Source organism: Calidifontibacillus erzurumensis (genome assembly GCF_013303125.1).
Lineage (GTDB): Bacteria > Bacillota > Bacilli > Bacillales > Bacillaceae_J > Calidifontibacillus > Calidifontibacillus erzurumensis.
Map to the genome: position 1 here is coordinate 1 of NZ_JABTTE010000026.1, position 49797 is coordinate 49797.

Consider the following 49797-nt stretch of genomic DNA (forward strand, 5'->3'; position numbering starts at 1 on the left):
AAAAGCAGCATTTTATGCTGCTTTTTTATTTATATTTAAAACCTAGTATTTTTTATGAATTTATGCTGATTGATTAGAATTGCGCCATTTAGAAGGGATGTTGGACATTTTCTATCTTTCAGTGAACCCCAAGCAAAAAGTTTAGAAAATACTCATTTGTTGTCTTGTGTTCTAAGAATCCCTTCTATATATTACTGTTTAGACTACAATAAATGTTTATTCCTCAATTTTCTTAATTTCAATTTTATGGCGGCGGTGGTCATCGGGGATCAGCCGATGAAGATGAATTATTAATAGACCGTTTTGGTAAGTTGCATCAATACGATCTTCTTTGACAGGATAAGGCAAGTTAATTTTTCTTTCAAAATGGCCGTTAAATAATTCATCTTGAATTAATTTAAACCCTTTATATTTTAGATTCACATTGCCTCTTAACTCCAACGACTGGTAGTCAATAAAGACATCAACATTATTAATATCATTCAACCCAGGGATATTTGCTAGCACGATTAGTTCATTATCGGTTTTGTAGACATTCACTTGGGGAAAATAATTATAGAGGAGGATATTTTCGAAGCTGCTTAAAAAGTTTTCTCCGAAAAAAGCATCAAGATTTTTGCGCCAGTCTTGCCAGTTTTTAAAAGGATCCATACCCGTCACTCCTTCTATCCATTACGTTTCTTACACGATCTACTCAATAAAATTAGCTTCCTTTTCAAGTATCTTGGCATTCGGTCAACAGAAAACCAAACATAATTTTATCCATAATATATACGTCTTATTTTACATAATTGATCTATTAGGTAATTTGACTAAATGGGCTATCTCCTTAATTAACATATGTAACATAAGCAAAAGAGTGTTTGTTTTTGAGTAATTTGTGATAGATCTCGTCGTTCATTCGGTTAACTGGCCATTTAGGAGAGGGAGGTCTTTTCATTCCATGACAGTTCAGGTAGAATAAGGGTTTAACAAGTTCAGAAGGGGGATTTTCGTTTGTTAGAAAATGCAATTTTTATGATTGTCATTATTTTAGCCATTAATATTATTTATGTATCGTTTTTTACCATCCGTATGATCCTAACCTTAAAAGGCCAACGTTATTTGGCAGCAACGATTAGCGCAATCGAAGTTATCATTTATGTAGTTGGGCTAGGACTAGTTCTTGAAAATCTAGATAGGATTGAGAACTTAATTGCATATGCGATTGGTTATGCACTGGGCGTCCTTGCTGGAATGAAGATTGAAGAAAAATTGGCATTAGGTTACATTATGGTCCAAGTAATAACAAAAGAAATTAATAAAGACTTTACAAATACACTTAGGCAAAATGGTTATGGTGTTACGAGCTGGATGGCTTATGGAATGGAAGGAGACCGGCTTGTCATGGAAATTTTAACACCGAGAAAACATGAACGGTCTCTTTATAAAACGATCAAAGAAATCGATCCTAAAGCATTTATCATTTCTTTTGAACCAAAAACAATCTATGGAGGTTTTTGGGTAAAATCCTTAAAAAATGGAAAACTGACACAATAAGAACCACACTGGAAAACTGACAATATGGAATTTAATCGAACTGATGCGCAAAATCCGAACATTAAAATCTTTAAAAAATAAAATTGTTCGATATTTTATTGACAGTTGAAAGAAATGCTTGTTAAAATGAGTAAGGAAAATGAATATCAACAAAACCTCATATAATCTTGGGAATATGGCCCAAAAGTCTCTACCCGATTACCGTAAATAATCGGACTATGAGGAAGGTGTATTTCATCAGTGACGTAGCATAGGGAAGGACTGTCTTCCTTTATGTTTTCATGTCCAGGTGTGGATTCCTTTCTCTTTTTTGAAAGATCTACCCTGGCATTTTTTGTTTTGGACACAAAGAAGTAGAGCTTGTACACTAGAGTTTACTATATAATTTTAGGAGGATAATTCCATGGAACAACCATTAGTTGGGGTTATTATGGGAAGTACATCGGATTGGCCGACAATGGAGCATGCCTGTAAAGTGTTGGAAGAATGTCAAATCCCTTATGAAAAGAAAGTTGTTTCTGCTCATCGGACACCAGATTTAATGTTTGAATATGCAGAGAAAGCAAAGGAAAGAGGCATTAAAGTGATCATTGCAGGTGCCGGAGGGGCTGCTCATTTGCCAGGAATGGTGGCGTCAAAAACAACATTGCCTGTCATCGGTGTACCAGTTCAATCAAAAGCATTGAATGGACTTGATTCACTCCTTTCAATTGTTCAAATGCCGGGCGGCGTGCCTGTTGCGACAGTTGCCATTGGCAAAGCTGGAGCAATCAATGCTGGTCTTTTAGCTGCTCAAATACTTGGAACACAATTCCCGGAAATTGATGAACGGTTGGTTAAAAGGCGGGAAGAAATGCGTAATGCCGTATTAGAAAGCAGTGATTTGCTTGTCTAACAAAATAATTTATCCAGGGCAAACCATTGGAATTATTGGCGGTGGCCAATTGGGAAGGATGATGGCAATAGCAGCCCGTGAGATGGGATATCGCATTGCTGTCATGGAACCAACGAAAGATTCTCCATGTGCCCAAGTAGCTGATATTGAAATTGTAGCTCCATATAATGACCTAGAAGCTGCAAAGAAATTGGCAGAAGTTAGCGATGTAATAACATATGAATTTGAAAATGTTGATCATGAAGTGTTAAGTTGGTTAGAAAAAAATGCATATTTGCCGCAGGGTAGCGAACTTATTAAAATTACGCAAGATCGTGCCAATGAAAAGAAAGCAATAGTAGAAAGCGGGGCAAAAGTAGCTCCATATCACTTAGTTAATAATAAAGAAGATTTAGAAGAGGGATTAAAAAAGCTTGGCATTCCAGCCGTGTTAAAAACATGCCGGGGCGGCTATGATGGAAAAGGACAAGCTGTCATTCGAGAGATGAAAGATGTGGAAGAAGCATTAAAACTTCTTTCTCACGGTCAATGCGTCTTAGAACAATGGCTCTCTTTTGAAAAAGAAATTTCTGTGATCGTAACTAGAAGTGTTTCCGGAGAAGTCCGAACATTTCCAGTTGCAGAAAACATTCATGTTGATAATATTCTTTCGCAAACGATTGTACCAGCAAGAATTAATGATGCAGTTGCTGATTTGGCTGCAGAAAAAGCGATTAATCTTGCTAATTCAATCAATATGATCGGAACGCTAGCAGTGGAAATGTTTTTAACGAAAGATGGAGAGATCTATATAAATGAGTTGGCGCCACGTCCGCATAACTCAGGCCATTATACAATAAATGCTTGTGAAACTTCGCAATTTGAACAGCATATTCGAGCAATTTGTGACTGGCCGCTTGGAAAGACCGATTTATTGAAGCCGGTTGTGATGGCTAACATTTTAGGTGAGCACCTGCAGCCTGTACTAGAAAAAATTGGTCAATTCTCGGACTGCAAGCTTCATTTGTACGGGAAGGCTGAAGCGAAAGAAAAGCGAAAAATGGGGCATCTCAACATTTTAGCTTATTCGGTTGAGGAAGCTTTGCAAAGGTATGAAGAGTTGGGGATTTGGACGAAAGCTGTCAATTCTGATGCGGAAGAAGAGAAAATTTTTAACTAGTATAAAATTAATAGCAATAGATAGCAAATTGATATCAAGTTGATATTTTTAATGAAGCAATCGAATGAGAAGAAATGGAGGAACATTTATGATAGAACGTTATACCCGTCCTGAAATGGGAGCGATTTGGACTGAAGAAAATAAATTTAAAGCTTGGCTAGAGGTTGAAATATTAGCTTGTGAAGCATGGGCAGAGCTTGGAGAAATTCCAAAAGAAGATGTTATTAAGCTTCGTCAAAATGCTTCTTTTAATATTGAACGCATTTATGAAATTGAACAAGAAACACGCCATGATGTAGTTGCATTTACACGGGCCGTTTCAGAAACACTTGGAGACGAAAAGAAATGGGTGCATTATGGTTTAACATCAACTGACGTAGTTGATACAGCATTATCTTATTTAGTAAAACAAGCAAATGAAATTTTAGAAAAAGACATTGAAAACTTTATCGCTGTATTGAAAGAAAAAGCACAAGAGCACAAATATACAGTAATGATGGGACGTACACACGGTGTACATGCTGAACCAACAACTTTTGGCTTGAAGCTTGCCCTTTGGTATGAAGAAATGAAACGGAATTTAGAACGTTTCAGACGTGCAGCAGAAGGCATCCGTGTTGGGAAAATCTCCGGTGCTGTTGGAACATATGCAAATATTAACCCATTTGTTGAACAATATGTGTGCGAAAAATTAGGATTAAAACCTGCACCAATCTCAACACAAACTTTACAGCGTGACCGTCACGCCGACTATATTTCTACTCTTGCTTTAATTGCGACATCTATTGAAAAGTTTGCAGTAGAAATTCGCGGATTACAAAAGAGCGAAACTCGGGAAGTTGAGGAATTTTTTGCGAAAGGTCAAAAAGGTTCTTCGGCGATGCCGCATAAACGCAATCCGATCGGCTCAGAAAATATGACAGGTATTGCTCGACTCATGCGCGGTTATATGTTGACTTCCTATGAAAATATACCTTTATGGCATGAGCGCGATATTTCGCATTCATCAGCAGAACGTGTTATTTTTCCTGATGCAACGATTGCATTGAATTATATGTTGAATCGTTTCACGAACATTGTTAAAAACTTAACGGTGTTCCCTGAAAATATGAAACGCAATATGGAACGCACCTTTGGCTTAATTTACTCACAACGTGTATTATTAGCGCTTATTGATAAAGGTTTATCTAGGGAAGAAGCTTACGATACTGTACAGCCAAAAGCCATGGAAGCATGGGAAAAGCAAGTACCATTCCGTTCTCTTATTGAAGCTGATGAAAAAATTACAAGTTACTTAAGTAAAGAAGAAATTGATGATTGCTTCGATTATAACTATCACTTGAAACATGTAGATATGATCTTTGAACGTTTAGGGCTATAAGTAAAAAAAGAAGCGGAAGCTCCTCAAGAGAAACGGTAAAGATGGGGCAGGGGCTTTCGCTCAATGAATATTTTTCAAAAATTTCTGAAGGCGAGGAAACCGAAAATGGAAAAAGGCCAGTTATTGTACGAAGGGAAAGCGAAAAAAATTTATTCCACAAATGACGAGAACATTGTTTGGGTGGAGTATAAAGATGATGCAACTGCTTTTAATGGTGAAAAGAAAGCGCAAATTACTGGCAAAGGCCGTCTAAATAATTTAATTACATCGTTGCTATTTCAGAAATTAACGGAAGCAGGGATTGCAAATCATTTTGTGCAAAAACTATCAGATACAGAACAACTTGTCAGAAAAGTGGAAATCGTTCCACTTGAAGTAGTTGTCCGAAATATTGTTGCCGGCAGTTTATCCAAGCGTCTTGGATTGCCGGAAGGAGCCCCTTTAACAAAAACGATTGTTGAATTTTATTATAAAAGTGACCTTTTGGGAGATCCGTTTATAAACAATGATCACATTGAAGTTTTGGGAATTGCGACAGAAGAAGAGTTGCAAAAGATTAAACAAGCTGCATTAAAAGTGAATGAAATTTTAGTTCCGTATTTTGCAGAAAGAAATGTTAAATTAGTCGATTTCAAACTTGAATTTGGAAAGACAGCAGACGGTGAAATTATTTTAGCTGATGAAATTTCACCTGATACATGCCGTCTTTGGGATAAAGATACGAACCAAAAACTTGATAAAGATATTTTCCGCCGTGATTTAGGAAGTTTAACGGATGCATATGAAGAAATTTTGAAACGTTTAGGAGGCGCTGAAGAATGTACAAAGTAAAAGTTTATGTAACGCTAAAAGAAAGTGTTTTAGATCCTCAAGGAGTTGCTGTGAAAAATTCACTTCATAGCTTGTCATATACAGATGTAACGAATGTTCGTATTGGTAAATATATGGAATTAACAATTGATAGCAATGAAAATGTTGAACAAAAGGTAAAGGAAATGTGCGACCGCTTGCTTGCCAATCCGGTTATTGAAGATTATCGCTATGAAATTGAGGAGGTTGTCGCCCAGTGAGATTTGCAGTCATCGTTTTCCCAGGCTCCAATTGTGATATCGATATGTATCATGCCATAAAAGATGAGCTTGGTGAAGAAGTAGAGTATGTGTGGCATACGGAAAAAGATTTAAGCAGATTTGATGCGATTTTACTTCCTGGCGGCTTCTCTTATGGCGACTATCTTCGTTGTGGTGCCATTGCTCGTTTTTCAAATATTATGGAAGCAGTCATTAAAGCAGCAGAAGAAGGCAAGCCGATTTTAGGAGTTTGCAACGGTTTTCAAGTTTTATTGGAGTCAGGGCTTTTACCAGGGGCGATGAAACGCAATAATAATTTGAAATTCATTTGCCGTCCTGTGGAACTTGAAGTTGTAAACAATAACACGATGTTTACAAGCGGTTATGAAAAATCAGAAATTATTACAATTCCAATCGCGCATGGTGAAGGAAACTATGAGTGCGATGATGAGACATTAAAAGAATTAGAAGAAAATAATCGAATTGTTTTCAAATACCATGGTACAAATCCAAACGGTTCCAAAGCTGATATTGCCGGTATTATAAATGAAAAAGGAAATGTGTTGGGCATGATGCCGCACCCTGAACGTGCCGTTGATGAATTATTAGGCAGTGCAGACGGACTTAAATTATTCAAATCGATCTTAAAAAACTGGAGGGAATCACATGTCATTACTTCTTGAACCAACACCAGTGCAAATTAAAGAAGAAGCCATTTATCGTGAAATGGGTCTAAGTGATGAAGAATTTGCGATGATCGAGAAAATTCTCGGCCGTCTTCCAAACTATACAGAGCTTGGCTTATTTTCTGTCATGTGGTCAGAGCACTGCAGCTATAAAAATTCCAAGCCAGTTTTAAGAAAATTCCCTACAAAAGGTGAACGCGTATTACAAGGACCTGGTGAAGGTGCAGGGATTGTAGATATTGGCGATAATCAAGCAGTTGTTTTTAAAATCGAAAGCCACAACCACCCTTCTGCCATTGAACCATATCAAGGTGCAGCGACTGGCGTTGGAGGAATTATCCGCGATGTCTTTTCAATGGGTGCACGTCCAATAGCAATTTTGGATTCCCTCCGTTTTGGTGAGTTGACAACTCCACGGATGAAATATCTTTTTGAAGAAGTTGTACACGGTATTGCAGGTTATGGGAATTGCATTGGCATCCCAACTGTCGGTGGGGAGGTTCAATTCGATCCATCTTATGAAGGGAATCCGCTTGTCAATGCGATGTGTGTTGGTTTAATCAATCACGAAGATATTAAAAAAGGACAAGCAAAAGGCGTCGGCAATACAGTTCTTTATGTAGGTGCTTCAACAGGACGCGATGGTATCCATGGTGCTACATTTGCATCTGAAGAATTGAGTGAGGAATCAGAAGCAAAACGCCCTGCTGTACAAGTAGGCGACCCATTTATGGAAAAACTTCTTCTCGAAGCTTGTCTTGAAATTGTAAAATCTGATGCGCTTGTGGGTATTCAAGATATGGGTGCAGCCGGACTTACATCTTCATCAAGTGAAATGGCAAGTAAAGCAGGCTATGGCATCGAAATGAACTTAGATTTAGTGCCGCAGCGTGAAACAGGCATGACTGCTTATGAAATGATGCTGTCAGAATCGCAAGAACGCATGCTTTTAGTTGTAAAACAAGGACGCGAACAAGAAATTATTGATATTTGCAAAAAATATGGATTAGCAGCAACGGCTATTGGTAAAGTAACGGATGACAAGAGACTGCGCCTCTATCATAAAGGAGAACTTGTAGCAGACGTTCCAGTTGATGCACTTGCGAAAGATGCTCCAGTTTATCATAAACCGTCGAAAGAGCCAGCTTATTATCGCGAATTTCAAGAAATGGCTCCATATGTGCCAACTGTAGCTGATTATAATGAAACGCTTCTAAAGCTATTAAGTCAGCCAACCATTGCAAGCAAAGAGTATGTTTATGACCAATATGATTATATGGTGCGTACAAATACGGTTGTACCTCCTGGATCAGATGCAGCTGTTCTTAGAATTCGCGGCACAAGAAAAGCATTGGCGATGACAACAGACTGTAATTCTCGCTATTTGTATTTAGATCCAGAAACAGGCGGAAAAATTGCTGTAAGTGAAGCTGCTCGGAATATCGTATGCTCCGGTGGGGAACCGTTAGCAATTACCGATTGTTTGAACTTCGGAAATCCGGAAAAACCGGAAATTTTCTGGCAGCTTGAAAAAGCAACAGACGGCATGAGTGCTGCATGTGAAGCTTTAAAAACACCAGTTATCGGCGGTAACGTTTCTCTATACAATGAGACAAATGGCGTTGCTATTTATCCAACACCAGTCGTTGGTATGGTTGGTTTAATTGAAGATCTTGAACATATTACAACGCAATATTTTAAAGAAGCTGGCGACCTCATTTTTGTAATTGGTGAAACAAAACCTGAATTTGGCGGCAGCGAATTGCAAAAAATGTTAGAAGGACGTATTTTCGGAAAAGCGCCTGAGATCGACCTTGAAATTGAAGTGAAACGTCAACAAGAACTTTTAACAGCAATTAAATCAGGCTTTGTTCAATCAGCCCATGATATTGCAGAAGGCGGTTTTGCAGTAGCTTTAGCTGAATGTTTAATGAATAATACGAACTTGGGTGCCACAGTAAAAATAGAAGGGGAAGTTGTTTCTGCATTATTTAGCGAAACACAATCACGTTTTATTGTATCTGTTAAAAAAGAACATCAGAAGCAATTTGAAGCGATTGTAAAAGATGCCCGTCTTGTAGGTGAAGTAACACAATCCGGCCAATTAACAATTGTTGATGAACAAGAAGCTGTGTTGATTTCTGCTGAAACAGCGAAACTGAAGGATGTTTGGAAAGGAGCTATACCATGCTTGCTGAAATCAAAGGCTTAAATGAAGAATGTGGTGTTTTTGGAGTATGGGGACACCCTGATGCAGCACATTTGACTTATTATGGTTTGCATAGTCTTCAACATCGTGGTCAAGAAGGTGCTGGAATTGTTGTAACAGATGGTGAAACCTTAAAAATCTCCAAAGGTTTAGGCTTGGTTACAGAAGTTTTCGGCATGGGTGAATTAAAAAATTTAACTGGTAAAGGTGCCATTGGTCATGTCCGCTATTCTACAGCGGGAGGAGGCGGCTTTGAAAATGTACAGCCGCTTCTCTTTAACTCGCAGACGGGAAGCTTAGCATTGGCTCATAACGGCAACCTTACAAATGCTATTGCTTTAAGACGCCAATTAGAATGTCAAGGCTCTATTTTTCAAACAACTTCTGATACAGAAGTACTTGCCCATTTGATCCGCCGCAGCGGCTTCTATACGATCGAGGAACAAGTGAAAAATGCCTTATCAATGGTTAAAGGTGCTTACGCCTATTTAATTATGACAGAAAATAAATTGATGGCAGCCCTCGATCCAAATGGGTTCCGTCCACTCTCAATCGGACGGCTCGATGGTGCCTATGTACTTGCTTCAGAAACATGTGCCTTTGATGTGATCGGAGCTGATTATGTACGTGATGTTCTTCCTGGTGAGCTAATTATTATTGATGATACAGGACTTCGCTCCGAGAGGTTTACAATGAATGTAAACCGGACGATTTGCAGCATGGAATATATTTATTTCGCACGGCCGGATAGCAATGTTGATAATATCAATGTCCATAGTGCAAGAAAAAGATTAGGTAAACAAATGGCGCTTGAAGCACCAGTGGAAGCGGATGTCGTTACAGGTGTGCCTGATTCAAGTATTTCAGCAGCCATTGGTTTTGCAGAAGCTTCTGGCATTCCATATGAGCTCGGCCTTATCAAAAACCGCTACGTTGGTCGTACGTTTATCCAACCTTCTCAAGAACTTCGCGAACGCGGCGTAAAAATGAAACTTTCGCCTGTTCGAGGTGTGGTGGAAGGAAAACGTGTAGTGATGGTTGATGATTCAATCGTCCGTGGTACAACGAGCCGAAGAATCGTTAAGATGCTTAGAGAGGCAGGAGCAAAAGAAGTTCATGTACGCATCAGCTCTCCGCCGATCATCAGTCCATGTTTTTATGGTATTGATACATCTTCAACGGAAGAGTTAATTGCAGCTTCCATGTCTATTGAAGAAATTCGAAAAGAAATTGGAGCTGATTCGCTCGCATTCCTTTCGCAAGAAGGATTATTAAAAGCGATTGGCCGCAGCACCGAAGAAGAAAATTGCGGTCAATGTCTTGCATGTTTTACAGGGAAATACCCTACAGAAATTTACCCGAATGAAGTGAACCGTGCTAAAAATAAAGCACAACAAAAAGATTCTAAAACTCCTGCTATGTAACGCAGGCAAAAAAGACGTTTAAAAGGCAAAAAGTTGCTCTCGATAAATTCAACGGATGTGAAAGTATGAAGGAAGGAAGCACGTAAGCTTTTGACAAGCTTGCGGAGCTTCCTTCAAAAAAGAAGAGGAGATAAAGACATGTCAAATGCTTATAAAAACGCAGGTGTTGATATTGAAGCAGGCTATGAATCTGTGAAACGAATGAAAAAGCATGTTGAACGGACCATCCGTCCTGAAGTGATCGGCGGTTTGGGCGGTTTTGGCGGCATGTTCGACCTTTCAAAAGTCAATGTGAAAGAGCCGGTTTTAATATCCGGAACAGATGGCGTCGGTACAAAGCTCATGCTTGCTTTTCTAATGGATAAGCATGATACGATTGGCATCGACTGTGTAGCCATGTGCGTCAATGACATTGTTGTACAAGGTGCTGAACCGCTTTACTTTTTAGATTATATTGCTTGCGGCAAAGCTGTGCCTGAGCGAATTGAAATGATCGTCAAAGGTGTTGCCGAAGGCTGTGTTCAAGCAGGTTGTGCTTTAATAGGCGGCGAAACGGCTGAAATGCCTGGCATGTATGGTGAAGATGAGTACGACTTGGCTGGTTTTGCAGTCGGTGTTGCCGAAAAATCAAAGTTGATTACTGGAAGCCGTATTGAAGCGGGTGACGTTTTAATTGGGATCGCATCAAGCGGTATTCATAGCAATGGCTATTCATTAGTTCGTAAAGTGCTGCTTGAAGCCGGCGGCCTTGACTTGAACGGTCAATACGAAGGTTTAGAAGGTACGTTGGGTGAAGAACTTCTCAAACCAACGAAAATTTATGTAAAGCCTATTTTAGCACTTCTCAATCAATTTGATTTGAAAGGTTTAGCTCATATTACAGGCGGCGGCTTTATTGAAAACATTCCAAGGATGCTTCCGGAAGGATTGGCTGCGGAAATTGATCTTGGCTCTTGGCCGATCTTACCAATTTTCAAATTAATTGAAAAAACCGGAAACTTAGATCATATGGAAATGTTCAATGTCTTTAACATGGGCATTGGTATGGTGGCTGCCGTGAAGGAAAACGAGGCCAATGGTGTGATCGAAGCGCTGCAAGCTCTCGGCGAAAAAGCGTACATAATCGGCAGAGTTAAGCAGGGCGAAGGGGTTATCTTCAATGGAGGAAATTCACAATGAAAAAAATAGCTGTATTTGCATCGGGAAATGGTTCCAATTTTCAAGCAATCATCGATGCGGTGAAAGAGAAAAAACTTTCTTGTAACGTAGTACTTCTTGTCTGTGATAAGCCAGGTGCTTATTGTATTGAGCGGGCTGAGAAAGCGAACGTTCCGACTCTTGTTTTATCACCAAAGGATTTCCCATCGAAAGCAGAATATGAAACAGAAATTTTAAATCGCTTAAAGGAAGAAAAAGTAGAATTGATCGTTCTTGCTGGTTATATGCGTTTGATCGGTGAAACATTGTTATCAGCATATGAGGGAAAAATTATCAACATTCATCCGTCATTATTGCCGGCTTTTCCAGGTTTAGATGCGATTGGACAAGCATATAATGCGAAAGTGAAGATAACCGGTGTTACCGTTCATTATGTTGATGAAGGGATGGACACAGGCCCAATCATCGCTCAAGAAGCTGTAAGAGTTGAAGAGACAGACACGCGGGAAAGCTTACAGGAGAAAATTCAAAAAGTAGAGCATTCATTATATCCTAGCGTCATTCAAAAATTATGTTCGGGGGAGAATTTGTAATGGCAATTAAACGTGCACTAGTTAGTGTTTCAAATAAAGAAGGGATCGTGCCTTTTGTAAAAGCACTTGTTGAAAACGGAGTTGAAGTCATTTCAACAGGTGGTACGAGTAAAGTTTTAAAAGAAAATGGGATTCCTGTCATTGGAATTTCTGAAGTTACAGGTTTTCCTGAAATTATGGACGGACGGGTTAAAACATTACATCCAAATATTCATGGTGCATTGCTTGCCATCCGTAGCAATGAAGAACACCAAAAAGCATTAAAAGAGCATCAAATTACTCCAATTGATCTTGTAGTTGTTAATTTATATCCATTCCAAGCAACCATTGCTAAACCTGATGTTACATTTGCTGATGCAATTGAAAACATTGATATTGGCGGTCCAACAATGCTTCGTTCAGCTGCGAAAAACCATCAAGACGTTGCGGTTGTTGTAGATCCTGCAGACTATGATCAAGTATTATCCGAAATCAAAGAAACTGGCGATGTAAGTGCTGAAACAAAACGGAAGCTTGCTGCAAAAGTTTTCCGCCATACAGCTGCTTATGATGCTGTTATTGCTGAATATTTGACAAAACAAGCAGGAGAAGAAGATCCAGAATCTTTAACAATTACTTTTGAGAAGAAGCAAACGTTGCGTTATGGTGAAAACCCACACCAAAAAGCAACATTTTATAAAAAGCCATTAGGATCAGAATTTTCAATTGCAGCAGCTACTCAGCTTCATGGAAAAGAACTTTCTTATAATAACATCAATGACGCTGATGCAGCATTGGGCATTGTAAAAGAATTTGAAGAGCCTGCTGCCGTTGCCGTGAAACATATGAATCCATGCGGCGTTGGTGTTGGTGCAACAATCGAAGAAGCATTTGACAGAGCATATGCTGCTGACCCGGTATCTATTTTTGGCGGCATTATTGCAGTGAACCGTGAAGTTGATGCACGAACTGCGCTAAAAATGAAAGAAATTTTCTTGGAAATCATTATTGCACCTTCTTTTAGCCAAGAAGCATTGGAAATTTTAACAGAAAAGAAAAACTTGCGCTTATTAACAGTTCCATTTGTGAAAGATGAGAAAGTAGAGAAAAAATTAACGTCTATTCATGGCGGACTACTTGTTCAAGATGAAGATACGTTCGGATTAGATGATGCGACAATTACAATCCCGACGAAGCGTCAACCTACTGAAGAAGAGTGGAAAGATTTGAAACTTGCTTGGAAAGTTGTTAAGCACGTGAAATCCAATGCGATTGTACTTGCCAAAGATAATATGACAATTGGCGTTGGTGCGGGTCAAATGAATCGCGTTGGAGCAGCGAAAATTGCAATCGAACAAGCAGGTGAAAAAGCAAAAGGATGCGCGATGGGCTCAGATGCGTTCTTCCCGATGCCGGATACTGTTGAAGAAGCTGCCAAAGCTGGTGTTACGGCAATTATTCAGCCAGGCGGCTCCATTCGTGATGAAGATTCAATTAAAAAATGTGATGAATACGGCATTGCGATGGTATTTACAGGAGTGCGCCATTTTAAACATTAATTTTTGTAAAAGCGATGAAGAGTATTGGAAAAAAAGCGTCCTTCGTTTATAATGAAGGACGTTTCCTAAATTCAATCGAAGAGGAGAGGGAACGCAATGAAAGTACTTGTTGTTGGCCGCGGCGGGCGTGAACATGCTCTTGCTTGGAAATTTGCGCAAAGCCCGATCGTTGATAAAGTGTATGTTGCGCCAGGAAATGACGGGATGACGGATGTTGCCGAATTGGTTGATATAAATGAAAATGATCATGAAGCTCTCGCACGTTTTGCAAAAGAACAAGGGGTTTCATTAACGTTTATCGGTCCTGAAGCTCCTTTGGCGGCAGGCATCGTGAACAAGTTTGAAGAAGAAGGTTTGCGTGTGTTCGGTCCGCGCAAAGAAGCAGCAATTATTGAAGGCAGCAAATCTTTTGCGAAAAATTTAATGAAGAAATACAATATCCCAACTGCGAAATATGAAACGTTTACTTCCTATGAGGAAGCAAAAGCATATATTGAAAAAGAGGGAGCGCCAATCGTCATTAAAGCGGACGGACTTGCGGCAGGTAAAGGCGTTGTCGTTGCGATGACATTGGAAGAGGCGCTTAGTGCTATTGATGAAATGATGAACCATGCTAAATTCGGTGAAGCAAGCAGCAAAGTTGTGATCGAAGAATATCTTGAAGGTGAAGAATTTTCATTCATGGCATTTGTAAAAGGGGAAAAAGTTTACCCGATGGTCATTTCGCAAGACCATAAACGTGCCTATGATGGTGATCAAGGGCCAAATACTGGTGGTATGGGTGCATATTCTCCAGTTCCGCAAATTCCTGATGAAGCAGTTGAAGAAGCATTGCGGACGATTTTACAGCCGACAGCAAAAGCAATGGTTGCAGAAAACCGTTCATTTACGGGTGTTTTGTATGCCGGTCTCATTTTAACAGCTACAGGTCCAAAGGTAATCGAGTTTAATGCACGTTTTGGAGACCCTGAAACGCAAGTTGTCTTACCGCGCCTTGAAAATGACTTTGCATTGTTAATTCAAGATATTTTAGAAGACAATCCGGTTCATTTAAACTGGTCAAATGATGCTGTCATCGGCGTTGTTTTAGCTGCCAAAGGGTATCCAAACGAATATGAAAAAGGACATGTCATTCACGGTCTTTACAACATGTCTGATGACATTTTTGTGTTCCATGCCGGTACGAAGAAAACAGAAGATTGCTTCATGACAAACGGCGGCCGCGTCCTTTTGGCTGCAACAAGAGGCAAAGATCTTCAAGAGGCACAAAAGCATCTTTATAAACAATTGGAAAAAGTACATTGCGACGGTCTTTTCTATCGAAAAGATATAGGCTATAGAGCGATTGCTCATATCAATTCATAAATCTTTTGACTTGAAAAATGTAAATAAAAAAGGGTGCTTCATCGCACCCCTCGCTTTTTCACATAGACAAAAAAAATGGCTATAATTCCACCGATTAGCGTTGCATAAACAAAAGACATGTCAGTAAAGTATTCCCAAAACACGTTGAACATCTCCTTTTAATAGGCATATGTTATAATGAAAATGAAAGGAGCTGATCCTAAACAGGTCAGCTTCCTTTTGTGAAATGTGTTTCCAATGAATGGTGTTGAAAGGCAAGCGCAACTCCATTGTTTTATATAGATCAAAACTCGTTGAGTACCCATTTAATTGATTGAAGTTTTTTCTTTATCCATTGAAAGCTTGCCACTTTTTAAAATTACGTTGGATTAACAGCATTTTCTGTCAGTGAGGAGAATGTTTTTTCTAACAATTGATTTTTGTGCTCAGTTGGTTTTTGTTGTTGTTGATATTGTTCAAAAAGAGCTGTCATTGGACAAAACTTTGTAATCCCTTCTGCAATCTTCATCGCAGCGACCAATGCTACCCATAGATATGAATCGCGCCAAGGATTTTTCACCATTTTCGCACCTGCCCAAGTAAGCAAAGTAAAGCCAAACGTCAATCGAATAAGCGCATTAACAATCCCAATATTAGGTTTTACCATGTTACTATTCCTCCTCATATTTTAATTGTTAAAAATTAGTTACATTAAAGCGCTCTTTAATGCTTTAAAATAAGAAATATGTTAATATAATGAATATGAATGTACTGTAGAATGGAGGATCACTATGCCTGACCGATATAGATGGCGGACGAAGTTAATCCGTGAACAAATTGCTGTTATTAACGGGAAAAAGTCCCCATCAATAGTGTTAAAAAATGCTACTTACTTGAATCAAGCGCTGCGTAAGTGGATAAAAGCAAATATTTGGATTCATCTAGATCGTATTGTATATGTCGGAAATGATATGCCTGAGCGATTGGATGGAACTGAAGTTGTTGATTGTAAAAATATGCACATTGTTCCAGGTTATATTGAACCACATGTGCATCCGTTTCAGTTATATAATCCCCATTCATTTGCTCAATATGCATCCCAAACTGGGACGACAACATTGATCAATGACAATTTGATGTTTGTTTTGCTTTTATCCAATAAGAAAGCGTTTTCTTTGATAGATGAATTAAATAACCTCCCTAGCTCCATGTATTGGTGGTGCAGATATGATCCACAAACGGAGATCGCAGGGGAAGGGCAAATTTTTTGTCCGGATAATATAAAAGATTGGCTTGAGCATGATCTTGTTGTCCAAGGAGGAGAGTTGACGTCTTGGCCGAAAGCTCTAGATGGCGATGATTTTCTTCTTCACTGGATGCAAGAAACGAAGCGGTTAAGAAAGCCAATTGAAGGGCATTTTCCAGGAGCATCTGAAAAAACTTTGACAAAGATGCTTCTAATGGGCGTTGATTCTGACCATGAAGCAATCACTGGCGAAGATGTGTATAAAAGGCTTGTTCAAGGGTACACAGCTTCTTTAAGACACTCATCGATTCGCCCTGACTTGCCTAAATTATTGGATGAAATGTTTGAACTTGGAATCGATCATTTTGACCGTTTACTTTTTACAACGGACGGGTCTCCACCGGCTTTTTATAAAGACGGTGTAATTGATAAATTGATTAAAATTGCCCTTGAAAAAGGGGTTCCGGAAATTGATGCATATAATATGGCTTCTTACAATGTAGCTAGACATTATAATTTAGATTCGCTACATGGCATGATAGGTCCTGGAAGGATTGCTCATTTAAATATATTAGATGACCCAAGAAATCCAACACCAGTATCTGTCATTGCGAAAGGGAAATGGATCAGGAGAGATGGAGTTCCAATTGTAAATGTAGCAACATTTCCTTGGGAGCAATATGATTTGAAACCGCAAAAAATTGATTGGGAACTGACAATGGATGATCTACAATTTTCAATGCCATTCGGGATGGAAATGATCAATTCCGTTATCATGAAACCTTATTCTATTAATTTTGACGTATCCGTTGATGAATTGCCGATGGATCATGATGAAAGCTTTTTAATGCTTGTTGATAAAAATGGACAATGGAGAATTAATACAATCATAAAGGGCTTTGCCAATAAAGTTTGCGGATTTGCAAGTTCATTTTCAAATACTGCTGATTTTGTTCTCATTGGTAAAAGTAAAAAAGATATGTTGACGGCCTTCCGACGAATGAAAGAACTTGGCGGCGGCATCGTTTTAGTTGAAAATGGGGAAGTCATCCATGAAATTGAACTGAAACTTTCGGGGGTCATGTCAACGAAAAGTCTTGATGAGTTAATCCATGAAGAAACAGAGTTATTTAGACTTCTTCAAGAAAGAGGATATAAATTTATTGATCCTGTCTATACATTATTGTTTTTATCATCAACACATTTGCCATATATTCGCGTGACTCCTCAAGGAATTTTTGATGTAATGAAAAAAACAGTACTCTTTCCTTCGATTATGCGTTAAACTGTTAAAGTGACAGGTAAAGACATAGTATTTATCTTTTGAGATGAATATTATGTCTTTCCTAGTATACATAAAGGATTGTGGATATTATGAAAAATCCGATAAAAATGATAGCAGTTGGCACGCTTTCGGCTCTTTTACTTAGCGGATGTAATTTTGGAACGAAAAATGCGATTGAACAACCGGCTATAAATTATTTAGAACCGGACAAGCGTCTTGAGATTTTGAAAAAACAGGATATCCCTTTTACAAATTACTTTCCATTCACAGGACTAGGGGCGTACGGTGATGTCAACCAGCGCCCATTTGCTGTGATGGTTAACAATCATCCGAGTGCCCGTCCGCAATCAGGTCTTTATAAAGCGGATCTTGTTTATGAAATTTTAGCGGAAGGTTCCATTACTCGTTTCTTAGCCGTTTATCAAAGCGAACTTCCTGATGTAGTCGGTCCTATTCGCAGCGCAAGAGACTATTATATATATTTAAGCAAAGGTTTAGAAGCTATTTATGTTGCCTATGGTGGCAGTCCAGAAGCTTTTGATTTATTGCAGCACAAAGAAATTATCGATTACATTGGGGGAATTGTTCGCAAAGGATATGCTGATGATCAATTTTTTTACAGAAGCGATTCGCGTAAAGCGCCTCACAATGTTTATACGACAAAGGAAAATTTAATAAAAGGTGCCGAGAAACGAAATTTTTCTCTTACACAAGATGTTGAACCGCTATCATTTTTATCGGAAGAAGAAATGGTGAATATCGACGGTCAACAAGCGGAAGAAGTGCAAATTACGTATTCGAAGTCTTACGAAACTAGTTTCGTATATGATGAGGATGCAAAAAACTATGTCCGCTATGTCAATGGAACAAAAAGTATGGACCGCGAAACGAAAACACCAATATCAGTAGAAAATATTTTAATTATTGAAGCACCGCACCGTGTTGTCGATTCTACTGGGCGGCGAGATATAGACTTCGTTGGAGGAGGAAAAGGGTATCTCATTCATATGGGCATCTTGCAAGAAATTGAATGGAAAAATAAGGATGGGAGAATAATTCCTTTTGATTATAGTGGGCAAGAAGCTCGATTGGTACCAGGGAAAACATGGATCAACGTCATTCCAACAAAACCGGGATTAGAAAAAAGTGTTTCTTATAAGTAGCCGGTTAACCAGCGATGAAAAGGTGAAACGATTTTGCTCAAATGTGTAGACAGGGAGTGATACAGGATGCAAATAGACAAGTTAAGAGGAAGAGCGCTTGATCAACTTTTCGAAGCCATTCTTTCTTTGAAAGATATTGAAGAATGCTATCGTTTTTTTGATGATTTATGTACGGTCAATGAAATTCAGTCGCTTGCCCAGCGGCTGGAAGTTGCAAGAATGCTCCAGGAGGGTTATACGTACCATCGAATTGAAACAGAAACGGGAGCTAGTACAGCAACGATTTCCAGGGTAAAAAGATGCTTAAATTATGGAAATGATGCTTATGCTATGGCTTTAAACCGCATTAGAAAAAATAAGAAAGATCGTGAAGAGAACGTTGGAAATAGTGAAAATACACCATCTAACGAAAAAAAGATGAATGCCGAAAATGATATTTAATATGAACTGAAAAGTCGATTTTTCTAAACGAATCGGCTTTTTTGTTGTGGTTAAGGCAGATTTTTGGACAGCTGGTTAGGTATAATAGTTGGGTTAAGTTTTAGATTTCCTAAAAATCAATAACCTAACTGACTGTCCAATGAACCAAATAGGAGCTAGTAATCGTTTTGAAGTAAATATTTTCCATAACTAATTCTTGATTTATTATAAATATGGGAGTTTGAAAAAATTTGATATAATATTACTTTGGGGTATAGCAATAAGAATTCTTTTCTTATGTATTAGGAAATCATACAAAGGTTTAGACGGGAATTGCAAAAATTATGCAGTGTTTTTTTGTTTTTAAAGGAAACGGGCTCTGGCCCACCAATTGTACATAGCAATATGGATTTCCGTAAAGTAAAAATGGTTATATAGAAGAATTTTTTGTCGAAGTATCTTAAAAAAGAAAATCCCTCGAACAATTATGAAAAAATCAAACCGTAAACTTCGATGGTTATGCGTATGTATTTATATGGTAAATGGACCAATGGATTTCAAAAATAGATAGTAGCATTGGACAAGCCAACCGTATGAGGCCAAATGGAAGACAATTTGCACTAGTAAAGATAGAGTTCACTTGAAAAAGCAGGAGGAACTTATTCATGTATGATATAAAAGAGTGGAAGCACATTTTTAAACTAGACCCTAATAAAGAAATTTCTGATGACGCTTTAGAGTTAATTTGTGAATCAGGCACAGATGCTGTGATGATTGGTGGAACTGATGGGGTTACGCTTGATAATACAGTCAATATGCTTGCAAGAGTACGCAGATACACTGTTCCTTGCGTCCTTGAAGTCTCGAATTTAGAAGCGATCTCACCAGGTTTTGATTTCTATTTTATCCCAACTGTATTAAATAGTACGAATGCAAAGTGGATTACCGGTTTGCACCATCAAGCGGTAAAGGAATACGGAGCTATTATGAATTGGGACGAAATCGTTATGGAAGGGTATTGTATTTTAAATAAAGATTCAAAAGCAGCTAGAAAAACGGAAGCAAAAACCGATTTAGAGATCGATGATATTATTGCTTATGCAATGATGGCCGAACGGATGTACCATCTTCCAGTGTTTTATTTAGAATATAGCGGTATATATGGCGACCCTCAAGTTGTGAAAAAAGTAAAAGAAACTCTTCATTCAACCCAGCTCTTTTACGGGGGTGGGATTACGAATGAAAAAGAAGCTTATGAAATGGCTCAATATGCGGATACAATTATTGTTGGAAACAGCTTATACGATGATTTAACAAATGCTTTAAAAACAGTGAGAGTCGTTAAAAGTTGATGTTGATTTCCCGGATTGCAATATGGTAGATTTAAAATTATAAGAACAATTGTTCGTTGGAGGCGTACGTAATGCAAACAAGCGAAACATTATTAAGCGGTCTGAACCCCGAACAACAAGCGGCTGTTCGTTGCACAGAAGGACCGCTATTGATTATGGCCGGAGCAGGAAGCGGCAAGACAAGAGTATTGACTCACCGAATTGCTTATTTAATGAGCGAAAAAAGTGTTGCGCCTTGGAATATCCTCGCAATAACTTTTACAAATAAAGCTGCAAGAGAAATGAAAGAGCGCGTGTCTATGCTTGTCGGTCCAGCAGCTGAAGAAATTTGGATTTCCACTTTTCACTCGATGTGTGTCCGCATTTTGCGCCGCGATATCGATCGCATTGGTATGAACCGCAACTTTTCAATCCTCGATACAACCGACCAGTTATCGGTCATTAAGAAAATATTAAAAGAGAAAAATATTGATCCGAAAAAATTTGATCCAAAAGCAATATTAGGAACGATCAGCGCAGCGAAAAATGAGTTGATCACTTCAGAAGATTATGCGAAGAGTGCTGGCAACTATTATGAGAAAGTGGTCAGTGAAGTTTATGAAACTTATCAAGATCGCTTGAAAAAGAATCAGTCACTAGATTTTGATGACCTTATTATGATAACGATTCATTTATTCAATCGTGTTCCAGAAGTGCTCGAATTTTATCAACGAAAATTTCAATACATACATGTGGACGAGTACCAAGATACGAACAGAGCACAGTATATCCTTGTAAAAAAACTGGCAGAACGTTTTAAAAATTTATGCGTTGTCGGTGATTCCGATCAATCGATCTACCGTTGGCGCGGGGCAGATATAGCCAATATTTTATCATTTGAAAAAGATTATCCTGAAGCGAAAGTTATTTTACTGGAACAAAATTATCGCTCTACGAAACGGATTTTGGATGCCGCCAACAAAGTGATTGAAAATAATGCTAATCGTAAACCGAAAAAGCTTTGGACGGAAAATGAGGAAGGTAAAAAATTAATATATTTCCGTGGGGACACTGAACGGGATGAAGCTCATTTTGTAGCTGGAAAGATTAAGGAAATGGTTGACAGCGGGAAGCGCAGCTATTCAGATATTGCCATCTTATACCGGACAAATGCTCAGTCACGGGTGATTGAGGAAGTTTTAATTAAATCGAATATCCAATATAACATTGTCGGTGGCATTAAGTTCTACGATCGTAAAGAAATTAAGGACTTGTTAGCCTACTTGCGCCTAATTGCCAACCCTGATGATGATATAAGCTTGCTTAGAATTGTCAATGTTCCAAAAAGAGGAATTGGTGCTTCTACAATGGATAAGGTTGGAGATTATGCGCTCCAAACTGGAATTTCGATTTATCAGGCATTAAATGAGCTTGAGGAAATTGGTCTTTCCTCCCGAGCTTCGAATGCTTTACGTGAGTTCCGCGACCAAATTAATAATTGGAATCAAATGCAAGAATATTTATCCGTAACAGATTTAGTTGAAGAAATTTTAGAAAAAACGGGATACCGGGAAATGTTAAAAGCAGAAAAGACATTAGAAGCAGAAAGCAGACTTGAAAATATTGAAGAATTTTTATCTGTTACGAAAAACTTCGAAAAAACAAATGATGATAAGAGTTTAGTTGCCTTTTTAACAGATTTGGCGTTAATCTCTGATATTGACCAACTTGATAAAGATGTAGAAACAACCGGTCAAAATTCGGTTGTATTAATGACGCTTCATTCAGCAAAAGGTTTGGAATTTCCAGTTGTCTTTTTAATAGGTATGGAAGAAGGGATTTTCCCGCATAGCCGTTCCTTAATGGATGACCAAGAAATGGAAGAAGAGCGGAGATTGGCATATGTCGGTATTACGAGGGCAGAAGAGGAACTTTACCTAACAAACGCACGGATGCGCACATTATATGGCCGGACAGAAATGAATCAAGTCTCTCGCTTTATTGATGAAATTCCTGACGAGTTAATCGAAAATCTTGCAGAAGAAAATAGGAAACAAACGCAATCACCGCTTTTCGGAGCAAATACGAGTATACAACAATCCGTGATCCGCACCCAACAAGCCAAAACAGGTGGAGTTACTGGTGATATTCGTGTCGGCGATAAAGTTGATCATAAAAAATGGGGCGTGGGTACAGTTGTAAGCGTAAGAGGTGAAGGGAACGACCAAGAACTGGATATCGCATTCCCGCAGCCAATAGGAATAAAAAGATTGTTAGCACAATTTGCACCCATTACTAAGATTTAAGGAAGGTGCCCAATGGAGTTACAAGATGTAAAAATTAGAATGGAAGAATTGAGAAAGTTATTAAATCAATACAATTATGAGTACTATGTTCTGGACAGGCCAACTGTCCCAGATTCTGAATATGATAAGCTCATGCAGGAGCTCATAGAACTTGAAAAAGAGCATCCGGAACTTGCCACACCAGATTCACCGACACAAAGAATTGGTGGTGCACCGCTTGATGCTTTTGAAAAAGTTGTCCACCGCACACCGATGCTCAGCCTTGCCAATGCGTTTAACGAAGGTGATTTGCGCGACTTTGACCGCCGCGTTCGCCAAGAAGTCGGCGATCAATTTTCATATGTTTGTGAATTAAAAATTGATGGGTTAGCTATTTCCCTTCGTTATGAAAATGGAATTTTGCAGCAAGGTGCAACTCGAGGAGATGGGGAAGTCGGTGAGGATATTACAAGTAATTTGAAAACAATTAGAACTATCCCCCTCAGAATTAAAGAAAATATTGATATTGAAGTTCGCGGCGAAGCATTTATGCCAAAACGATCTTTTGAAGCCTTAAATAAGGAACGTGCTGCAAACGGTGAAGAGCTGTTTGCCAATCCGCGGAATGCGGCAGCAGGTTCTCTTCGCCAACTTGATCCGAAAATTGCTGCCAAAAGGAATTTAGATATTTTTGTTTATGGCATTGGTATGACGGAAAGTTTAGAAATTGATTCACATAGTGCTGCTCTTGATTATTTGGAACAGCTAGGTTTTAAAACAAACCCGGAAAGAAGAAAGTGCGCGAACATCGACGAAGTGATTCAATATATAGAAGGCTGGACTGAAAAACGTCCATCCCTTCCATATGAAATTGATGGCATTGTAATTAAAGTCGATTCATTTGCTCATCAAAGGCAGCTCGGAAATACGGTGAAAAGCCCGCGTTGGGCTATTGCCTATAAATTTCCGGCAGAAGAAGTAATGACTAGACTAATTGACATTGAACTAAGCGTGGGCAGGACAGGTGTGATCACCCCGACAGCTATATTAGAACCAGTGCGTGTCGCTGGAACGATCGTCAAACGGGCTTCGCTGCATAACGAAGATTTAATTCGCGAGAAAGATATCAAACTTGGCGATTATGTTATTATTAAAAAAGCGGGCGACATCATTCCTGAAGTTGTAGGAGTTGTCGAAGAAAAACGGACGGGAGAAGAAAAAGAATTTAGAATGCCGACAAATTGTCCAGAGTGCGGCAGCGGATTAGTCCGTTTAGATGATGAAGTGGCTTTGCGCTGCATTAATCCGAAATGTCATGCCCAAATTCGCGAAGGACTTATTCACTTTGTTTCCCGCAATGCGATGAATATTGAAGGGTTGGGTGAAAAAGTGATTACCCAGCTTTTTGCGGCCAATTTAATTCATGATGTCGCTGATATTTATACGTTGGATCGGGATGAACTGTTGAAGCTAGAGCGGATGGGAGAAAAATCAGTAGACAACTTGTTAAAAGCCATTGAAGCATCGAAAGCCAACTCATTGGAAAAATTGCTCTTTGGTCTAGGAATTCGCCATGTTGGCGCTAAAGCTGCGAAAACATTGGCGCAACATTTTGAAACGATGGAAGCTTTGCAAAAAGCCACAATGGAAGATTTACTTCAGATTAATGAAATCGGCGAAAAAATGGCTGACTCAATTGTCACCTATTTTAGCAAAGAGGAAGTTCGCGAGTTAATTGAAGAGCTGAAATCATATGGCGTCAATATGGTTTATAAAGGGCCGAAGATCGTTAATGTTGAAGAAATCGAATCTGTCTTTGCTGGAAAAACCGTTGTATTAACTGGAAAGCTAGAGCAAATGACAAGAAATGACGCGAAAAAAGAACTTGAAGCACTTGGTGCAAAAGTAACGGGTAGTGTCAGCAAAAATACGGATCTTGTCATAGCTGGAAGTGATGCAGGGTCGAAACTCGACAAAGCGCTTCAGCTTGGCATTGAAGTTTGGGATGAAGCAAGGCTGCTTCAAGAATTAAAAAAATAATAAGATTTTTTCTGCTATTGATGAGGGGGGAGACAGTTGAGACAAGGTGTAATTATGTTGCTAATCGTATCGTTAGTATTAGCAGCGTGTACCCCTGATTTTGGAAAAGATGAGGAAATCGTGCAAGAAACCGATAAATCGACGGAGCAAGCGATTATTCCGAAATATAAAATTTCCGATGAATATTACCGGACGATTTTGCCTTTCAAGCCGGGCAAAGCAAGAGGGCTTGTCAATTATACCGTTTATAACCGTCTTGATATTAATGAGCTTGAGACTGGATTAATGAGAATTGCTCTAGAACATTTCGATCCGGAAGACTATTTTTTCCAAGAAGGCCAATATGTAACATCTAAAATGGTGGAAGAGTGGATTGGCAGACAAAGTGAAAAAAATGTAGAAGGCATGAACCCGCCGTTAAATGAAAAAACGGCAACAACCGAAGATTTCCGTAAAAACCCAAAATATTTATCCCATGTTTTAGAGCACAACTATTTGAAGAAAACGAATGACAACAAAGTAGAGCTTGGTGGAATTGCCATCGGATTGGCTATGAAGTCTGTCTATAATTTTAATGAACCAACGATGGGCTATCCAAGAGAAGAACCAATTTCTCTTCAAGAAGCGGAAAAGCAAGGGAAAGCGATGGCGCAGCAAGTGTTGCAGCGGCTTAGAAATATAAAAGCGTTGGACGGCGTGCCAATTGTTATTGCTTTGTTTTTAGAAAAGCCGAGAGAATCGGTTGTTCCGGGAAATTACTTTGCGAAAGCATATGTAAGCGGAAATGCTAGTTCTATTTCGAAATGGGAAACCATTAATGAAAGATATGTGCTATTCCCATCGCAAGAAGGGAAAGACCAATACTATGATGATTACACGAGAGTGATGAATTTTAAAAGCGATATAGAACAATATTTTCCTAACTATGTCGGTGTCATTGGCCGAGGCTATTATGTTGATGACCAGCTGCAAGAAATGACGATTGAGATTCCGATCCAGTTTTACGGCAAAGCAGAAATCATCGGCTTTACCGAGTACATCACCGGCTTAATGATGGACCATTTCCCGCCTTACATTACTGTCAACGTGTATATTACATCGATTGACGGACAAGAAGCTTTAATTAGAAGAAATGGCGGCGAAGAAAAACCGTTCGTTCACATTTATCGCTAGAGACCTGGGGAAAAGCCTGTTGCCCTAAGAAATTTATTTGATGTAAAGGTTGACTTCTTGCTCTAAAAAAATTTATTTGAGGAAAAGGGACGGGCCTTTTCTTTTAAGCATTCTATTTTAGAGAAGTAGGTACGCCCTTCTTGTTTTGTGAATTCATTTTGAGGCAAGAGGCTAATCCTTTCGCTATATGAAATTTATTTGAGGCAGGAGACGAGTTCTCTTGTCCATATTTTTGTCAAAGTTTGTGGCTTGTAAATAGTGTTTTTGTTGAGAGCCAATTAATTTGTTAACAGGTTGAAACATAGTGGGAATTGCGGCATCTCTTGAACAAACGTATTCATTTTTGGTATCATCAATGTATTGTGTTTTATTATTTCTTGGGAAATACTGTCGAAAATTTTCTCATAATAAGGAAACCTTGCAGTGAATAATTTTTCCATTTCAAATATGGAAAGTTTGAATTTAAATAACATAGATTGGGGGGAACCGGATGTCACGCATAACGATTGAACAAGTGAAACATGTTGCTCATTTGGCAAGATTAGCAGTAACTGATGAAGAAGCTGAAAAATTTACAAAACATTTAGATGCAATTATTGAATATGCTGAACTATTAAATGAATTGGATACGGAAAATGTAGAGCCAACAACTCACGTGCTTGATATTAAAAACGTATTAAGAGATGATCAGCCGCGAAGCTGGCTCACACAAGAAGAAGCATTGAAAAATGCACCGGATCAAAAAGATGGTCAATTCAGAGTACCATCAATTATTGAATAGGGAGAGGAGGTTGCTTTATGTCGCTATTTGAACATAAAATATCTGAGCTACATCAAATGCTCCATAAAAAAGAAATTACAGTAACAGATTTAGTTGATGAATCATACAAACGGATTGGCGAAGTAGAAGATCAAGTAAAAGCATTTATTACATTAAATGAAGAAGCTGCCCGCGAACAAGCAGCAAAACTTGATGAGGAGCTTTCTTCAAGAGATCAATTCGGGCTATTATTCGGGATGCCAATTGGCGTAAAGGATAACATCGTCACAAAAGGATTGCGGACAACTTGCGCAAGTAAGATTCTTGCCAACTATGATCCTATTTATGATGCAACTGTGACGCAAAAATTACATAACGCAGAAGCAATTATTATTGGTAAATGTAATATGGATGAATTCGCGATGGGTTCATCAAACGAAAATTCTGGTTTTTATCCGACAAAAAACCCTTGGAATCTAGACTATGTGCCAGGTGGTTCAAGCGGTGGCTCAGCAGCAGCTGTAGCAGCGGGCGAAGTTCCATTTGCTTTAGGTTCAGATACTGGCGGCTCTATTCGTCAGCCAGCTGCTTTTTGCGGTGTTGTAGGCTTGAAACCAACATATGGCCTTGTTTCTCGATTTGGGCTGGTGGCCTATGCATCTTCTTTAGATCAAATCGGTCCAATTACAAGAAATGTTGAAGACAATGCTTATATTTTACAAGCAATCGCAGGTCATGACAAAATGGATTCAACATCTGCCAATGTTGACATTCCTGACTATTTATCAGCTTTAACAGGCGATGTAAAAGGTCTGAAAATTGCAGTACCGAAAGAATACATCGGTGAAGGCGTAAGAGAAGATGTCAAAGAAGCGGTTATGAATGCCTTGAAAGTGTTGGAATCTCAAGGTGCTGTTTGGGAAGAAGTTTCATTGCCGCATTCAAAATATGCTGTAGCAACTTATTATTTATTAGCATCATCAGAAGCATCTTCAAACCTATCACGTTTTGATGGCGTCCGCTATGGTGTTCGTTCTGATAATGCGAAAAACGTCATTGATTTATTTAAAATGTCACGCAGCGAAGGTTTCGGCGATGAGGTTAAACGCCGCATTATGCTCGGAACGTTTGCTTTAAGTGCTGGATATTATGATGCTTATTATAAAAAAGCACAAAAAGTACGTACGTTAATTAAAAATGATTTTGAACAAGTATTTGAAAAATATGATGTAATCATTGGACCAACAAACCCAACACCAGCATTTAAAATTGGTGAAAAAACAAATGATCCGCTAACTATGTACGTAGAAGATATTTTAACAATTCCTGTAAACCTTGCTGGCGTACCGGGAATTTCCGTTCCATGCGGATTCTCAAGCGAAGGCTTGCCAATCGGTTTACAAATCATTGGTAAGCATTTTGATGAAAGTACGGTCTATCGTGTAGCTCATGCTTATGAGCAAGCAACAGATTTTACACGGCAAAGACCGAATCTGTAAGGGGGGACGAGAAATGGCATTTGAAACAGTCATTGGACTTGAAGTCCATGTAGAGCTAAAAACAAAAACAAAAATTTTCTGCGATTGTGCTAATGAATTTGGCGCAGCCCCTAACAGCAATACATGTCCGATTTGCCAAGGGCATCCAGGAGTTCTGCCGGTCGTTAACCGTCAAGCCGTTGAATTTGCGATGAAGGCTGCGATGGCATTAAACTGTGAAATTGCACCAATTACAACTTTTGACCGGAAAAACTATTTTTATCCGGACAATCCGAAAGCTTACCAAATTTCACAATTTGACAAACCGATCGGCCAAAATGGTTGGATTGATATTGAAGTGAACGGAGAAAAGAAACGAATTGGCATCACACGGATCCATATGGAAGAAGATGCTGGAAAATTAACGCATACAGGCGACGGCCATTCGTTAGTAGATTTGAACCGTCAAGGAACACCGCTCATTGAAATTGTATCAGAGCCGGATATTCGTTCACCAGAAGAAGCATATGCTTATTTGGAAAAATTAAAATCGATCATTCAATATACAGGTGTGTCCGATTGTAAAATGGAAGAAGGCTCTTTACGATGCGATGCTAATATTTCGCTTCGCCCAGTCGGTTCAGAAAAATTCGGTACGAAAACTGAGTTAAAAAACTTAAACTCATTTGCCTTTGTCCGTGCTGGCCTAGAGTATGAACAAAGACGTCAAGAGCAAGTGCTGTTAAGCGGTGGTATCATTGAGCAGGAAACACGCCGTTATGATGAAGCGAAAAAGAAAACGATTGTCATGCGCGTAAAGGAAGGTTCTGATGATTATCGTTACTTCCCTGAACCTGACTTAGTTCAAATTGAAATCGATGAAGAATGGATGAACCGCGTTCGTTCAGAAATACCTGAACTACCAGATGCACGCCGTGAACGTTATGTGAATGAGCTTGGTCTGCCAGCGTATGATGCATCTGTATTAACTGTTTCTAAAGAAACAGCTGATTTCTTCGAAGCGACAGTTGCAGCCGGTGCTGAGCCAAAACAAGCTTCAAACTGGATCATGGTTGAGCTTTCTGCTTACTTAAATGCTAACAATATTGAACTGCATGAAGTAAAATTGACACCAGAAGCATTGGCAAAACTGATCGGCTTGATCCAAAAAGGAACAATTTCTTCGAAGATTGCCAAAGATGTATTTAAAGAACTAGTAGAAAACGGCGGCGATCCAGAAAAAGTCGTTGAAGAAAAAGGTCTTGTACAAATCTCTGACGAAGGCGAATTGCGCGGCATCGTTGCAGAAGTAATAGCGGCTAATCCGAAAGTTGTTGATGACTATAAGAGCGGCAACAAAAAAGCAGCTGGCTTCTTTGTCGGCCAAATCATGAAAGCAACAAAAGGAAAAGCGAATCCGCAATTAGTCAACAAGCTAATTGCCGAAGAACTGGACAAGCTATAATACATTTAGCACCTATACGGATACATGAAGTATTCGTGTGGGTGCTTTTGTGTTCACGGCTAGTTTTTAACAAGATTTTAATTACTATTGGAGGGTAATATGAAAAACATACGAGAACGCAAGATTCAATTATTTCAACAGAAAAATAAAGACAAAGCCCGGCTGCTCATTTCTTGTCCGGATCAACCGGGAATTGTTGCAGCTGTTTCAAAGTTTTTATATGAGCATGGAGCAAATATTTTACAGTCTGACCAATATTCCGAAGATCCGGAAGGCGGCGGCCTCTTCTTTATGCGGATTGAATTTACATTGCCTAACCTAATCGGACAAGAAGAAAAACTGGAAAAAGATTTCGAACCAATTGGTAAGCAATTTAAAATGGATTGGCGATTTGCTTATGCTTACCATATTAAAAAAATGGCTATTTTTGTATCAAAGCAAGATCATTGCTTAATGGAGCTATTATGGCAATGGCAAGCAGGTGATTTAGTAACCGATATTGCTCTAGTCATTAGCAATCACCCTGATCTTGGTCCAACCGTTGAGCAATTCGGAATCCCTTTTTACCATATTCCGGTTACAAAAGAAACAAAACGAGAAGCAGAGCAAAAACAGCTCAAGCTGCTTGAAGAATACAATATTGATGTATCAGTTTTAGCCCGTTACATGCAAATCCTTTCACCGGAATTTGTAGCTCAACAACCACTTAGAATCATAAATATTCATCATTCGTTCCTGCCGGCATTTATCGGTGCAAGACCGTATGAGCGGGCTTACGAACGCGGTGTAAAAATCATTGGGGCAACCTCCCACTATGTAACTGATGATTTAGACGAAGGACCAATTATCGAACAAGATGTGCAACGCGTCAGCCACAGCCACACTGCCGAAGATTTAAAAAGAATTGGCCGCTCCGTTGAACGAAGCGTCTTAGCCCGAGCAGTCGTATGGCATTTAGAAGATCGCATTATTCCTTATAAGAATAAGACGGTGGTTTTTAATTGACTTTGAAGTGTTTAATTTTTGAGGAAAGTTGTAAAAAAGTAATATATTAACTGAAAACATATAAATACGTTACTCTAGGAAAATATAATTTTAAAAGGAGTGTCACTACTTGGAAATAGGAGTAGATGATCTCCTTTTTTCTATCCAATTTTAATGAGTAATTCAAATACTTCAGTATCTAAAATCCACTTATTCTAATTTCTTTCTCACTTTTATAATTCTTCAATATATATACCAATAGGTAAAATAATTTGACAAAATATTGAAAATTTGAAAATAAAAGCAAGAAATTTGGAGGATTTTTAGGAAAAACGTTGAATACTAAAAATAGGTCTAATTATTCATAAAATAGTGGTGAGAATATGAGATTACAAATTAAGTTTACTCCATTGGAAAATAATATGCTTACACTTCCTCTAGAAAAATATCAACAAGTTCTACAAGGCGCTATTTACAAAAACATTGCGGATCAAGATTTTTCTACGTTTATCCATGACGTTGGATTTCAGTATGAAAAACGAAGATTCAAGCTGTTTACTTTTTCTCAATTGAAAGGCTTAAATAAAGTAAATTTAAAGGACAAAACAATTACTTTTTATAATCAAATTTCTTGGACGATCAGCTCTGTTTTACCTCAATTTATTAGGTTCCTTGGACAGTCATTTTTACAAACTGAATTCTTTGAATTATTTGGACAAAAAATGGTTGTTGTAGAAATTCGATATATTGACTCCGCTAGTATTGAAGCATCGAAATGTAAAATTAAAATGTTATCTCCTATAACAGTATATAGTACATATGTGGACCGAATAGGAAAAAAAATAACCCAATATTATTCACCCTCTGATCCAGCTTTTTCCTATCTCATTATTGAAAATTTATATAAAAAATACGAGGCTTTTTATGGACAAAAAACGAATGACCAAATATCAATTTGCCCAATAGGAAATAAGCATAAGAAAATTGTTACCCGTTTTAAAGGATTTATTATTAATGCTTGGAGTGGGGAGTATTTGCTAGAAGGGGATCCGAAGTTAATTAGTTTTGCGTATGATGTGGGCCTTGGCCATAAATGTTCAATGGGATTTGGCTTATTTGAAATTATCAAAACTAATGATCTTACCTAACAGGAATTGATATAAAGGAAGGAGGTACTTTTAAAAGCAAAACTTTATTCATAGCAAAAGAAAGGAGGAAAATTCGTTTGATTGAAAATATTCGATATTTAGGGAAGCAAGCATTAAAAGAAAATAGTTCCATTATTGAAAATTTAGTTTTACCGATACCTACAAGTAAAAAGAAACAACATATTCTTATTGTGAACTTTGATTTAAACCAAAAGAAACTAATTTTAGAAAGTTATGAAGTTCAAGATTCCTCCCCAATAGATTTTATTTGGATTGGTTCAGCTGATGCTTCTAATAGTCCTCAGTGGTATGGAACAGTTACGAATATAGAGTATTTATTAAATCAAACTATACCTAATTTAATTGAACGCTGGGATCGAAATGATCCGTTTTATAAAAAATTGCAAGATGTTATTAAACATTTTTTCTTAGACTTGAAAATTTCAAAAAAGAGTGATGAAAGATATAGATTTGTTATAAATCCTCAATTTCTAAATGGAAAAATTACAACAGATGATGCTAAAAAGGCAAAAGGAGAAGTAACAAAATTATTTTATGATTTTTTGCAGAAGGAAAAAGGATTAAAGCAAAATGATATTTTTGCCTATTCTCTTGCTATAAATGGAGAACTAGTAGTAAAAAAACCGGAATATCAGTCATTGGTGATAAAAGAAAAAATTAGTGTCTATGAAAATAACGAAAAAGGCATTTGTTCTATTACGAATACAGAAGACTATATAACTGGAGTAACGACTAAACTAAAATTTAATTATTATATTAACGACAAAATTAACTTTGCCAGTAATATAGAAGAAAAAAATTTCATAAAAAATATGGCAATTGGTAAAAAAGCTTATCAGGAAATTTTGGCGGGCGAGGCATTTATATTAAGGCATTTAGATACTAGGTTTGGCAGTACCTTAAAATGCTACGTCATTCCAGAGTTTTTATTTGAGCCAGAAACAAATATTCCATTTAAAGAGTGGGGAGAAATTATTCAACAACTTGTAAACACTGTAAAGACAGTGGAGATAGTAGAAAATTTAAGACGGGAAACATCCAGTTTAATGCGACGTAGAGAAAAGCAAAATCTATTAATGCTTAATTTTTTGTTTTATGTTCAATCACAGAAATCGTTAAAAATTAGTAAGTTAATTGAAAATGTTCCTATTTCAAATGTCGTAGAGTTGCATAATGCTATGATCGATGCAGAAAAAATAGGAAAAAATTATTTTAGTTCAGGATCATGGAAAGTTGGTCTAAATCAAATATATTACTTAATTCCGATGAAAGAACAAAGAGGAGAAAATTACGAAAAACGCAAAATTCTCTTAGTTTATGAATCGTTGCTTGGGAAAAAGAGACTTGATTATCAATGGTTAATAGCACAATTGACACATCTCGGAAAAGTCTATTATTATGAACAATTTAACTCTTACCAAATAAATGAGAAAAATGCTGACTTTGGTTTGGTTAGAGCGATGCTGCAATGCCAATTGCTGTTATCAATTTTTAATAAATTAAACTTATTGAAAGGGGGAAATTTCTTAATGAGCGAAAAGATTTTTTTCCAATTAGATGATGATGTAATTGTAGATTATTTAACAGAAATGAGATTTAATCAAGCGGCAAGTTCGATGTTTTTATTAGGTGTATTAATTGCTGAAGTTGGTAGTAAACAATATCAAGAAAGAGGTAGTAAAGCAATTCTACATAAAATTAATTATCAAGGAATGGGAAAAAGAAAAGTACAAGCATTATCGGTTGATGTATTCGAAAAATTATCACAGTATAAGTTATTGTATCCAAATATTGAAAAAATTTATGCAGAACATAAACGTTTATTTGATGAAAGTCTAGTTAATTGGAAGTTATCTGACCGTGAAACAGTGTTTTACTTGTTATCTGGTTATTCTTTTGGCACTGATAGAAAGTTAAAGTTTCAAAGAAATAAAGAAAACCTTAAAGAACCTGTAAAAAACTAAAGAATACTTCATTTATAAAAAAATAATTATTTGGGAGGTTGCTTATGAAAAATAGTGAGATTCTTTTTATCTATGATGCTAAGTTAACAAATCCGAACGGTGATGCTGATGATGAAAATCGTCCAAGAATGGACTATGAACGATCTATTAATTTAGTAAGCGATGTCAGATTAAAAAGATATATCCGTGATTATTTGCAAGATAAAGGATACGAAATATTTGTAGGAAAAGTAGATGACAAGACAGTTAATGCTACTGATCGACTCAAAAATTTATTTGGAAAATATGATGGAAAAATAAATTTGAATAAGATTGGTATTGAAGAACAGACTTGGATGTTAGATCAATTAATTGATGTGCGCATGTTTGGAGCCACCATGCCAATTAAATCTGAGGAATCTAAAGGCAGTTCAATGATATTTACTGGACCAATTCAGTTTAACTGGGGTTATTCATTAAATAAAGTAAGTCTTGTAGAATCTTCTACAATTACTTCTCATTTTAGTTCTGAATCAAGTAATGAACGAGGTTCAATGGGAAAAGATTACCGCTTGTATTACTCTTTAATTGCTTTTCATGGAGTAGTAAGTGCTCATAGAGCGGAACATACAAGGCTAAAAATAGAGGATGTTCATGAATTGGATATGGCAATGATAAAAGCGATTCCGCTTCAAGCAACAAGAAGTAAAGTTGGTCAATATCCACGGCTATATATGCGTGTTCAATATACAAATAAAAATTTTATAAGCGGCGATTTCCGAGATTTGCTGGAACTTCAACAAAATGAAGGTTTAAGGAGTATTTCTGAAGTTGAACTTGATGTTAGTAAGTTAATAGAAAAATTGAATAGCATCAATGAAAAAATTGATGCGATTTATTTTTGGCAGGATCAAAACTTATTACTAAAATATAACGACCAAATGGGATTATTTTATGATTTAGTTCCTGACTCAGTGAGAAACAAAATAATACTGCTGAATGAGGTAGAGGAGGCCTCATTGTAGGAGGAATGACGGTGAAATCTATCTTAGTATTTGATGTTGTTGGAGCTATGGCACATTTTCGTAGATTTGATACAAATTCTTCTTCTTTGACATATTCCTTTCCTCCAAGAACGGTTATTTCAGGTGTAATTGCTGGGATTTTAGGTTTTAAAAGAGATTCTTATTATGATTTATTTCAACCAGAGCTAGCTGATATAGGACTATCTGTATGCACACCTCCTAGAAAAATTATGCAAACAATCAATTATATGTTTGTAAAAAATAAAAGTGATTTGAATAATAGCAAGGGACATACCCAAATACCTGTAGAATTTTTATTGTCGGATGTAGATTCAAATGGAAATTACCCACCTTTGCGGTTTCGAATCTTTTTTCGACATGAAGATGAAGAGTTAATGAAGGAAGTAAAGGAAAGGGTTATAAAAAGTGAATATATTTATCCCCCATATCTTGGGTTGTCGGAATTGTTAGCAAAGTTAGAGTGGGTGGAAGAAGTGCCAGCTTCTAATATAGAGAAAATAGAGACTGATGATGTTGAGATGATTCATACAGTATGTAATATGAATTTTATTAAAGAAAGATCAATTCAATTTATCAATAATAACAGCATTCCTCTTGTATATAGAAAGGAAAAAATGGCCCGCTCTTTTAATGCTGATCGCACAATTAAAGAGACTGCAAGTTATTTATATGAAAAATCAAATTTAATTAAAGCGATTCCATCGATACCTTTTTTACGATTGAAAGGTGAAAAGGGAACGACTAATTTGCTATTTATGTGAGGAGAAAAAAATGGAGTTTTTATCACATAAAAATCCAAACAAATATTTACCAGACCATCTCAATGAAGTTGCAAATTTTATAAAAAAAATGATTATGGATGCACCTATACTTGAAAAGGATAGGTGCATTCTTATAAAACTAGCAACAATCATTGGTTTAACGCATGACTATGGGAAGTTCACATTATTCTTTCAACATTATTTACAAACGGGTGATCAAGAACAAAATACTCATCAACACTCATTTATTTCTGCCTTTTTTACTTCCTTTATAATTAGAAAATTATTTAATTTCAATGATGGGTGGCAGAAATATGCTCCTTTAATCGGGTATTTTGTTGTGCTACATCACCATGGAGATCTCCGTGCTGTTCAACAAGATGTTATAGATAGTTTTGACTATTTTGAGAATAATCGATTCCCTGATTCGAATCTAGAAAAAAGAGTAAATATTATGAAGAAACAAATAGAAGACCAAAAAAACTATTCTAAATATATAGAAAACGAATATAATTCCCTTTTTATAAAACACGGTTTTCAGCAAAATATTGCAATAGAAGAATTCTTAAATGGGTGGGAAGAATATATTGAGCTTTTAGATGATTTATTATTTCAATGGAAAACCGAAGAGAAGGATGAAACGGTAAAGGAAAAAGTTTATTTTTATACGTTAATCCTGTACTCAGCTTTAATTGATTCAGATAAACATTCCGCAGCAAATTTAGCATTTGCTCAAAGAAAAAGAATAGAAAGTCATTTGGTCGATCGGTATCGTAAAGAAAATTATAATTTAAAAGAAACTTCTGGTGTCAATGGATGGAGAAATGAGATTTACAACACTGTAATGAACACTAATTCCAATGTTAATTTACACGAACAAAATCTGTTCACTTTAACGTCTCCTACAGGATCTGGAAAAACATTGCTATCATTTTCACTTGCTTTAAAATGGCGTGAGGAAATTTTTAAAAAGGAAAAATATTATCCACGAATTATTTATGCACTTCCATTTACTAGTATCATTGATCAAAATGAAAAGGTTCTTCGGAATATTTTAGCCCAGATTGAAGACTACAAAATAAGTGAAAGTAATTATTTAGTTAAGCATCATCACTTAGCGGAAATAATATACAAAGAAGAAAATAAGGAAAAGCCAATTCGTGATTCGATGCTCTTAGTTGAGAGCTGGGAGTCAGAAGTAATCGTTACCACTTTTATTCAACTGTTTTATTCTATTATTGGGTACAAAAATCGTTGGCTAAAAAAGTTCCATAATATAGCTGGGTCTATCATTATTTTAGATGAAGTGCAAAATTTACCAATCGAATATTGGCCTTTAATTCAATATACACTAAATAGTCTAGCAGAATTATTTAATTGTAAAATCCTGTTACTTACAGCAACACAGCCTTTAATTTTTGATAAGGAACAAGCTGTTGAGCTGCTTAAAGATGATAAAGGAAACAATCCAGAAGTTTATTTTAAACAAATGAATCGTGTAACTCTTATGTTAAAGTCAAGGGAAGGTTACCAAATTGATGAATGGATTGACTTATTTAAAAGTGAGTTTGAAGAGGGCAATAATTATCTTGCTGTTTTTAATACGATTAAATCCTCTATAGATGTATATAAAAATATTAAGTCTTGGATAAATGAAATGCAATTAAATTATGAAGTGATCTATTTGTCAACAAATATAGTTCCGAAAGAAAGAAAACAGAGAATAGAAAAGATACGTAACGACATTGAAGAAGGAAAGCAAGTTATATTAATTTCAACTCAAGTAATAGAAGCAGGAGTTGATTTAGATTTTGATATTGTTTATAGAGATTTAGGACCAATTGATTCAATTATCCAAGTTGCAGGAAGATGTAATCGTAACGGAAGAAAAAAAAGAGGTTATGTATATGTTACTCCGATTAAAAGGGAAAAAGTTTTTGAGTCTTCAATCGTTTATAAAAAACTTCATACTGAAATAGCATTAGAAGTACTTCCTGATCACCCAATAGATGAACCACAATTTTACCATCTAATTAACAATTACTTTAATAATGTTACAAAAAGAAAGAACCAAGATGATTCTAATCATATTTGGAATGCAATGAAAGCATTAATTTTTAATGATATTTATGGAAACCTAGGAAAAGTTGCTATATCTAATTTTAAATTAATTGATGATAAGCCTCTTTACGTAGATGTTTTTGTAGAAATAGATGATGAAGCTAATAAAATTTGGGAGGAATACGAAACAAAAGTAAGGAATGAAACGGATTTCGATCGGAGATATGAAGCTGACTTAAGGTTAAAGAATAAAATTAAGCCTTATATCGTTTCAGCCCCTATTAAATTGGTGAAGGGTTTAGCTTCTGATGAAATGAAAATGCCGTTGTATTTACCCAATTATTTATTAACACAATATTACGCCTTGGATATAGGGGTAATAAGAAGTGCAGAGGATGTTGAAGCATGGGTTATGTAATGCCGGTAACAGGTACACACATTTGGTATTATTTTATTTGCAAAAGGGAAGTGTGGTTAATTATTCATAATATTGCAGCAGATCAAGAAGATGAAAATTTGGAAATTGGCCGGTTTTTATCTGAAAATACGTATAAAAGAAATAAGAAAGAAACGTTAATTGGAAATATTGTTGTGGATCGAATTAGGCGAGAAGGCGAACAAATTGTCATTGGAGAAGTTAAGAAATCTTCAAAATACAAAACTAGTGCAAAATATCAATTACTTTATTATTTAGATAAATTACGAGAAATGGGGATCAATGCAAAGGGAGAATTGCTATTTCCAACAGAAAAGAAAAAGGAATTAATAGAATGGACGGAAGAAGAATCAATAAAACTTTCAAAGGTTATAGAGGATATAAGAAAAATAGCGAGGCTACCTAAACCGCCAAAACCTGAAAAAATATCTTTTTGTCGGAACTGTGCTTACCGTGAATTCTGTTGGGCGGAGGAATAATCATGAAAAAAACGCTTTACATTTTTCAAAACGGTGAATTGCGTAGGAAAAGTAATAGTTTATATTTTGAATCTGAAGAACGGAAAAAATATATCCCAATTGAAGATGTAAGTGATATTTATATTTTTGGAGAAGTTGACGTATCTAAAAAGTTTTTAGAATTTGTATCTCAAAAAGAAATTTGTTTACATTATTTTAATCATTATGGTTATTATATTGGCACATTTTATCCTAGAGAACATTTAAATGCGGGATATATAGTAATTAAGCAGGCTGAACATTATATTGATAATGTAAAAAGAATAAATTTAGCAAAGAAATTTGTGGATGGATCTATTGGGCAAATGATGCAAGTATTAAAGTATTACCGCAACCGAATAGTTGAAGGGAAAGAGGAAATCGACAAAATAGTAAATGACTTAGTAAATAATAGAGAATTATTAAAGGATTGTGGCTCAATAGAAGAATTAATGGCGGTTGAAGGGCATTCAAGAGAGAAATATTATAAAACATTTGATTTTATTTTAAGAAACGATGATTTTAAATTTGAAAAAAGAACGAAACGCCCACCATTAAATCGATTAAATGCACTAATTAGTTTTGGAAATTCCATTTGTTATACAACCGTCCTCAGCGAAATATATAAAACATATTTGGATCCACGAATTGGCTTTCTACATGCAACTAATTTTCGTAGATTTTCTTTAAATTTGGATGTAGCTGAAATTTTTAAGCCGATTATGGTTGATCGATTAATTTTCACTTCAATTAACAAAAAAATGATAACCAAAAAAGATTTTGATAAGAACATGGAAGAAATTATTCTATCTGAAGATGGGCGGAAAAAGTTTATAACAGAACTAGATAATAGAATGAAAACAACAATAAATCATCGGCACCTCGGCAAATCTGTTTCTTATCGGAGATTAATCCGATTAGAATTATATAAGATTCAGAAACATATTATGGGTGAAAAAGATTACGTTCCTTATCAATCACTTTGGTAGGTGAAAAAATGTTTGTTATTCTAGTATATGACTTTGCAGAAAAAAGAGTAGGAAAGGCATTGAAAATTGCTAGAAAGTATTTACATTGGGTGCAAAATTCTGTTCTAGAAGGTGAAATCTCAAATGCAAATTATTATAAACTAAAAATGGAATTAAAAAGTATTATGAATCCAGAAGAGGATTCAATCATCTTTTATACATTTCGTACTCAAAAGTACTCTAAACGGGAAGAATTAGGACTGAAAAAGGGTGGAGATGAGAATATCATTTAGTATTTTTTGTCGTCGACCTCCAATAATGCAAAAATGTCTGGGGATCGACGACAATTTCATTTTGGAATAAAAACGGAGAAAATTAGATGTTTTTAAAGAAATTTCAAGATTATTTTAGTTTTAATTCAAAGTTAAAATTGTTGAAGGAAAAAAAGAATTTTTTATAGAAATATTGATATACCGCATATTTTTGGGGTTTTGATATTACCTATGAGGAATTGAAACAATCACCATTTTTATATACATTCATTTCCGTAAAAAAGTTTTGATATTACCTATGAGGAATTGAAACCAAGGTTGTTCCTTTACAACTTGAAAAAATTCAAGGTTTTGATATTACCTATGAGGAATTGAAACTCTGTATATCTGTAAGGATTTAATTTGAAGTATTGAGTTTTGATATTACCTATGAGGAATTGAAACATTGGTATGCACGCGGAGGTATATTTGATAGACCGGTTTTGATATTACCTATGAGGAATTGAAACATTGGAATTTACTTGTTTCTTTCGAGAGGCAAGGAAGTTTTGATATTACCTATGAGGAATTGAAACCAATAAAAAAGACACTACATTAATCAAGTAGTGTCGTTTTGATATTACCTATGAGGAATTGAAACACTGTTGAGCGAGTATCTTATTTTTATCAATTTGTGTTTTGATATTACCTATGAGGAATTGAAACCATCAAGAATTTGTGTGCAAGAGGTAGAATAAAGGGTTTTGATATTACCTATGAGGAATTGAAACATTTTTACGTTTTTAAAACTTCATTGGCGATTTATGTTTTGATATTACCTATGAGGAATTGAAACTACACTCGTTTTAACACCGCTTCGCCGTCAATCAACGTTTTGATATTACCTATGAGGAATTGAAACTGATGAACTTGGTGTGCCGGCGATTACGGAACTCCGTTTTGATATTACCTATGAGGAATTGAAACATAGATTCCCAAAATGGATCACCATATCTAAAAGAGTTTTGATATTACCTATGAGGAATTGAAACAATGATTTGTTTGAAGAAGTTGCGAAAGAAGCAATGCGTTTTGATATTACCTATGAGGAATTGAAACTGGAAACTACTGCGGTTGTAACTTCTGCTATGCTTGGTTTTGATATTACCTATGAGGAATTGAAACTTTATTGCTTCTCATCCAACTCCGCTTCTAATTCAGTTTTGATATTACCTATGAGGAATTGAAACACTCCTCTAAATGTTCGATTAGTTCTTTTCTATTTACGTTTTGATATTACCTATGAGGAATTGAAACGCGCACTCATCCTCTAATGTCTTGTCTTTTCCATCTGTTTTGATATTACCTATGAGGAATTGAAACACATAAAAGTAACATATGAAGTATGGGAATATTTCCGTTTTGATATTACCTATGAGGAATTGAAACTGGAATGTGGACGTTTGGTTCAATAACAGGACAGTGTTTTGATATTACCTATGAGGAATTGAAACCCGCTAATCTTCCATCTATTTCCCATTTTGTTAACAGTTTTGATATTACCTATGAGGAATTGAAACTAGTCATTGGCCACAACTTTTTCGATTGGAACTAATGTTTTGATATTACCTATGAGGAATTGAAACTTGGTTTTGCATTTGCTATTGATGAAAGCATATCTGCAGTTTTGATATTACCTATGAGGAATTGAAACCTCGTTCATAACTCATAATTCGTTCGACTTGGTCAATGTTTTGATATTACCTATGAGGAATTGAAACATACTAACATTTCCCCAACTATTTTCTAGGTATTGAGTTTTGATATTACCTATGAGGAATTGAAACATTTATAATCGTAGTGAAAATAATTGCCTGCGCTTAAGTTTTGATATTACCTATGAGGAATTGAAACTTTCCGATAAGAAGGTGATGAAATGAAAGAACAACTTGGTTTTGATATTACCTATGAGGAATTGAAACCGGACTATTCCAATACTCGCGAATCGACGTATCGAGGTTTTGATATTACCTATGAGGAATTGAAACTTTTCTCTTTATTATTATCTTCTTCAGCTTCTACATGGTTTTGATATTACCTATGAGGAATTGAAACTCAAACAGGAATTCGTTGAGGATGAAATCGGCAATCAGTTTTGATATTACCTATGAGGAATTGAAACTGATCATAAAAATTAATAATTGCTTTTTCTTCATTTGTTTTGATATTACCTATGAGGAATTGAAACAATCCTCAACATTCGCTTTACCAGCCAATACGTTTTCGTTTTGATATTACCTATGAGGAATTGAAACTACTTCAAACAATACTGTTTCTAATTTATTAACCCGTTTTGATATTACCTATGAGGAATTGAAACCAAATTGTAACCCCCATGTATTTTCATTCATTTCAAGTTTTGATATTACCTATGAGGAATTGAAACTCATCTAAATTGCACCGTTTCATCTCTGACCACGGAGTTTTGATATTACCTATGAGGAATTGAAACGAACTTTTTTCTCTAATTGCATATCTAACAACCCCGTTTTGATATTACCTATGAGGAATTGAAACTTTGTAAAGTTCATTGAGTTGTTCAATTGTCAAATCGTTTTGATATTACCTATGAGGAATTGAAACTACTACTAAACTTAGGTTTTGAAAATGGTAAATTTGGTTTTGATATTACCTATGAGGAATTGAAACAAACAAATAAAATTAATATTTAAAAAATGGAGTGAGTTTTGATATTACCTATGAGGAATTGAAACATAGTTGTAATCCGAACAATATAAGCACCACCATGGTTTTGATATTACCTATGAGGAATTGAAACATCAATATAGTTTCATAGGTGCTGAAACGAGTTAGGCAGTTTTGATATTACCTATGAGGAATTGAAACCGGAAATGGTGCCTAAATTAAAAGGGAAATTCGATGGTTTTGATATTACCTATGAGGAATTGAAACACGTCTGCTAAAGCTTTTTGTAACCCTGTCGTTTCCGTTTTGATATTACCTATGAGGAATTGAAACTATATATATTGATGCAAACCTGTCCCGCCGGTCGTGTTTTGATATTACCTATGAGGAATTGAAACTAAGTAACTTGTAAAGTACCTTTTAAAAAAAATTTCTTGTTTTGATATTACCTATGAGGAATTGAAACCTTTCGGTCTTGAAAAAGTTCATATCGCTTTTTCCGATGGTTTTGATATTACCTATGAGGAATTGAAACTCAAAAAAGTTGGCTCAATTGAGTAAGCGTATTAGGGTTTTGATATTACCTATGAGGAATTGAAACCCTACGTAAAACAAAAATTTCCGCCTCCGCCGTTTGAGTTTTGATATTACCTATGAGGAATTGAAACCCCACGTCTAACGCAGAAGTAGTTAATTTTATGGAATTGGTTTTGATATTACCTATGAGGAATTGAAACTCGTAGATGGTGTCGTAAAAAACGAAATCTGGATTTGTTTTGATATTACCTATGAGGAATTGAAACTAGGCTGTTTTGTTGGTGCCCTTTGTATGCTCTATAGTTTTGATATTACCTATGAGGAATTGAAACTTTTATTTTCATATATGTATTTTTGTAATTCACCATGGTTTTGATATTACCTATGAGGAATTGAAACATGGATATGGTTGAGGATCAAAACGAAAATGTTATTTGTTTTGATATTACCTATGAGGAATTGAAACATTGGTTTTCATAAGTTTTAAGCTGTTCCTCTATTTCCTTGTTTTGATATTACCTATGAGGAATTGAAACAGCAAAAAACTTAAAGAACAAGGTATCGAGATTTAGTTTTGATATTACCTATGAGGAATTGAAACTTTTTTCCGTCAGTTAATACTTGTTTGAATCTGCTCAGTTTTGATATTACCTATGAGGAATTGAAACTGATTTCTGACAATGAAAATATGCCTGTACAATATAAGTTTTGATATTACCTATGAGGAATTGAAACACATTTTCGAAGAGGATCACGTCAATTCACTTCAAGTTTTGATATTACCTATGAGGAATTGAAACTAAATGTTCCAAGCAGTGCTTTTTCAGCTATCATTGTTTTGATATTACCTATGAGGAATTGAAACAATATCTCGCGAGGATGCACTATGCTTGCATTTAAACTGGTTTTGATATTACCTATGAGGAATTGAAACCAATTTTGTTGAATAGAGTGTATTTTTGGCGATTTTTGTTTTGATATTACTGTAAACGGGCACATTATTTTGGCAAAAAGCTCCCGTTTTTTATCAAATTAGAACAGATTTTTTCACAAACCCTTTGTGAATATTCACAGTCATTTATGAATATTTATACCGAAAATGGCTTTACATGGAGCCTCTATGGGCATGATTTCAAAGCCAAGAAGCCACCTGTTTCAAGGGTTGGCTTTACCATGCAAGGTTATCATGCCCATCTCTCCATGTAAAGCCGTGCTACAAAGATTATGCAGAAATTACTTCCGATATAATTTGAAAATCACAATCTGAAATAAAGTGGAAATTTACAATATTACCTATGAGGAATTGAAACTTCATATTCACTTTTACTAATCTTTGAGTACCTTCAGTTTTGATATTACCTATGAGGAATTGAAACTTTGCTTGCTGATAAAGTTCCAAACTCCAATTCAATCGTTTTGATATTACCTATGAGGAATTGAAACTTTGCATACAATACGAAATCGAACTTGCGAAATATACAAAGTTTTGATATCGGATTACTCCCCCGAATTTTAGACAATTACACCCTTAATCTCCCATTACCCTCAGTTTTTTCATTTTTTGTTCTCTATTGTTATTTTATAAAGGCCGAGTTTACTTTACATTGATCTCCTTTAGGCATATTCTCCCGCCGAGAAGCCAGCTGTTACAACATTAGGCACTGCCAAACAACGGATTCATGCAAGCACTTTCAAGTCATGCTGGCGCTTCACCCCTATACAGAACTTCCTAAACCGGTACTTCTTTGATTCTATTCGGTACTGATTGCTGTTTTTTATAAAATTCTTGCGGTGATAAATCTAGAATACTAGAATGCATGTGTCTATCTGTGTAATATTCCATGGATTCCACAATCACTTGATAGACTTCTCCATACGTTCCAAATTGCATTCTGGATAGAAAATTTTCCCCATAGACTTTTTTCCGTCCTCTTTTGTGAATAACTTGTTTCTGGACATCCCTCACTTTTTTTCTCTTCGACAAGGTAATTTTTTAAAAAGCATATTGTTCAAAATGGTTCCGCTTTCCTTTACAATTCTAGGATTTTGTGTATTTATTTCAAATATTTAGGAGGATTTTACTGCGAAAATGTAGAAATTATATAAGAGTATATTATTTTATAGGTAAAAGGGAGGAGGGAAATCTTTGAATAGTAGTCGTTCTTTGATTTTTGCAGAAAGTGTCATAACAAATGCCCTTTTTAAACGGATAAAAAATATTTTTCCAGCAAAATCAGATGAACTTTTGGAATTACTCCTAACGAGGAAATGGGGAAAAGAGATCGTTGAACATTGGCAAAATGAAAAACAATTTGAACACCTCTTCCAAGGTTTAGGAGAAAAGGTGGATGAGCAAGCCATTCCTCTTGTTTCAATTTTTAGCGAATTACATATACAACCAAATCAAACTACCGAAAAACGTTATTATGAGCCAATGCAATGGAAGGAACCTGTTTATAATCCGACATTAACTGAAAGTCCATCGAAAGAAAATCTACTTCTCCATTGGCACATGATAATAAATTCATGGAAGCAATTTATTCAATTTGCTCCTGAGGATCATTCAATTAGAATTTCGTCCTTTTTAGATTGGTCTGAAAATTGGTTATCAAGTGTTCCTGTAAACAAAAATCTTCAATCTATTCCCCTTTCTATACATCTACGATTAATGCATGCTTTAGCGATTGTTTGTGGAGTAAAATGTAAATCTTTCAAACTACTTTTAGGGGATGTTTCAGGCATTCAATCTTACCTATTTGATATTGCCCATATTGGAGCGGGAAAAATTGCCAAGAGGTTACGTTCAAGAAGTTTTACATTAGGTCTTTTAGCAGATGTTGTTTCACATAAGTTACTATTGGATGCCAGGTTGCCTATCTCTAACCTTATTCTTTCCGCAGGCGGTATTTTTTACGTCATTTTGCCGTCATCTTATGAAACGAGAGATTGGAAAAAAGAAACGAATAAATTTTTATATGAACGGTTCCAAGGCTCGATCGTCCTTCATAGTTCTGAGAAAGAGATTCATCTACTTGAAATGACAAAAAGATTTCCTGAATTACTGACGTCTTGTTATGAAGGTATTCAACGATCAAAAGGAAAACCATTTTTTGATTTGTTGCAAAATGATGGTGCATGGAATGATCAAATGTTCATCCATGATTCAAAACAAAATCGGGATGACCTTTGTAATGGGTGTAGAAAATTTCCGAAAGTAAATGAAGAATTTTGTGAGTACTGTCTGCTTGATGAAGATGTAGGAAAGAAATTAACACGTACGAATTATCTTTTGTTTAAAAAAGGTCATGGTACGATTCAATTTGAAAATGGCATAGCAGTTGAACTTTTGGAAACGTTGCCAATTTCAGTAGATGAATCTTCCTATTTAATTCAAGTATGGAATCAAGCAGACGCTAAAAAAGCACCAATTCAGTTCCATAGAAAATGGGTTGCCAATTATATTCCTGTTGCACCAAAAGGTGGTATACAATTTGCTGATAATTTAGAAGATGTACAAAACCTTCATGAAGGAGAACCATTGACTTTTGTTCATATGGCACAAGTAGGAAAAGGAAAGGATCTCCTAGGATATTTTAAGGCGGATGTTGATAATTTAGGAATGCTTTTTACAATCGGGTTTATAAAAGAAAGGCAAAAAGAGTCGCATTCATTTTCCCACATTTTAACGTTGAGTAAAATGTTTGAACGATTTTTTGCCGGTGGAATTAATCAGTGGTTACGGAATGAATTTAAGAATACTTATACCGTCTTCTCTGGTGGGGATGACTTATTCTTAATTGGTCCTTGGGAGGAAATATTAAAAGCTGCACAAGAAATTCGTTCAAGATTCCAAATATTTGTAGGTTCAAATCCAGAAGTCACACTATCAGCAGGTATCAATATACTAAAACCTAAAACCGCTTTGCCGCACGCAGCACAATTTGTTGAAAATGAGCTAGAAAATGCTAAAGAAAATGTAAACGTAATCCGAGCTGAAGAAAAAGGTCAATTTGGCCGGGATCAAGTATCTGTCCAAGGTTTTGTAATGGATTGGACGCATTTTAAAGTCGTTACAGATACATCAAAATTGTTAGCTAAATGGTGGCAATGTAATAAATTATCATCATCATTCATTTATCAATTAAGTACCTTTAGTGATATGTATAAAAAATATAAAGAGACTGGTCAAAATGAGTATTTGAAGTTCATTCCTTTATTGAATTATACGATTCAAAGAAATCTTATCGAAGGTAATATATTAAATGATAAAAATCGAGAGGATAAAGAAATCCTTGAGTGGCTAAGAAATCTTCAACAAGTGCTTGAACAAAAAAATAAATACCCGTTGCGTTTAAATGCGAATCTTTTATGGCATTACATGCACTTAATTACAAAGATCAGCAATTATTATCGGGGGGGATAATATGTCAAATGCTGTATTGAAGTCTGATTATTTAAAGAATGGTTATTTTGATGAGAATATGAAACCAAAAAAAGAGATATACATCGAATGGGCTCAGTATATTGCAGATGAATTTGCAAAACAGGGTGTAACAAGAGCTGCGTTACGGAGATTTTATGGGCAAGTAAAAGGTTTACAGCCATTATTAAAGAATGAAAACTTGTTTATGGAACACAAACATCGACTATATCCAATAAACCCTTTAGCAAACTATCAGTATAATCGGGAAGAAAATGGGCTACCATATATTTTTGTCCAATTTTTTGAAAAGAATTTAAAAGAGGCTGAAAAAAGCCATCTGCATTTTCAAGCATTTATCGATCACTTTCAAAGTATTATTGCTTATTTCAGAGGTAAGTAGTAAGGGAGAGGAGTTTTCGATATGTTATTAAAAAAGATTATTGAAATTAAAGGTATTCTTCATTGTGATACTGGTCTAAGAATAGGTGGCTCTAAAGATACCATCGAAATTGGCGGACTTGATAATCCGATCATACGTCATCCTATAACAGAATATCCTTATATTCCTGGTTCCTCTTTTAAAGGGAAATTAAGATCTTTATTAGAAAGTGTATATGGAAGAAAGTTTAAAGGCGGTGGAGAATTAACGGGTAAATTTGCTAGTAACCCATGTATGTGTGGAAAATGTGATATATGTAAAATTTTTGGGGCGCATCAAAATACGACGCATCAATTAGGCCCTACACGTTTAATTGTTCGCGATTTTCCTTTAACAGATGAATCTATAGAAAAATTAATAGAGGCAAGATTAGAGAAGGGATTACATTTTAGCGAAACAAAGGCGGAAAATACTATTAAGCGCGAATCAGGGACAGCGCATAACCCACGTGTTTATGAACGTGTCCCAGAAGGAACTGAATTCAATGTAAATATGACTCTAAAAATCTATGATATTGATGACCAAACGAAAATAGTAAATATCATTAAACAAGGGCTAAAGTTGCTAGAATCCGATTATCTTGGCAGTTCCGGTAGCAGAGGGTACGGGAAAGTATCTTTCAGAAACTTGCAATTCATAGAAAAAGATATATATGAAAAAATTTCTGTGGAGTAAGATGGACTATGAAACTATATGAAGTCCAATTATCACTAACGAGCCCTTTTAAAACAAATTGGCAAGGCGATATTTTGTTTGGCCATATGGCGTGGGCCTATCGTGAACGTTTTGGAGAAGAACATTTAACCCGTTGGTTGGAAACGTTTAAAGAAGATCCACCTTTTGTACTTTCGGATGGATTTATCACCAATACCTTGCCAAGGCCAATGATTCCACCACCGAAAAGGTCTTATCATACGAAAAAAGAAATGATAGACAATATTAGACAAGGAAAAAAAATTAAGAAACAACTTTTAGTCCATGTAGATGATTTTCGTGATTTTTTAGGTGGGAAGCCTTTAACTTTCTCTGATGAGGTTCAAGGTTCTTTTAAATCTGTTGTTGAAACGCACAATACAATCGATAGGATTAAAGGAACGAGTTTAGACGAAAACGGCCTCTATGAAGAGGAGAGCATCTTTTTATGCGGCTGTGACACAATTTCCTTTTTTGTACGTGTAAAAGATGAATGTTTAACTCTTTTTCTTGAGTTGCTAAACCAAGTAGCATTATCAGGATATGGAAAAAAAAGAAATATCGGATATGGGCAATTTTTTGTTAAAAAGTGTTGTGAAAGAGCTGATTTAGATTCATCCATGGAACTTGCGAATGGTGTTGTATGGATTAGCCATGGTGTGCCGAGTGCTAATGATCCAACCAATGGGTGGTATAAACTGCAAACGAAATACGGGAAGTTGGGTGGAAATATTACAGGGAAAGGAACCGTTTTTAAGAAACCTTTAACGAGAATTATACCTGGAGCTGTTTTTATAACAGATGATCCAAAACCATATTATGGACAAATGATTTCTAATATTTCTCCATTCAATCCGACCGTTGTTCAATATGCTTATGCTTTAGCCTTGCCTGTGAAACTACCGGAATATTTACAGCATGAGGAGTAACGGTAAATACGCTGTTAATGATCGAAATTCAATTAAATAATGACAAAGATTCAAATTAAAATGAAAGCGTTGCGATCTGATAAAAATCATCCTCTATATTAGGGGAATTTGGGGTGAAGAAAAACTAGGAATGTTGCTCCCATTATTAGAATTAGAAATGCAGTGATTGTTCATTTTTGCAAAACTGTATAAGTGGAACTGTTTTGCAAAACAGGCGACAACCTCAGAGGTTTAAACTTCCTCCGCCTATTAACAAAGGGGAACCCAAACAGATTCCATTGACTTGAGTTGGCGAGTTTTGAAAAGTTCTTA

Annotated in this window: 39 protein-coding genes, 1 CRISPR repeat array and 1 riboswitch; of the genes, 36 read left to right on the plus strand and 3 right to left on the minus strand. The window is 36.2% G+C overall.

The window, feature by feature from the left end; all coding sequences use genetic code 11:
* Window positions 1-216: 216 nt before the first annotated feature.
* Window positions 217-651, minus strand: a complete 435-nt coding sequence (locus HR057_RS14700; protein ID WP_173732207.1) for an Hsp20/alpha crystallin family protein — start codon at window positions 649-651, stop codon at window positions 217-219.
* A gap of 345 nt (window positions 652-996) precedes the next feature.
* Here HR057_RS14700 and HR057_RS14705 point away from each other — a divergent pair, with 345 nt between their 5' ends.
* The 13 genes from HR057_RS14705 (at window position 997) to purD (ending at window position 15017) form a co-directional block, all read left to right on the plus strand.
* Window positions 997-1539: a DUF2179 domain-containing protein gene (locus HR057_RS14705; RefSeq protein WP_173732208.1), complete on the plus strand. Its 543-nt coding sequence runs from the start codon at window positions 997-999 to the stop codon at window positions 1537-1539.
* 137 nt (window positions 1540-1676) lie between these two features.
* A riboswitch (purine riboswitch) is annotated at window positions 1677-1778 on the plus strand.
* A gap of 164 nt (window positions 1779-1942) precedes the next feature.
* Window positions 1943-2434 (plus strand): 5-(carboxyamino)imidazole ribonucleotide mutase, encoded by a 492-nt coding sequence (gene purE, locus HR057_RS14710; RefSeq protein ID WP_173732209.1) that lies wholly within the window; start codon window positions 1943-1945, stop codon window positions 2432-2434.
* Entirely contained in the window at window positions 2427-3593 is a 1167-nt protein-coding gene (gene purK / locus HR057_RS14715; RefSeq protein WP_173732210.1) for a 5-(carboxyamino)imidazole ribonucleotide synthase, read from the plus strand. The genes purE and purK overlap by 8 nt, the downstream gene beginning before the upstream one ends.
* Window positions 3594-3681: 88 nt before the next feature.
* Window positions 3682-4974: an adenylosuccinate lyase gene (gene purB, locus HR057_RS14720; RefSeq protein WP_173732211.1), complete on the plus strand. Its 1293-nt coding sequence runs from the start codon at window positions 3682-3684 to the stop codon at window positions 4972-4974.
* Between the two features lie 105 nt (window positions 4975-5079).
* Window positions 5080-5805: a phosphoribosylaminoimidazolesuccinocarboxamide synthase gene (gene purC, locus HR057_RS14725; protein WP_173732243.1), complete on the plus strand. Its 726-nt coding sequence runs from the start codon at window positions 5080-5082 to the stop codon at window positions 5803-5805.
* The gene (gene purS, locus HR057_RS14730) at window positions 5793-6044 is read left to right on the plus strand and encodes a phosphoribosylformylglycinamidine synthase subunit PurS (RefSeq protein WP_173732212.1); all 252 of its coding nucleotides are present in this window, start codon (window positions 5793-5795) and stop codon (window positions 6042-6044) included. Before purC ends, purS begins: the two co-directional genes overlap by 13 nt.
* The gene (gene purQ / locus HR057_RS14735) at window positions 6041-6727 is read left to right on the plus strand and encodes a phosphoribosylformylglycinamidine synthase subunit PurQ (protein ID WP_173732213.1); all 687 of its coding nucleotides are present in this window, start codon (window positions 6041-6043) and stop codon (window positions 6725-6727) included. The genes purS and purQ overlap by 4 nt, the downstream gene beginning before the upstream one ends.
* Window positions 6711-8942: a phosphoribosylformylglycinamidine synthase subunit PurL gene (gene purL, locus HR057_RS14740; RefSeq protein WP_173732214.1), complete on the plus strand. Its 2232-nt coding sequence runs from the start codon at window positions 6711-6713 to the stop codon at window positions 8940-8942. Before purQ ends, purL begins: the two co-directional genes overlap by 17 nt.
* Entirely contained in the window at window positions 8918-10363 is a 1446-nt protein-coding gene (gene purF / locus HR057_RS14745) for an amidophosphoribosyltransferase (RefSeq protein WP_173732215.1), read from the plus strand. Before purL ends, purF begins: the two co-directional genes overlap by 25 nt.
* A 138-nt stretch (window positions 10364-10501) precedes the next feature.
* Window positions 10502-11542, plus strand: a complete 1041-nt coding sequence (gene purM / locus HR057_RS14750) for a phosphoribosylformylglycinamidine cyclo-ligase (RefSeq protein ID WP_173732216.1) — start codon at window positions 10502-10504, stop codon at window positions 11540-11542.
* Entirely contained in the window at window positions 11539-12114 is a 576-nt protein-coding gene (gene purN, locus HR057_RS14755) for a phosphoribosylglycinamide formyltransferase (protein WP_173732217.1), read from the plus strand. Before purM ends, purN begins: the two co-directional genes overlap by 4 nt.
* Window positions 12114-13652: a bifunctional phosphoribosylaminoimidazolecarboxamide formyltransferase/IMP cyclohydrolase gene (gene purH / locus HR057_RS14760; protein ID WP_173732218.1), complete on the plus strand. Its 1539-nt coding sequence runs from the start codon at window positions 12114-12116 to the stop codon at window positions 13650-13652. The genes purN and purH overlap by 1 nt, the downstream gene beginning before the upstream one ends.
* A 96-nt stretch (window positions 13653-13748) precedes the next feature.
* Window positions 13749-15017 carry a phosphoribosylamine--glycine ligase gene (gene purD / locus HR057_RS14765; RefSeq protein WP_173732219.1) on the plus strand — a complete coding sequence of 423 codons (1269 nt, stop codon included), beginning with the start codon at window positions 13749-13751 and terminating at the stop codon, window positions 15015-15017.
* Window positions 15018-15055: 38 nt separating this feature from the next.
* Here the strand turns inward: purD and HR057_RS17335 are convergent, their stop codons facing one another.
* Together HR057_RS17335 and HR057_RS14770 are read right to left on the minus strand one after the other, a co-directional pair.
* Window positions 15056-15169 (minus strand): EYxxD motif small membrane protein, encoded by a 114-nt coding sequence (locus tag HR057_RS17335; RefSeq protein ID WP_329955895.1) that lies wholly within the window; start codon window positions 15167-15169, stop codon window positions 15056-15058.
* Window positions 15170-15375: 206 nt separating this feature from the next.
* Window positions 15376-15663: a YgaP family membrane protein gene (locus HR057_RS14770; protein WP_173732220.1), complete on the minus strand. Its 288-nt coding sequence runs from the start codon at window positions 15661-15663 to the stop codon at window positions 15376-15378.
* A 124-nt stretch (window positions 15664-15787) separates the two neighbouring features.
* Between HR057_RS14770 and HR057_RS14775 the strand changes: the two genes are divergently transcribed.
* From HR057_RS14775 to csm4, 23 genes are all read left to right on the plus strand, one after another.
* Window positions 15788-17527, plus strand: a complete 1740-nt coding sequence (locus HR057_RS14775; protein WP_173732221.1) for an adenine deaminase C-terminal domain-containing protein — start codon at window positions 15788-15790, stop codon at window positions 17525-17527.
* An 89-nt stretch (window positions 17528-17616) separates the two neighbouring features.
* On the plus strand, window positions 17617-18690 hold the full coding sequence (locus HR057_RS14780) for a DUF3048 domain-containing protein (RefSeq protein ID WP_173732222.1): 1074 nt from the start codon (window positions 17617-17619) through the stop codon (window positions 18688-18690).
* Window positions 18691-18756: 66 nt separating this feature from the next.
* Complete coding sequence (locus HR057_RS14785) at window positions 18757-19131, plus strand: YerC/YecD family TrpR-related protein (RefSeq protein ID WP_230474473.1); 375 nt, start codon at window positions 18757-18759, stop codon at window positions 19129-19131.
* 644 nt (window positions 19132-19775) lie between these two features.
* Window positions 19776-20462 (plus strand): heptaprenylglyceryl phosphate synthase, encoded by a 687-nt coding sequence (gene pcrB / locus HR057_RS14790; RefSeq protein ID WP_173732223.1) that lies wholly within the window; start codon window positions 19776-19778, stop codon window positions 20460-20462.
* 71 nt (window positions 20463-20533) lie between these two features.
* On the plus strand, window positions 20534-22747 hold the full coding sequence (pcrA, locus tag HR057_RS14795; RefSeq protein ID WP_173732224.1) for a DNA helicase PcrA: 2214 nt from the start codon (window positions 20534-20536) through the stop codon (window positions 22745-22747).
* 12 nt (window positions 22748-22759) lie between these two features.
* Window positions 22760-24766 (plus strand): NAD-dependent DNA ligase LigA, encoded by a 2007-nt coding sequence (gene ligA, locus HR057_RS14800; RefSeq protein ID WP_173732225.1) that lies wholly within the window; start codon window positions 22760-22762, stop codon window positions 24764-24766.
* Window positions 24767-24802: 36 nt separating this feature from the next.
* Entirely contained in the window at window positions 24803-25939 is a 1137-nt protein-coding gene (locus tag HR057_RS14805; protein WP_173732226.1) for a CamS family sex pheromone protein, read from the plus strand.
* A 490-nt stretch (window positions 25940-26429) separates the two neighbouring features.
* Window positions 26430-26720 carry an Asp-tRNA(Asn)/Glu-tRNA(Gln) amidotransferase subunit GatC gene (gene gatC, locus HR057_RS14810; RefSeq protein WP_173732227.1) on the plus strand — a complete coding sequence of 97 codons (291 nt, stop codon included), beginning with the start codon at window positions 26430-26432 and terminating at the stop codon, window positions 26718-26720.
* A gap of 17 nt (window positions 26721-26737) precedes the next feature.
* Window positions 26738-28198: an Asp-tRNA(Asn)/Glu-tRNA(Gln) amidotransferase subunit GatA gene (gatA, locus tag HR057_RS14815; RefSeq protein WP_173732228.1), complete on the plus strand. Its 1461-nt coding sequence runs from the start codon at window positions 26738-26740 to the stop codon at window positions 28196-28198.
* 13 nt (window positions 28199-28211) lie between these two features.
* Window positions 28212-29642: an Asp-tRNA(Asn)/Glu-tRNA(Gln) amidotransferase subunit GatB gene (gene gatB, locus HR057_RS14820; RefSeq protein ID WP_173732229.1), complete on the plus strand. Its 1431-nt coding sequence runs from the start codon at window positions 28212-28214 to the stop codon at window positions 29640-29642.
* A 99-nt stretch (window positions 29643-29741) separates the two neighbouring features.
* Complete coding sequence (gene purU, locus HR057_RS14825; RefSeq protein ID WP_173732230.1) at window positions 29742-30647, plus strand: formyltetrahydrofolate deformylase; 906 nt, start codon at window positions 29742-29744, stop codon at window positions 30645-30647.
* Between the two features lie 362 nt (window positions 30648-31009).
* The gene (gene cas6, locus HR057_RS14830; RefSeq protein WP_173732231.1) at window positions 31010-31774 is read left to right on the plus strand and encodes a CRISPR-associated endoribonuclease Cas6; all 765 of its coding nucleotides are present in this window, start codon (window positions 31010-31012) and stop codon (window positions 31772-31774) included.
* Between the two features lie 77 nt (window positions 31775-31851).
* On the plus strand, window positions 31852-33759 hold the full coding sequence (locus HR057_RS14835) for a TIGR02556 family CRISPR-associated protein (protein WP_173732232.1): 1908 nt from the start codon (window positions 31852-31854) through the stop codon (window positions 33757-33759).
* Between the two features lie 44 nt (window positions 33760-33803).
* Window positions 33804-34763 (plus strand): type I-B CRISPR-associated protein Cas7/Csh2, encoded by a 960-nt coding sequence (gene cas7b / locus HR057_RS14840; protein ID WP_173732233.1) that lies wholly within the window; start codon window positions 33804-33806, stop codon window positions 34761-34763.
* Window positions 34764-34774: 11 nt separating this feature from the next.
* Window positions 34775-35545, plus strand: a complete 771-nt coding sequence (gene cas5b / locus HR057_RS14845) for a type I-B CRISPR-associated protein Cas5b (RefSeq protein WP_329955896.1) — start codon at window positions 34775-34777, stop codon at window positions 35543-35545.
* Between the two features lie 10 nt (window positions 35546-35555).
* On the plus strand, window positions 35556-38024 hold the full coding sequence (gene cas3 / locus HR057_RS14850; protein WP_173732235.1) for a CRISPR-associated helicase Cas3': 2469 nt from the start codon (window positions 35556-35558) through the stop codon (window positions 38022-38024).
* A complete protein-coding gene (cas4, locus tag HR057_RS14855; protein WP_173732236.1) occupies window positions 38012-38521 on the plus strand; it encodes a CRISPR-associated protein Cas4 in 510 nt (169 codons plus the stop codon). The genes cas3 and cas4 overlap by 13 nt, the downstream gene beginning before the upstream one ends.
* Before the next feature lie 2 nt (window positions 38522-38523).
* The gene (cas1b, locus tag HR057_RS14860; protein WP_173732237.1) at window positions 38524-39528 is read left to right on the plus strand and encodes a type I-B CRISPR-associated endonuclease Cas1b; all 1005 of its coding nucleotides are present in this window, start codon (window positions 38524-38526) and stop codon (window positions 39526-39528) included.
* A gap of 8 nt (window positions 39529-39536) precedes the next feature.
* On the plus strand, window positions 39537-39800 hold the full coding sequence (gene cas2, locus HR057_RS14865) for a CRISPR-associated endonuclease Cas2 (RefSeq protein ID WP_173732238.1): 264 nt from the start codon (window positions 39537-39539) through the stop codon (window positions 39798-39800).
* A gap of 195 nt (window positions 39801-39995) precedes the next feature.
* Window positions 39996-43936: a CRISPR direct-repeat array (repeat unit 30 nt; unit sequence GTTTTGATATTACCTATGAGGAATTGAAAC).
* 1211 nt (window positions 43937-45147) lie between these two features.
* Window positions 45148-47424: a type III-A CRISPR-associated protein Cas10/Csm1 gene (cas10, locus tag HR057_RS14870; RefSeq protein WP_173732239.1), complete on the plus strand. Its 2277-nt coding sequence runs from the start codon at window positions 45148-45150 to the stop codon at window positions 47422-47424.
* Between the two features lies 1 nt (window position 47425).
* Window positions 47426-47824 (plus strand): type III-A CRISPR-associated protein Csm2, encoded by a 399-nt coding sequence (gene csm2, locus HR057_RS14875; RefSeq protein ID WP_173732240.1) that lies wholly within the window; start codon window positions 47426-47428, stop codon window positions 47822-47824.
* Between the two features lie 21 nt (window positions 47825-47845).
* Window positions 47846-48538: a type III-A CRISPR-associated RAMP protein Csm3 gene (csm3, locus tag HR057_RS14880; protein WP_173732241.1), complete on the plus strand. Its 693-nt coding sequence runs from the start codon at window positions 47846-47848 to the stop codon at window positions 48536-48538.
* Window positions 48539-48546: 8 nt separating this feature from the next.
* Window positions 48547-49485 (plus strand): type III-A CRISPR-associated RAMP protein Csm4, encoded by a 939-nt coding sequence (gene csm4 / locus HR057_RS14885; protein WP_173732242.1) that lies wholly within the window; start codon window positions 48547-48549, stop codon window positions 49483-49485.
* The last annotated feature ends 312 nt before the right edge of the window (window positions 49486-49797 follow it).

Excerpts from the sequence above, each read along its gene's own strand:
- purD (WP_173732219.1), top strand. The coding sequence starts at position 13,749 with ATGAAAGTACTTGTTGTTGGCCGCGGCGGGCGTGAACATGCTCTTGCT.
- purF (WP_173732215.1), top strand. The coding sequence starts at position 8,918 with ATGCTTGCTGAAATCAAAGGCTTAAATGAAGAATGTGGTGTTTTTGGA.
- cas6 (WP_173732231.1), top strand. The coding sequence starts at position 31,010 with ATGAGATTACAAATTAAGTTTACTCCATTGGAAAATAATATGCTTACA.
- purE (WP_173732209.1), top strand. The coding sequence starts at position 1,943 with ATGGAACAACCATTAGTTGGGGTTATTATGGGAAGTACATCGGATTGG.
- csm4 (WP_173732242.1), top strand. The coding sequence starts at position 48,547 with ATGAAACTATATGAAGTCCAATTATCACTAACGAGCCCTTTTAAAACA.
- csm3 (WP_173732241.1), top strand. The coding sequence starts at position 47,846 with ATGTTATTAAAAAAGATTATTGAAATTAAAGGTATTCTTCATTGTGAT.
- HR057_RS17335 (WP_329955895.1), bottom strand. The coding sequence starts at position 15,169 with ATGTTCAACGTGTTTTGGGAATACTTTACTGACATGTCTTTTGTTTAT.
- HR057_RS14775 (WP_173732221.1), top strand. The coding sequence starts at position 15,788 with ATGCCTGACCGATATAGATGGCGGACGAAGTTAATCCGTGAACAAATT.
- purL (WP_173732214.1), top strand. The coding sequence starts at position 6,711 with ATGTCATTACTTCTTGAACCAACACCAGTGCAAATTAAAGAAGAAGCC.
- HR057_RS14780 (WP_173732222.1), top strand. The coding sequence starts at position 17,617 with ATGAAAAATCCGATAAAAATGATAGCAGTTGGCACGCTTTCGGCTCTT.
- purU (WP_173732230.1), top strand. The coding sequence starts at position 29,742 with ATGAAAAACATACGAGAACGCAAGATTCAATTATTTCAACAGAAAAAT.
- cas2 (WP_173732238.1), top strand. The coding sequence starts at position 39,537 with ATGTTTGTTATTCTAGTATATGACTTTGCAGAAAAAAGAGTAGGAAAG.
- pcrB (WP_173732223.1), top strand. The coding sequence starts at position 19,776 with ATGTATGATATAAAAGAGTGGAAGCACATTTTTAAACTAGACCCTAAT.
- HR057_RS14785 (WP_230474473.1), top strand. The coding sequence starts at position 18,757 with ATGCAAATAGACAAGTTAAGAGGAAGAGCGCTTGATCAACTTTTCGAA.
- cas7b (WP_173732233.1), top strand. The coding sequence starts at position 33,804 with ATGAAAAATAGTGAGATTCTTTTTATCTATGATGCTAAGTTAACAAAT.
- purB (WP_173732211.1), top strand. The coding sequence starts at position 3,682 with ATGATAGAACGTTATACCCGTCCTGAAATGGGAGCGATTTGGACTGAA.
- gatA (WP_173732228.1), top strand. The coding sequence starts at position 26,738 with ATGTCGCTATTTGAACATAAAATATCTGAGCTACATCAAATGCTCCAT.
- purM (WP_173732216.1), top strand. The coding sequence starts at position 10,502 with ATGTCAAATGCTTATAAAAACGCAGGTGTTGATATTGAAGCAGGCTAT.
- purH (WP_173732218.1), top strand. The coding sequence starts at position 12,114 with ATGGCAATTAAACGTGCACTAGTTAGTGTTTCAAATAAAGAAGGGATC.
- purC (WP_173732243.1), top strand. The coding sequence starts at position 5,080 with ATGGAAAAAGGCCAGTTATTGTACGAAGGGAAAGCGAAAAAAATTTAT.
- ligA (WP_173732225.1), top strand. The coding sequence starts at position 22,760 with ATGGAGTTACAAGATGTAAAAATTAGAATGGAAGAATTGAGAAAGTTA.
- csm2 (WP_173732240.1), top strand. The coding sequence starts at position 47,426 with ATGTCAAATGCTGTATTGAAGTCTGATTATTTAAAGAATGGTTATTTT.
- purS (WP_173732212.1), top strand. The coding sequence starts at position 5,793 with ATGTACAAAGTAAAAGTTTATGTAACGCTAAAAGAAAGTGTTTTAGAT.
- gatC (WP_173732227.1), top strand. The coding sequence starts at position 26,430 with ATGTCACGCATAACGATTGAACAAGTGAAACATGTTGCTCATTTGGCA.
- HR057_RS14770 (WP_173732220.1), bottom strand. The coding sequence starts at position 15,663 with ATGGTAAAACCTAATATTGGGATTGTTAATGCGCTTATTCGATTGACG.
- HR057_RS14700 (WP_173732207.1), bottom strand. The coding sequence starts at position 651 with ATGGATCCTTTTAAAAACTGGCAAGACTGGCGCAAAAATCTTGATGCT.
- cas1b (WP_173732237.1), top strand. The coding sequence starts at position 38,524 with ATGAAAAAAACGCTTTACATTTTTCAAAACGGTGAATTGCGTAGGAAA.
- cas4 (WP_173732236.1), top strand. The coding sequence starts at position 38,012 with ATGGGTTATGTAATGCCGGTAACAGGTACACACATTTGGTATTATTTT.
- gatB (WP_173732229.1), top strand. The coding sequence starts at position 28,212 with ATGGCATTTGAAACAGTCATTGGACTTGAAGTCCATGTAGAGCTAAAA.
- purN (WP_173732217.1), top strand. The coding sequence starts at position 11,539 with ATGAAAAAAATAGCTGTATTTGCATCGGGAAATGGTTCCAATTTTCAA.
- cas3 (WP_173732235.1), top strand. The coding sequence starts at position 35,556 with ATGGAGTTTTTATCACATAAAAATCCAAACAAATATTTACCAGACCAT.
- pcrA (WP_173732224.1), top strand. The coding sequence starts at position 20,534 with ATGCAAACAAGCGAAACATTATTAAGCGGTCTGAACCCCGAACAACAA.